General features: G+C 54.3%; 55 protein-coding genes, 4 tRNA genes and 2 rRNA genes. 59 read left to right on the plus strand and 2 right to left on the minus strand.

Annotated elements, in window-relative coordinates:
* The 51 genes from HBN79_RS22900 to bfr all read left to right on the plus strand — a co-directional run.
* Positions 1–85 (plus strand): 23S ribosomal RNA (locus HBN79_RS22900); the annotation flags it as partial.
* A gap of 162 nt (positions 86–247) precedes the next feature.
* Positions 248–363: ribosomal RNA gene (gene rrf, locus HBN79_RS22905) — 5S ribosomal RNA — on the plus strand.
* A gap of 190 nt (positions 364–553) precedes the next feature.
* Positions 554–1,501 (plus strand): bifunctional biotin--[acetyl-CoA-carboxylase] ligase/biotin operon repressor BirA, encoded by a 948-nt coding sequence (gene birA, locus HBN79_RS22910; RefSeq protein ID WP_095019088.1) that lies wholly within the window; start codon positions 554–556, stop codon positions 1,499–1,501.
* Positions 1,491–2,234 (plus strand): pantothenate kinase, encoded by a 744-nt coding sequence (locus HBN79_RS22915; RefSeq protein WP_095019087.1) that lies wholly within the window; start codon positions 1,491–1,493, stop codon positions 2,232–2,234. Before birA ends, HBN79_RS22915 begins: the two co-directional genes overlap by 11 nt.
* A 7-nt stretch (positions 2,235–2,241) precedes the next feature.
* Entirely contained in the window at positions 2,242–2,718 is a 477-nt protein-coding gene (locus tag HBN79_RS22920) for a hypothetical protein (RefSeq protein WP_138738717.1), read from the plus strand.
* Between the two features lie 110 nt (positions 2,719–2,828).
* Positions 2,829–2,913 (plus strand) — tRNA-Tyr (locus HBN79_RS22925).
* 25 nt (positions 2,914–2,938) lie between these two features.
* Positions 2,939–3,012: transfer RNA gene (locus HBN79_RS22930), tRNA-Gly, on the plus strand.
* A 26-nt stretch (positions 3,013–3,038) separates the two neighbouring features.
* Positions 3,039–3,114 (plus strand) — tRNA-Thr (locus tag HBN79_RS22935).
* A gap of 245 nt (positions 3,115–3,359) precedes the next feature.
* Positions 3,360–3,435, plus strand: a tRNA-Trp gene (locus HBN79_RS22940).
* A 45-nt stretch (positions 3,436–3,480) separates the two neighbouring features.
* Positions 3,481–3,849 (plus strand): preprotein translocase subunit SecE, encoded by a 369-nt coding sequence (gene secE / locus HBN79_RS22945; RefSeq protein WP_016779165.1) that lies wholly within the window; start codon positions 3,481–3,483, stop codon positions 3,847–3,849.
* Positions 3,850–3,858: 9 nt separating this feature from the next.
* A complete protein-coding gene (nusG, locus tag HBN79_RS22950; protein WP_026014126.1) occupies positions 3,859–4,392 on the plus strand; it encodes a transcription termination/antitermination protein NusG in 534 nt (177 codons plus the stop codon).
* 116 nt (positions 4,393–4,508) lie between these two features.
* On the plus strand, positions 4,509–4,940 hold the full coding sequence (rplK, locus tag HBN79_RS22955; RefSeq protein WP_008008888.1) for a 50S ribosomal protein L11: 432 nt from the start codon (positions 4,509–4,511) through the stop codon (positions 4,938–4,940).
* Positions 4,940–5,635: a 50S ribosomal protein L1 gene (rplA, locus tag HBN79_RS22960; protein WP_016779167.1), complete on the plus strand. Its 696-nt coding sequence runs from the start codon at positions 4,940–4,942 to the stop codon at positions 5,633–5,635. Before rplK ends, rplA begins: the two co-directional genes overlap by 1 nt.
* A gap of 197 nt (positions 5,636–5,832) precedes the next feature.
* Positions 5,833–6,333, plus strand: a complete 501-nt coding sequence (gene rplJ / locus HBN79_RS22965; protein WP_016779168.1) for a 50S ribosomal protein L10 — start codon at positions 5,833–5,835, stop codon at positions 6,331–6,333.
* A gap of 80 nt (positions 6,334–6,413) precedes the next feature.
* A complete protein-coding gene (gene rplL / locus HBN79_RS22970; protein ID WP_016779169.1) occupies positions 6,414–6,779 on the plus strand; it encodes a 50S ribosomal protein L7/L12 in 366 nt (121 codons plus the stop codon).
* Between the two features lie 219 nt (positions 6,780–6,998).
* Positions 6,999–11,072 (plus strand): DNA-directed RNA polymerase subunit beta, encoded by a 4,074-nt coding sequence (rpoB, locus tag HBN79_RS22975; RefSeq protein WP_016779170.1) that lies wholly within the window; start codon positions 6,999–7,001, stop codon positions 11,070–11,072.
* 64 nt (positions 11,073–11,136) lie between these two features.
* On the plus strand, positions 11,137–15,336 hold the full coding sequence (gene rpoC / locus HBN79_RS22980) for a DNA-directed RNA polymerase subunit beta' (RefSeq protein WP_094999501.1): 4,200 nt from the start codon (positions 11,137–11,139) through the stop codon (positions 15,334–15,336).
* Positions 15,337–15,552: 216 nt separating this feature from the next.
* The gene (gene rpsL / locus HBN79_RS22985) at positions 15,553–15,924 is read left to right on the plus strand and encodes a 30S ribosomal protein S12 (protein WP_002555494.1); all 372 of its coding nucleotides are present in this window, start codon (positions 15,553–15,555) and stop codon (positions 15,922–15,924) included.
* A 123-nt stretch (positions 15,925–16,047) separates the two neighbouring features.
* On the plus strand, positions 16,048–16,518 hold the full coding sequence (gene rpsG / locus HBN79_RS22990) for a 30S ribosomal protein S7 (protein ID WP_016779172.1): 471 nt from the start codon (positions 16,048–16,050) through the stop codon (positions 16,516–16,518).
* 30 nt (positions 16,519–16,548) lie between these two features.
* On the plus strand, positions 16,549–18,654 hold the full coding sequence (fusA, locus tag HBN79_RS22995; RefSeq protein ID WP_094999500.1) for an elongation factor G: 2,106 nt from the start codon (positions 16,549–16,551) through the stop codon (positions 18,652–18,654).
* Positions 18,655–18,689: 35 nt separating this feature from the next.
* On the plus strand, positions 18,690–19,883 hold the full coding sequence (tuf, locus tag HBN79_RS23000) for an elongation factor Tu (RefSeq protein ID WP_016779174.1): 1,194 nt from the start codon (positions 18,690–18,692) through the stop codon (positions 19,881–19,883).
* Positions 19,884–20,027: 144 nt separating this feature from the next.
* Positions 20,028–20,339 carry a 30S ribosomal protein S10 gene (gene rpsJ, locus HBN79_RS23005; protein WP_003186070.1) on the plus strand — a complete coding sequence of 104 codons (312 nt, stop codon included), beginning with the start codon at positions 20,028–20,030 and terminating at the stop codon, positions 20,337–20,339.
* Positions 20,340–20,420: 81 nt separating this feature from the next.
* On the plus strand, positions 20,421–21,056 hold the full coding sequence (gene rplC / locus HBN79_RS23010; protein ID WP_016779175.1) for a 50S ribosomal protein L3: 636 nt from the start codon (positions 20,421–20,423) through the stop codon (positions 21,054–21,056).
* A 12-nt stretch (positions 21,057–21,068) separates the two neighbouring features.
* Entirely contained in the window at positions 21,069–21,671 is a 603-nt protein-coding gene (rplD, locus tag HBN79_RS23015) for a 50S ribosomal protein L4 (RefSeq protein ID WP_016779176.1), read from the plus strand.
* The gene (gene rplW / locus HBN79_RS23020; protein WP_003444375.1) at positions 21,668–21,967 is read left to right on the plus strand and encodes a 50S ribosomal protein L23; all 300 of its coding nucleotides are present in this window, start codon (positions 21,668–21,670) and stop codon (positions 21,965–21,967) included. Before rplD ends, rplW begins: the two co-directional genes overlap by 4 nt.
* A gap of 14 nt (positions 21,968–21,981) precedes the next feature.
* Positions 21,982–22,806 (plus strand): 50S ribosomal protein L2, encoded by an 825-nt coding sequence (gene rplB / locus HBN79_RS23025; protein ID WP_016779177.1) that lies wholly within the window; start codon positions 21,982–21,984, stop codon positions 22,804–22,806.
* A gap of 16 nt (positions 22,807–22,822) precedes the next feature.
* The gene (gene rpsS / locus HBN79_RS23030; RefSeq protein WP_003232420.1) at positions 22,823–23,098 is read left to right on the plus strand and encodes a 30S ribosomal protein S19; all 276 of its coding nucleotides are present in this window, start codon (positions 22,823–22,825) and stop codon (positions 23,096–23,098) included.
* A gap of 13 nt (positions 23,099–23,111) precedes the next feature.
* Complete coding sequence (gene rplV / locus HBN79_RS23035; RefSeq protein ID WP_003444373.1) at positions 23,112–23,444, plus strand: 50S ribosomal protein L22; 333 nt, start codon at positions 23,112–23,114, stop codon at positions 23,442–23,444.
* Between the two features lie 13 nt (positions 23,445–23,457).
* Positions 23,458–24,144: a 30S ribosomal protein S3 gene (rpsC, locus tag HBN79_RS23040; protein ID WP_003176422.1), complete on the plus strand. Its 687-nt coding sequence runs from the start codon at positions 23,458–23,460 to the stop codon at positions 24,142–24,144.
* Between the two features lie 12 nt (positions 24,145–24,156).
* The gene (rplP, locus tag HBN79_RS23045; protein ID WP_016779178.1) at positions 24,157–24,570 is read left to right on the plus strand and encodes a 50S ribosomal protein L16; all 414 of its coding nucleotides are present in this window, start codon (positions 24,157–24,159) and stop codon (positions 24,568–24,570) included.
* Positions 24,570–24,761, plus strand: a complete 192-nt coding sequence (gene rpmC, locus HBN79_RS23050; RefSeq protein ID WP_003444371.1) for a 50S ribosomal protein L29 — start codon at positions 24,570–24,572, stop codon at positions 24,759–24,761. Before rplP ends, rpmC begins: the two co-directional genes overlap by 1 nt.
* Positions 24,762–24,763: 2 nt before the next feature.
* On the plus strand, positions 24,764–25,030 hold the full coding sequence (gene rpsQ / locus HBN79_RS23055; RefSeq protein ID WP_003194644.1) for a 30S ribosomal protein S17: 267 nt from the start codon (positions 24,764–24,766) through the stop codon (positions 25,028–25,030).
* Positions 25,031–25,053: 23 nt separating this feature from the next.
* Positions 25,054–25,422, plus strand: coding sequence for a 50S ribosomal protein L14 (rplN, locus tag HBN79_RS23060; RefSeq protein WP_002555479.1), 369 nt, complete (start codon positions 25,054–25,056; stop codon positions 25,420–25,422).
* 11 nt (positions 25,423–25,433) lie between these two features.
* Positions 25,434–25,748: a 50S ribosomal protein L24 gene (rplX, locus tag HBN79_RS23065; RefSeq protein WP_016779179.1), complete on the plus strand. Its 315-nt coding sequence runs from the start codon at positions 25,434–25,436 to the stop codon at positions 25,746–25,748.
* Positions 25,749–25,770: 22 nt separating this feature from the next.
* Positions 25,771–26,310, plus strand: coding sequence for a 50S ribosomal protein L5 (rplE, locus tag HBN79_RS23070; protein WP_003444368.1), 540 nt, complete (start codon positions 25,771–25,773; stop codon positions 26,308–26,310).
* A 13-nt stretch (positions 26,311–26,323) separates the two neighbouring features.
* On the plus strand, positions 26,324–26,629 hold the full coding sequence (gene rpsN / locus HBN79_RS23075; RefSeq protein WP_003444367.1) for a 30S ribosomal protein S14: 306 nt from the start codon (positions 26,324–26,326) through the stop codon (positions 26,627–26,629).
* 211 nt (positions 26,630–26,840) lie between these two features.
* Positions 26,841–27,233 carry a 30S ribosomal protein S8 gene (gene rpsH, locus HBN79_RS23080; RefSeq protein WP_003444366.1) on the plus strand — a complete coding sequence of 131 codons (393 nt, stop codon included), beginning with the start codon at positions 26,841–26,843 and terminating at the stop codon, positions 27,231–27,233.
* Positions 27,234–27,245: 12 nt separating this feature from the next.
* Complete coding sequence (gene rplF / locus HBN79_RS23085; protein WP_016779180.1) at positions 27,246–27,779, plus strand: 50S ribosomal protein L6; 534 nt, start codon at positions 27,246–27,248, stop codon at positions 27,777–27,779.
* 10 nt (positions 27,780–27,789) lie between these two features.
* On the plus strand, positions 27,790–28,140 hold the full coding sequence (gene rplR, locus HBN79_RS23090; RefSeq protein ID WP_016779181.1) for a 50S ribosomal protein L18: 351 nt from the start codon (positions 27,790–27,792) through the stop codon (positions 28,138–28,140).
* Between the two features lie 3 nt (positions 28,141–28,143).
* Complete coding sequence (gene rpsE / locus HBN79_RS23095) at positions 28,144–28,644, plus strand: 30S ribosomal protein S5 (protein WP_003186035.1); 501 nt, start codon at positions 28,144–28,146, stop codon at positions 28,642–28,644.
* Between the two features lie 2 nt (positions 28,645–28,646).
* Positions 28,647–28,823: a 50S ribosomal protein L30 gene (gene rpmD, locus HBN79_RS23100; RefSeq protein ID WP_003186033.1), complete on the plus strand. Its 177-nt coding sequence runs from the start codon at positions 28,647–28,649 to the stop codon at positions 28,821–28,823.
* Between the two features lie 3 nt (positions 28,824–28,826).
* Positions 28,827–29,264 (plus strand): 50S ribosomal protein L15, encoded by a 438-nt coding sequence (gene rplO, locus HBN79_RS23105; protein ID WP_016779182.1) that lies wholly within the window; start codon positions 28,827–28,829, stop codon positions 29,262–29,264.
* Positions 29,265–30,593, plus strand: a complete 1,329-nt coding sequence (secY, locus tag HBN79_RS23110) for a preprotein translocase subunit SecY (RefSeq protein WP_003444361.1) — start codon at positions 29,265–29,267, stop codon at positions 30,591–30,593. It abuts the gene before it with no gap.
* Positions 30,594–30,625: 32 nt separating this feature from the next.
* Entirely contained in the window at positions 30,626–30,742 is a 117-nt protein-coding gene (gene rpmJ / locus HBN79_RS23115) for a 50S ribosomal protein L36 (RefSeq protein WP_002555468.1), read from the plus strand.
* A 129-nt stretch (positions 30,743–30,871) separates the two neighbouring features.
* Positions 30,872–31,228 carry a 30S ribosomal protein S13 gene (rpsM, locus tag HBN79_RS23120; protein ID WP_016779184.1) on the plus strand — a complete coding sequence of 119 codons (357 nt, stop codon included), beginning with the start codon at positions 30,872–30,874 and terminating at the stop codon, positions 31,226–31,228.
* 30 nt (positions 31,229–31,258) lie between these two features.
* Complete coding sequence (rpsK, locus tag HBN79_RS23125) at positions 31,259–31,648, plus strand: 30S ribosomal protein S11 (protein WP_007924177.1); 390 nt, start codon at positions 31,259–31,261, stop codon at positions 31,646–31,648.
* A 17-nt stretch (positions 31,649–31,665) separates the two neighbouring features.
* Complete coding sequence (rpsD, locus tag HBN79_RS23130; RefSeq protein WP_003444359.1) at positions 31,666–32,286, plus strand: 30S ribosomal protein S4; 621 nt, start codon at positions 31,666–31,668, stop codon at positions 32,284–32,286.
* A 22-nt stretch (positions 32,287–32,308) separates the two neighbouring features.
* Complete coding sequence (gene rpoA, locus HBN79_RS23135; protein ID WP_003176403.1) at positions 32,309–33,310, plus strand: DNA-directed RNA polymerase subunit alpha; 1,002 nt, start codon at positions 32,309–32,311, stop codon at positions 33,308–33,310.
* Between the two features lie 42 nt (positions 33,311–33,352).
* Positions 33,353–33,739, plus strand: a complete 387-nt coding sequence (gene rplQ, locus HBN79_RS23140; protein ID WP_016779185.1) for a 50S ribosomal protein L17 — start codon at positions 33,353–33,355, stop codon at positions 33,737–33,739.
* A 173-nt stretch (positions 33,740–33,912) separates the two neighbouring features.
* Positions 33,913–35,361 (plus strand): catalase, encoded by a 1,449-nt coding sequence (locus tag HBN79_RS23145; protein WP_094999499.1) that lies wholly within the window; start codon positions 33,913–33,915, stop codon positions 35,359–35,361.
* A gap of 155 nt (positions 35,362–35,516) precedes the next feature.
* Positions 35,517–35,981 carry a bacterioferritin gene (bfr, locus tag HBN79_RS23150; protein WP_016779187.1) on the plus strand — a complete coding sequence of 155 codons (465 nt, stop codon included), beginning with the start codon at positions 35,517–35,519 and terminating at the stop codon, positions 35,979–35,981.
* A 181-nt stretch (positions 35,982–36,162) separates the two neighbouring features.
* Here the strand turns inward: bfr and uvrA are convergent, their stop codons facing one another.
* Positions 36,163–38,997: an excinuclease ABC subunit UvrA gene (uvrA, locus tag HBN79_RS23155; RefSeq protein WP_094999498.1), complete on the minus strand. Its 2,835-nt coding sequence runs from the start codon at positions 38,995–38,997 to the stop codon at positions 36,163–36,165.
* Positions 38,998–39,195: 198 nt separating this feature from the next.
* Between uvrA and HBN79_RS23160 the strand changes: the two genes are divergently transcribed.
* The 8 genes from HBN79_RS23160 (at position 39,196) to HBN79_RS23195 (ending at position 49,034) form a co-directional block, all read left to right on the plus strand.
* The gene (locus HBN79_RS23160; protein ID WP_095019084.1) at positions 39,196–40,587 is read left to right on the plus strand and encodes an MFS transporter; all 1,392 of its coding nucleotides are present in this window, start codon (positions 39,196–39,198) and stop codon (positions 40,585–40,587) included.
* Positions 40,588–40,596: 9 nt separating this feature from the next.
* Positions 40,597–41,121, plus strand: coding sequence for a single-stranded DNA-binding protein (locus HBN79_RS23165; protein ID WP_016779190.1), 525 nt, complete (start codon positions 40,597–40,599; stop codon positions 41,119–41,121).
* A 142-nt stretch (positions 41,122–41,263) separates the two neighbouring features.
* Entirely contained in the window at positions 41,264–42,475 is a 1,212-nt protein-coding gene (locus tag HBN79_RS23170; protein WP_169917274.1) for a site-specific integrase, read from the plus strand.
* Positions 42,468–44,009 carry a site-specific integrase gene (locus HBN79_RS23175; protein WP_060766332.1) on the plus strand — a complete coding sequence of 514 codons (1,542 nt, stop codon included), beginning with the start codon at positions 42,468–42,470 and terminating at the stop codon, positions 44,007–44,009. Before HBN79_RS23170 ends, HBN79_RS23175 begins: the two co-directional genes overlap by 8 nt.
* A complete protein-coding gene (locus tag HBN79_RS23180) occupies positions 44,002–45,999 on the plus strand; it encodes a hypothetical protein (protein WP_060766333.1) in 1,998 nt (665 codons plus the stop codon). Before HBN79_RS23175 ends, HBN79_RS23180 begins: the two co-directional genes overlap by 8 nt.
* A 7-nt stretch (positions 46,000–46,006) precedes the next feature.
* A complete protein-coding gene (locus HBN79_RS23185) occupies positions 46,007–46,414 on the plus strand; it encodes a hypothetical protein (protein WP_186348377.1) in 408 nt (135 codons plus the stop codon).
* A complete protein-coding gene (locus HBN79_RS23190; RefSeq protein WP_070414648.1) occupies positions 46,414–46,848 on the plus strand; it encodes a VPA1267 family protein in 435 nt (144 codons plus the stop codon). Before HBN79_RS23185 ends, HBN79_RS23190 begins: the two co-directional genes overlap by 1 nt.
* Positions 46,845–49,034, plus strand: coding sequence for an AAA family ATPase (locus tag HBN79_RS23195; protein ID WP_169917276.1), 2,190 nt, complete (start codon positions 46,845–46,847; stop codon positions 49,032–49,034). Before HBN79_RS23190 ends, HBN79_RS23195 begins: the two co-directional genes overlap by 4 nt.
* Here the strand turns inward: HBN79_RS23195 and HBN79_RS23200 are convergent.
* Positions 49,031–49,139: IS3 family transposase (locus HBN79_RS23200; protein WP_138762977.1), on the minus strand; the 109-nt coding region annotated here is incomplete at its 5' end. The two genes, HBN79_RS23195 and HBN79_RS23200, sit on opposite strands and share 4 nt — an antisense overlap.

A 49,139-nucleotide genomic window follows, 5' to 3' on the forward strand; every position in this document is an offset into this window, starting at 1 on the left:
AAGACTACGACGTTGATAGGTTGGGTGTGTAAGCGCTGTGAGGCGTTGAGCTAACCAATACTAATTGCCCGTGAGGCTTGACCATATAACACCCAAGCAATTTGCGCCCTTGAACACAAGAGCATGCAAGTTGCGGTGTGTGAAGACGATACAAACCGAAAGTTTGCGGTTCACAAAACACCACATCTATTACATACCCATTCGCTGGAGCGTAAACCGAAAGGTAAACGACCTGGCTATCGAATTTCTTGACGACCATAGAGCATTGGAACCACCTGATCCCATCCCGAACTCAGTAGTGAAACGATGCATCGCCGATGGTAGTGTGGGGTTTCCCCATGTGAGAGTAGGTCATCGTCAAGATTAAATTCCAAACCCCCTGTCTGCTCACGCAGACAGGGGGTTTGTTTTTGTGCGCGAAAAAGCGGTCGCAAGCTTCAAGCCGTGTGCTCTCGGCTTGCCCCAAGCAGTTAGCTTGCTGTGTGCGCGGGGTTTCTATGCAATGGCGCCGCTCATGGCTATCATGCGTGCCTCATTGTGAGGCGATACATGCATGCTGACGTTGTTGAAACTCCTCAAAGATGGTCGATTCCACTCAGGGCAAGCGCTTGGTGCTGCACTTGGCGTTAGCCGCAGTGCAGTCTGGAAGCAGCTCCAGCTTTTGGAATCCAACCTGAACCTGTCGATTCATAAAGTTCGTGGCCGTGGCTATCAGTTAGCTGCACCGCTTGAACTCCTTGAACAGGACCAGTTGACTGCCAGCCCATGGCCTGTCTCGATTCATGATTCATTAGACTCCACCAATGCCGAGGCCTTGCGCGCGATCGACAGTGGCACTGCGGCGCCGTTTGTTGTTACGGCTGAGCGGCAAACTGCTGGTCGTGGACGAAGAGGCCGAAAATGGGTCAGCCCTTTCGCGGAAAATATCTACTACAGCCTTGTTCTTCGCATGGATGGCGGGATGCGCCAGCTTGAAGGGCTTAGCCTTGTGGTTGGTCTGGCAGTACTGAGTGCGCTTCGCGGGGTGGGGATATCTGACGCCGGCCTCAAATGGCCAAATGATGTGCTCGTAGGCAACAAGAAAATTGCCGGCATTTTGCTTGAGTTGGTCGGCGATCCGGCTGATGTGTGTCATGTGGTTCTGGGGATCGGCATTAACGTCAATATGCGGGTGGCCAGCGAGGTAGATCAGGCCTGGACCTCGGTATTTCTCGAGTCAGGTCATTCGGTAAACCGCAATGCGCTGATTTCGAAACTCAACGATAGCCTGCTTGTGTATCTGAATCGCCATGCTACCGAGGGCTTTTCGGCATTGCAGGCGCAGTGGGAGCAAAACCACTTGTGGCAGGGTCGTGAAGTCTCTCTGATAGCTGGAGTGCATCAGGTGGATGGCACTGTCATGGGTATTGATCAGCAGGGCGCGCTGCGCATGAGTGTCAATGGCGAAGAGAAAGTGTACAGCGGCGGTGAGCTTAGCTTGAGGTTGCGCCATGATTCTTGAGATGGACTGTGGCAACAGTTTTATAAAGTGGCGTGCCCTTGACGCCGGGGTGGCGGTGGGTGGGGGCGTAGTTGACTCTGATGCTGCGCTGCTGGCCGCGGTGTTGGCCGTTCCGGGGTTGAACATCACCCACTGCCGGTTGGTCAGTGTGCGCAGTGATGATGAGACGTCGAGCCTGGTGGCCTCCATCGTGACGACCTTTGGTGTGGCTGCACAGTGCGCGCAGCCTGCAAGGAGTGCCGCAGGTGTCAGTAACGGTTATGAGGAATTTGCCCGTTTGGGGCTCGATCGCTGGCTTGCCGTGGTTGGTGCTTTTGAGTTGGCGAAGAGCGCGTGCCTGGTACTGGATTTCGGTACGGCGGTAACGGCGGACTTCGTGGCTGCTGACGGTCAGCACCTGGGCGGGTTTATTTGTCCCGGGATGCCTTTGATGCGCGATCAGTTGCGCACTCATACACGCCGTATCAGGTATGACGACCTCTCTGCGGAGCAGGCCTTGCTCCAGCGTACGCCCGGGCGTACGACGGTTGAGGCTGTTGAACGTGGGTGTTTGTTGATGCTGCGGGGCTTTGTGATGACCCAGCTGGAATTGGCGCGCGAGTACTGGGGAGAAGACTTTGAAGTTTTTCTTACCGGCGGTGACGCAAGCCTGGTGAAGGATATGGTTCCAGAAGCGCGCTTGGTGCAAGACCTGGTATTTGTCGGTTTGGCGGTGGTTTGTCCCCTTCCTTGAGGTTTCTATGCGTTGGCTGTTTCTGCTGCTGGTTGTACTGAATGTCTTTTATTACATATGGCACCAGCAAGAGGCTCCGTTGAGGGCCAAAGAAGTTGTTTCCTTGTCTTTGTACAAGGGCAGTCATCAGGGCATACGTCTGCTTGGCGAGGTGCCGCCGGCAGGAGGGGGAGGTGCAGTCGCCATTGACCAGGCGCTGAGTGCGCAATGCATGTTTTTAGGCAATTTACCTGCGCAAGAACAGCTGCACGGCCTGCAGCGCAGGTTGTCTGAGATGGGGATAGCATCTACGCAAGTCGAAGGTGAGCAGGCTGAAATGCCTGGCTATGCCCTCAAGATCAGCCCGCAAGGCACTGCTGCGGCCAGTGAAATGGTTTTGCAGAACCTTGTTAATGAATTCAATGGGTTAAAATACAAAAAAATGCGCTGTGAGGGCTTGCAGCTACCCGATAGTTTGCATAGAATGGCGCCCGCTCCACAGTGAACGCCAAACAGGCTACTAGGTGTGAAGCGAGTCAAGTTGCTAACTTCCTGATTTAATTGAAGAAAGTGGTTGACATAAGGTTGGAATGATGTAGAATTCTAACCAGCTCAGGAGGGGTTCCCGAGCGGCCAAAGGGATCAGACTGTAAATCTGACGTCTACGACTTCGAAGGTTCGAATCCTTCCCCCTCCACCATATTTAAGCTAGAGCAGCAAGATTTGCGGGTGTAGTTTAGTGGTAGAACCTTAGCCTTCCAAGCTAATGATGCGGGTTCGATTCCCGCCACCCGCTCCAGTCTAGCTGTTTTCGCGACATGTTTTGCTCTTGTAGCTCAGTTGGTAGAGCACACCCTTGGTAAGGGTGAGGTCAGCGGTTCAAATCCGCTCAAGAGCTCCATATAACAAGGCAGATATGAAAATATCTGCCTTTGTTTTAACAGGTGCATAGCCTGTCTGGGGTGTTTGCTGGTGGCGCTGTTTTTAGGTGTCACTGCCCTGGTTGGTTGTTACGGTTGTGAGTAGCTCGCATTCTGCTATTCGCTGGCAATTCTCTGCTTGGATAGGGTTGATTGCAAAAGTAATTGCGCTTGTTGTTGAAAAGTCTCTCTCGTGTCGGCATAATCCGCGGCTCGATAATGTTTTAGGTCAGTAGCTCAATTGGCAGAGCGACGGTCTCCAAAACCGTAGGTTGGGGGTTCGATTCCCTCCTGACCTGCCAGATTCGCTCATTGCGTCTGGCTTTCTTTTCACAGGATCCTCTTTGATGACTCCCAAGGCTGAAGTTCAAGGCTCTCGCTTCGATCTCCTCAAGTGGCTTGTAGTGGTAGCTCTTGTGGTGGTTGGCGTTGTTGGGAATCAGTATTATTCTGGTTCGCCGATCCTGTATCGCGTCATTGCACTTCTTGTGATTGCTGCTGTTGCTGCCTATGTGGGCTTGCAGACGGCAAAAGGCAAGTCGTTCGCTGTCCTGGTAAAGGAAGCTCGTACTGAGATTCGTAAAGTCGTATGGCCAACTCGCCAAGAAACTACGCAGACCACGTTGATCGTGGTGGCTGTTGTTCTTGTTATGGCGTTGCTGTTGTGGGGTTTGGATTCCCTGCTCGGCTGGCTCGTTTCCTTGATTGTTGGCTAAGGGTGTCCCGTGGCTAAGCGTTGGTACGTAGTGCATGCTTATTCGGGTTACGAAAAGCATGTTATGCGCTCTCTGATAGAGCGTATTAAGCTGGCAGGCATGGAAGATGGCTTCGGCGAAATTCTGGTTCCCACTGAAGAAGTGGTTGAAATGCGTAATGGCCAGAAGCGCAAAAGCGAACGCAAGTTCTTCCCTGGTTATGTGCTGGTTCAGATGGACATGAGCGAAGGGACTTGGCACTTGGTCAAGGACACTCCGCGTGTCATGGGCTTCATTGGTGGTACTGCTGATAAACCGGCACCTATCACTGATAAAGAAGCAGAAGCAATTCTGCGTCGCGTAGCTGATGGCAGCGACAAGCCCAAGCCGAAAACACTGTTCGAGCCGGGCGAAGTTGTCCGTGTTACCGACGGTCCGTTTGCCGATTTCAATGGCACGGTCGAAGAAGTTAACTACGAAAAGAGCCGCATTCAAGTGGCGGTGCTCATTTTCGGTCGCTCTACTCCGGTAGAGCTAGAGTTTAGCCAGGTCGAAAAGGTCTAGTTAAACACGAATCCCAACCCCATGGCCTAGGCTGTGGGGTTTTGTCGTCACTGGGATAAACGCGCAAGTAACCGGGGAGCCTCTTTAGGCGATTGAACCCGTAATTGGAGTGCCTCATGGCTAAGAAGATTACCGCTTACATCAAGCTGCAAGTGAAGGCCGCTCAGGCTAACCCAAGCCCACCTGTTGGCCCGGCTCTGGGTCAGCACGGCGTGAACATCATGGAATTCTGCAAGGCTTTCAACGCCCGTACTCAGGGTATTGAGCCAGGCCTGCCGACTCCAGTGATCATCACTGTATACAGCGACCGTAGCTTCACGTTCGAAACCAAGTCGACCCCTGCTTCGGTTCTGCTGAAGAAGGCTGCCGGTCTGACTAGCGGTTCCGCTCGTCCAAACACCGTTAAGGTTGGCACTGTAACTCGTGCTCAGCTGGAAGAAATCGCGAAAACCAAAAACGCGGATCTGACTGCAGCTGATATGGAAGCAGCCGTGCGTACTATCGCCGGTTCTGCTCGTAGCATGGGCCTTAACGTGGAGGGTGTGTAATGGCTAAGCTGACCAAGCGTCAAAAGGCAATCGCCGGTAAAATCGAAGCTGGCAAGTCTTACAATTTTGTAGACGCTGCTGCTTTGCTGGCTGAGCTGTCGACTGTAAAATTCAGCGAGTCTTTCGACATCGCCGTTAACCTGGGCGTAGACCCACGTAAATCTGACCAGGTTGTTCGTAGCGCTACTGTGCTGCCACACGGCACTGGCAAGACTGTACGTGTTGCTGTGTTCACTCAGGGTCCAGCTGCTGAAGCTGCTCTGGCTGCCGGCGCTGATCGCGTTGGTATGGACGACCTGGCTGCCGAAATGAAAGGCGGCGACCTGAACTACGACGTAGTTATTGCATCCCCGGACGCAATGCGTGTTGTTGGTCAGTTGGGTCAGATCCTGGGCCCACGTGGTCTGATGCCTAACCCTAAGGTTGGTACTGTAACTCCAGACGTAGCCACCGCTGTTAAGAACGCGAAGGCTGGTCAGGTTCGTTATCGCACCGACAAAAACGGTATCATTCACACTTCCGTTGGCAAGATCGGCTTCGACGCCGTTCAGCTGAAGGAAAACGTTGAAGCCCTGATCGCTGATCTGAAGCGTATCAAACCAGCTTCCTCGAAAGGTATTTATGTTAAGCGCGTAACCCTGAGCACCACTATGGGCCCGGGCCTGGTCATCGACCAGGGTTCCCTGGACGCGTAAGACAAAATTGGCGCAGTCAAATGCGCCAATTGAAAGATTGGGGTCCCTGCCTGGCGGGGGCTATCCAAGACCGTAGGCGGCGAAAGCCTTAAACCTCAAGCCTACGCAGATGGTGCTCCCGGTTCCTTACCGAATCAGACACCAAAACGACATCAGGCCTCGGCCAGATGAAACGGTAACAAGCAGGAGTTAAACCCGTGGCAATTAAACTCGAAGACAAGAAGGCCATCGTCGCTGAAGTCAACGAGGCTGCCAAAGTTGCCCTGTCCGCTGTTGTGGCTGATGCCCGCGGTGTGACAGTAGGCGCTATGACCGGACTCCGTAAAGAGGCTCGTGAAGCTGGCGTTTACGTACGTGTTGTACGTAACACCCTGCTCAAGCGCGCTGTTGCTGACACTGAATACAGTGTTCTCAACGACGTGTTCACTGGCCCGACCTTGATTGCATTCTCGCAAGAACATCCGGGCGCTGCTGCTCGTATCTTCAAAGAGTTCGCAAAAGGTCAGGATAAGTTCGAGATCAAGGCAGCTGCGTTCGAGGGCAAGTTCCTCGCAGCTAATCAGATCGACGTACTGGCAAGTCTGCCGACCCGTGACGAAGCAATTTCTCAGCTGATGAGCGTGATTCAAGGCGCTACCAGCAAATTGGCTCGTACTCTGGCGGCCCTTCGCGACCAGAAAGAAGCTGCTGCAGCCTAAGGCTGAGCGACTCCTTTCAGCGTTTATTGTTTATTTCGATGGCCGCGTAGGCTGTCACCCCAATACAGGAATTTATAGTCATGTCTCTGACTAACGACCAAATCATCGAAGCAATCGGCGAAAAATCCGTTCTGGAAATCGTTGAACTGATCAAAGCAATGGAAGAGAAGTTCGGCGTTTCCGCTGCTGCTGCTTCTGCTGGTCCTGCTGCTGCCGCTGCTGTTGTTGAAGAGCAAACTGAATTCAACGTTATGCTGCTGGAAGCTGGCGAGAAGAAAGTTAACGTGATCAAGGCTGTTCGTGAGCTGACTGGTCTGGGCTTGAAAGAAGCCAAGGCAGTAGTTGACGGCGCTCCAGCTATGGTACTGGAAGCTGTTGCTAAAGAAGCAGCTGACAAAGCCAAGGCTACCTTGGAAGAAGCAGGCGCTAAAGTCGAGCTGAAGTAAGCATCGACCTTGCGTTTCCAGCCCAGGCGTTAAGCTGAGGCTGATGGCTGGTGGCTCTTGCCACCGGCCTTTTTCCGTTATTGGCAGCCGACTAGGTTGGTGCCTTTAACGTGCTGTAACCACCCTGTGCGGTGGAGCAAACCAAGGGGTTTGCACGATTTTCTGGCTGCTCCCGTCGGGAGAGGCCAAACAAGCAGGTGACCAAGCTGGGGAACGCTGATGGCTTACTCATATACTGAGAAAAAACGTATCCGCAAGGACTTTAGCAAGTTGCCGGACGTCATGGATGTGCCGTATCTCTTGGCAATCCAGCTGGATTCGTATCGTGAATTCTTGCAGGCGGGAGCGACTAAAGATCAGTTCCGCGACGTGGGCCTGCATGCGGCCTTCAAATCCGTTTTCCCGATCATCAGCTACTCCGGCAATGCTGCGCTGGAGTACGTCGGTTATCGCTTGGGCGAACCGGCATTTGATGTCAAAGAATGCGTGTTGCGTGGCGTAACGTACGCCGTACCTTTGCGGGTAAAAGTTCGTTTGATCATTTTCGACAAAGAATCGTCGAACAAAGCGATCAAGGACATCAAAGAGCAAGAAGTCTACATGGGTGAAATCCCCCTGATGACTGAAAACGGTACCTTCGTAATCAACGGTACCGAGCGTGTAATTGTTTCCCAGCTGCACCGTTCCCCGGGCGTGTTCTTTGACCACGACCGCGGCAAGACGCACAGCTCCGGTAAGCTGCTTTATTCCGCGCGTATCATTCCTTACCGTGGTTCGTGGCTCGATTTCGAGTTCGACCCGAAAGACTGCGTGTTCGTGCGTATTGACCGTCGTCGCAAGCTGCCTGCATCGGTATTGCTGCGCGCGCTGGGTTATACCACTGAGCAAGTGCTGGACGCGTTCTACACCACCAACGTGTTCCACGTTCAGGGTGAGAGCATCAGCCTGGAGCTGGTTCCACAGCGTCTGCGCGGTGAAATCGCGGCCATCGACATTACCGATGACAAAGGCAAGGTGATTGTTGAGCAGGGTCGTCGTATCACTGCTCGTCATATCAACCAGCTGGAAAAAGCCGGTGTCAAAGAGCTCGTTATGCCTCTGGACTATGTCCTGGGTCGCACAACGGCCAAGGCTATCGTGCATCCGGCTACTGGCGAAATCATTGCTGAGTGCAACACCGAGCTGACCACTGAAATCCTGGCAAAAGTTGCCAAGGGCCAGGTTGTTCGCATCGAAACGTTGTACACCAACGATATCGACTGCGGTCCGTTCGTCTCCGACACGCTGAAGATCGACTCCACCAGCAACCAACTGGAAGCGCTGGTCGAAATCTATCGCATGATGCGTCCAGGCGAGCCGCCAACCAAAGACGCTGCCGAGACTCTGTTCAACAACCTGTTCTTCAGCCCTGAGCGCTATGACCTGTCTGCGGTCGGCCGGATGAAGTTCAACCGTCGTATCGGTCGTACCGAGATCGAAGGTTCGGGCGTGTTGTGCAAAGAAGACATCGTTGCCGTGCTGAAGACCCTGGTCGACATCCGTAACGGTAAAGGCATCGTCGATGACATCGACCACCTGGGTAACCGTCGTGTTCGCTGTGTAGGCGAAATGGCCGAGAACCAGTTCCGCGTTGGCCTGGTACGTGTTGAGCGTGCGGTCAAAGAGCGTCTGTCGATGGCTGAAAGCGAAGGCCTGATGCCGCAAGACCTGATCAACGCCAAGCCTGTGGCTGCGGCGGTGAAAGAGTTCTTCGGTTCCAGCCAGCTGTCCCAGTTCATGGACCAGAACAACCCTCTGTCCGAGATCACCCACAAGCGCCGTGTTTCTGCACTGGGCCCGGGCGGTCTGACGCGTGAGCGTGCGGGCTTTGAAGTTCGTGACGTACACCCGACTCACTACGGCCGTGTTTGCCCTATTGAGACGCCGGAAGGTCCGAACATCGGTCTGATCAACTCCCTGGCTGCCTATGCGCGCACCAACCAGTACGGCTTCCTCGAGAGCCCGTACCGTGTAGTGAAAGACGCACTGGTAACTGACGAGATCGTTTTCCTGTCCGCCATCGAAGAAGCTGATCACGTGATCGCTCAGGCCTCGGCCACGATGAACGACAAGAAAGTGCTGATCGACGAGCTGGTTGCTGTTCGTCACTTGAACGAATTCACCGTCAAGGCGCCGGAAGACGTCACCTTGATGGACGTTTCGCCGAAGCAGGTTGTTTCGGTTGCAGCGTCGCTGATCCCGTTCCTGGAACACGATGACGCCAACCGTGCGTTGATGGGTTCCAACATGCAGCGTCAAGCTGTACCAACCCTGCGCGCTGACAAGCCGCTGGTAGGTACCGGCATGGAGCGTAACGTAGCTCGTGACTCCGGCGTTTGCGTCGTGGCTCGTCGTGGCGGCGTGATCGACTCTGTTGATGCCAGCCGTATCGTGGTTCGTGTTGCTGATGACGAAGTTGAAACTGGCGAAGCCGGTGTCGACATCTACAACCTGACCAAATACACCCGTTCCAACCAGAACACTTGCATCAACCAGCGTCCGCTGGTGCGCAAGGGTGACCGTGTACAGCGTAGCGACATCATGGCTGACGGCCCGTCCACCGATATGGGTGAACTGGCGCTGGGTCAAAACATGCGCATCGCGTTCATGGCCTGGAACGGTTACAACTTCGAAGACTCCATCTGCTTGTCGGAACGAGTTGTTCAAGAAGACCGCTTTACCACGATCCACATTCAGGAACTGACCTGTGTGGCACGTGACACCAAGCTTGGGCCTGAAGAGATCACTGCAGACATCCCTAACGTGGGTGAAGCTGCACTGAACAAACTGGACGAAGCCGGTATCGTTTACGTAGGTGCTGAAGTTGGCGCCGGCGACATTCTGGTAGGTAAGGTCACTCCGAAAGGCGAGACCCAGCTGACTCCGGAAGAGAAGCTGTTGCGTGCCATCTTCGGTGAAAAAGCCAGCGACGTTAAAGACACCTCCCTGCGCGTACCTACCGGTACCAAAGGTACTGTTATCGACGTACAGGTCTTCACCCGTGACGGCGTTGAGCGTGATGCTCGTGCACTGTCGATCGAGAAGACCCAGCTGGACGAGATCCGCAAGGATCTGAACGAAGAGTTCCGTATCGTTGAAGGCGCTACCTTCGAACGTCTGCGCTCTGCTCTGGTTGGCCGCATTGCCGAAGGTGGTGCCGGTCTGAAGAAAGGTCAGGAAATCACCAATGAAATCCTGGACGGTCTTGAGCATGGTCAGTGGTTCAAACTGCGCATGGCTGAAGATGCTCTGAACGAGCAGCTTGAAAAGGCTCAGGCTTACATCATCGATCGCCGTCGTCTGCTGGACGACAAGTTCGAAGACAAGAAGCGCAAACTGCAGCAGGGCGATGACCTGGCTCCAGGCGTGCTGAAAATCGTCAAGGTTTACCTGGCAATCCGCCGTCGCATCCAGCCGGGTGACAAGATGGCCGGTCGTCACGGTAACAAGGGTGTGGTCTCCGTGATCATGCCGGTTGAAGACATGCCGTACGATGCCAATGGCACCCCGGTTGATGTGGTCCTCAACCCGTTGGGCGTACCTTCGCGTATGAACGTTGGTCAGATTCTCGAAACTCACCTGGGCCTCGCGGCCAAAGGTCTGGGCGAGAAGATCAACCTCATGATTGAAGAACAACGCAAGGTCGCTGACCTGCGTAAGTTCCTGCATGAGATCTACAACGAAATTGGCGGTCGTCAAGAAAGCCTGGATGACTTCTCCGATCAGGAAATCCTGGATCTGGCGAAGAACCTTCGCGGCGGTGTGCCAATGGCTACCCCGGTGTTCGACGGTGCCAAGGAAAGCGAAATCAAGGCAATGCTTCGTTTGGCAGACCTGCCAGACAGCGGCCAGATGGTGCTGACTGATGGTCGTACCGGCAACAAGTTCGAGCGTCCGGTTACCGTTGGCTACATGTACATGCTGAAGCTGAACCACTTGGTAGACGACAAGATGCACGCTCGTTCTACCGGTTCTTACAGCCTGGTTACCCAGCAGCCGCTGGGTGGTAAGGCACAGTTCGGTGGTCAGCGTTTCGGGGAGATGGAGGTCTGGGCGCTGGAAGCCTACGGCGCGGCATACACTCTGCAAGAAATGCTCACAGTGAAGTCGGACGATGTGAACGGCCGTACCAAGATGTACAAAAACATCGTGGACGGCGATCACCGTATGGAGCCGGGCATGCCCGAGTCCTTCAACGTGTTGATCAAAGAAATTCGTTCCCTCGGCATCGATATCGATCTGGAAACCGAATAACACGTGACGCGAATCGAGAGCGGGGCTGTATGGCCCGCTCTCTGCTCCGCCAGGAGGAAAGGCCTTGAAAGACCTACTGAATTTGCTGAAAAACCAGGGTCAAGTCGAAGAGTTCGACGCCATCCGTATTGGATTGGCATCGCCTGAGATGATCCGTTCGTGGTCGTTCGGTGAAGTTAAAAAGCCGGAAACCATAAACTACCGTACGTTCAAGCCTGAGCGTGACGGCCTGTTCTGCGCCAAGATCTTTGGCCCGGTAAAGGATTACGAGTGCCTGTGCGGTAAGTACAAGCGCTTGAAGCACCGCGGTGTGATCTGTGAGAAGTGTGGCGTTGAAGTCGCACTGGCCAAGGTCCGTCGCGAGCGCATGGCTCACATCGAACTGGCTTCGCCAGTGGCTCACATCTGGTTCCTGAAATCGCTGCCGTCCCGTATCGGCTTGCTGATGGACATGACCCTGCGTGATATCGAACGCGTTCTCTACTTCGAGAGCTATGTCGTTATCGATCCGGGCATGACCACTCTGGAAAAAGGTCAGCTGCTGAACGATGAGCAGTACTTCGAAGCGCTGGAAGAGTTCGGCGACGACTTTGATGCCCGCATGGGTGCTGAAGCTGTCCGTGAACTGCTGCACGCTATCGACCTGGAGCACGAGATTGGCCGTCTGCGTGAAGAAATTCCGCAAACCAACTCTGAAACCAAAATCAAGAAGCTGTCCAAGCGCCTGAAGTTGATGGAAGCCTTCCTGGGCTCCGGCAACCTTCCGGAGTGGATGGTTCTGACCGTTCTGCCGGTTCTGCCGCCAGATCTGCGTCCTCTGGTACCGTTGGATGGCGGTCGTTTCGCGACTTCCGACCTCAACGACCTGTACCGTCGAGTGATCAACCGTAACAACCGCTTGAAGCGCCTGCTTGATCTGTCCGCTCCGGACATCATCGTGCGCAACGAAAAGCGTATGTTGCAAGAAGCGGTCGACGCACTGCTCGACAACGGCCGTCGTGGTCGCGCTATCACCGGTTCGAACAAGCGTCCTCTGAAATCCCTGGCTGACATGATCAAGGGTAAGCAAGGTCGTTTCCGTCAGAACTTGCTCGGTAAGCGTGTTGACTACTCGGGTCGTTCGGTAATTACCGTAGGTCCGACCCTGCGTCTGCACCAGTGCGGTCTGCCGAAGAAAATGGCTCTCGAGCTGTTCAAGCCGTTCATTTTCGGCAAGCTGGAAATGCGTGGTCTTGCTACCACCATCAAAGCCGCCAAGAAGATGGTTGAGCGCGAGTTGCCGGAAGTGTGGGACGTTCTCGCTGAAGTTATCCGCGAACACCCGGTTCTTCTCAACCGTGCACCGACCCTTCACCGTCTGGGTATCCAGGCGTTTGAACCGGTACTGATCGAAGGTAAAGCTATCCAGCTGCACCCTCTGGTCTGTGCTGCGTACAACGCCGACTTCGACGGCGACCAAATGGCCGTGCACGTACCGCTGACACTGGAAGCCCAGTTGGAAGCGCGCGCGTTGATGATGTCGACCAACAACATTCTGTCGCCAGCCAACGGTGAGCCAATCATCGTTCCGTCGCAGGACGTTGTATTGGGTCTGTACTACATGACGCGTGAAGCGATCAACGCCAAAGGCGAAGGTCGTGTATTCGCTGACTTGCAGGAAGTTGACCGTGTATTCCGTGCCGGCGAAGCCGCACTGCACGCCAAGGTCAAGGTTCGTATCAACGAAACCGTCAACGACCGTGATGGCGGCAGCGTGACCAACACCCGTATCGTCGACACCACTGTCGGCCGTGCGCTGTTGTTCCAGGTTGTGCCAAAAGGTCTGTCGTACGACGTCGTCAACCTGCCGATGAAGAAAAAAGCGATCTCCAAGCTGATCAACCAGTGCTACCGCGTGGTTGGTTTGAAAGAGACCGTGATCTTCGCTGACCAGTTGATGTACACCGGTTTTGCTTACTCGACCATCTCCGGCGTTTCCATCGGTGTTAACGACTTCGTTATCCCGGATGAAAAAGCTCGCATCATCGCGGCTGCAACCGATGAAGTGAAAGAGATCGAAAGTCAGTACGCCTCCGGCCTGGTAACCCAGGGCGAGAAGTACAACAAGGTAATCGACCTTTGGTCGAAAGCTAACGATGAAGTTTCCAAGGCGATGATGTCCAACCTCTCGAAAGAGAAGGTAATCGACCGCCACGGCAACGAAGTCGAGCAAGAATCGTTCAACTCGATGTACATGATGGCCGACTCCGGCGCACGGGGTTCTGCTGCGCAGATCCGTCAGCTGGCCGGTATGCGTGGTCTGATGGCCAAGCCGGACGGTTCCATCATCGAAACGCCGATTACTGCGAACTTCCGTGAAGGTTTGAGCGTACTTCAGTACTTCATCTCGACTCACGGTGCTCGTAAGGGTCTGGCGGATACCGCCTTGAAAACAGCTAACTCCGGTTACCTGACACGTCGTCTGGTAGACGTTGCACAAGATCTGGTTGTGACTGAAGTTGACTGCGGTACCGAACACGGTCTGCTGATGACTCCGCACATCGAAGGCGGCGACGTTGTTGAGCCATTGGGTGAGCGCGTACTGGGTCGAGTAATCGCCCGTGACGTATTCAAGCCGGGCACCGAGGAAGTTATCGTTCCTGCAGGCACCCTGGTTGACGAGAAGTGGGTTGAATTCATCGAGCTGAACAGCATCGACGAAGTGATCGTGCGCTCGCCAATCAGCTGCGAAACCCGTTTCGGTATCTGCGCCAAGTGCTACGGCCGTGATCTGGCTCGTGGTCACCAGGTGAACATCGGTGAAGCTGTCGGCGTTATCGCTGCCCAGTCGATCGGTGAGCCGGGTACACAGCTGACCATGCGTACGTTCCACATCGGTGGTGCGGCAAGCCGGACCTCCGCTGCTGACAGCGTTCAGGTGAAGAATGGCGGTACTGTCCGTCTGCACAACCTGAAGCACGTTGAGCGTGTAGATGGCTGCCTGGTTGCAGTATCCCGTTCCGGTGAGCTGGCCATTGCTGATGACTTCGGTCGTGAGCGTGAGCGTTACAAGCTGCCGTACGGCGCCGTGATTTCGGTTAAAGAAGGTGACAAGGTTGACGCTGGCTCTATCGTAGCCAAGTGGGATCCTCACACTCACCCAATCGTTACCGAAATGAAAGGTACCGTGACCTACGTGGGCATGGAAGAAGGCATCACGATCAAGCGTCAGACTGACGAATTGACCGGTATGACCAACATTGAAGTACTTGATGCCAAAGACCGTCCAGCTGCCGGCAAGGACATTCGTCCAGCCGTCAAGATGGTGGGTGTTGATGGCAAGGATCTGCTGTTGCCAGGTACCGACGTACCGGCTCAGTACTTCCTGCCAGCGAACGCCTTGGTCGGTGTAGCGGATGGTGCGGAAATCGCGATCGGTGACGTTATCGCTCGTATTCCGCAAGAAACTTCGAAAACTCGAGACATCACCGGTGGTCTGCCACGGGTTGCTGACTTGTTCGAAGCCCGTCGTCCGAAAGAAGCCTCGATTCTGGCTGAAGTCAGCGGCACCATCGCGTTCGGTAAAGAAACCAAAGGCAAGCGCCGTCTGGTTATTACCCCGAACGACGGTACTGATCCGTACGAAGAGCTGATTCCAAAGTGGCGCCACCTGAACGTCTTCGAAGGCGAACAAGTGAACCGCGGCGAAGTTATCTCCGACGGTCCAAGCGATCCACACGACATCCTGCGTCTGCTGGGTGTGAGTGCGCTGGCCAAGTACATCGTTAACGAGATCCAGGACGTTTACCGTCTGCAAGGCGTAAAAATCAACGATAAGCACATCGAGACCATTCTGCGTCAGATGCTGCGTAAAGTTGAGATTGCCGAGTCTGGCGATTCCACCTTCATCAAGGGCGACCAGATGGAGTTGACGCAGGTATTGACCGAGAACGAGCGTCTGGGCAACGAAGACAAGTTCGTGTCCAAGTTCACTCGCGTCCTGCTGGGTATCACCAAGGCGTCGTTGTCGACTGAATCGTTCATCTCGGCGGCCTCTTTCCAGGAGACCACTCGAGTACTGACCGAAGCGGCGGTAACCGGCAAGCGCGATTACCTGCGCGGCCTGAAAGAAAACGTTGTCGTGGGTCGTCTGATCCCGGCAGGTACCGGTTTGGCATACCACAGCGAGCGTAAGCGCCGCCGTGAGGCTGACAAGCCGTTGCGCGTAAGCGCCAGTGAAGTGGAAGCTGCACTGACCGAAGCGCTGAACTCGAGCGGTAACTGAGTTCTGCGGTAAATGATGGGCGGGCCCCGGCAGTTCCGTTCATCGAATCGAGACAATTTGTCTGGGTTTGATGAGTGGAAGTGTCGGGGCCTTGCCTTGACTGGGGGCAAGATCCTCTTTAGACTCTTGTACCCCTAAATTTGGCGGGAATTCGTTCCTGCCATTTTGCTTTTCTTGCAAGACAATAGCGTCGCAAGACAACAGTGGAGCTAGTAGATGGCAACTATCAACCAGCTGGTACGTCAGCCGCGTAAGCGTATCGTCGAGAAATCCGACGTACCTGCGCTGCAAAACTGCCCGCAACGTCGTGGCGTATGCACCCGTGTGTATACAACTACGCCGAAAAAACCTAACTCGGCACTGCGTAAAGTATGCCGTGTGCGCCTGACCAACGGTTTCGAGGTTTCCTCGTACATCGGTGGTGAAGGTCACAACCTGCAAGAACACAGCGTGGTACTGATTCGTGGCGGTCGTGTAAAAGACTTGCCAGGTGTTCGTTACCACACCGTTCGCGGCTCTTTGGATACTTCCGGCGTTAAAGGTCGTAACCAAGGTCGTTCGAAGTACGGTACCAAGAAGCCGAAGTAGTCTTCGGTTTCCGGTAAATAATGCAGATTTCTTTTTTTCTGAGTCGATAAGAGTAAGGTCGGACCTGCATCCCTGGGGTGTAATGGTTCCGAGCTAACCTGAAGACCGTTTGAGGGCTTATCCATGCCAAGAAGACGCGTAGCAGCCAAGCGCGAAGTGCTTGACGATCCAAAATACGGAAGCCAAATTCTGGCCAAGTTCATGAACCACGTGATGGAAAGCGGCAAAAAAGCCGTTGCCGAGCGTATCGTTTATGGCGCGCTGGAAAAGGTTAAAGAACGCAAGAACAGCGATCCCCTGGAACTCTTCGAGAAAGCTCTCGACGCCATCGCTCCGCTGGTCGAAGTGAAGTCGCGCCGTGTAGGCGGTGCTACTTACCAGGTTCCGGTCGAAGTTCGCCCGTCCCGTCGTAACGCCCTGGCAATGCGCTGGTTGGTAGACTTCGCCCGCAAGCGCGGCGAGAAGTCTATGGCTCTGCGTTTGGCTGGCGAACTGTTGGACGCTGCCGAAGGTAAAGGTGCTGCTGTTAAGAAGCGTGAAGACGTGCACCGTATGGCCGAAGCTAACAAAGCTTTCTCGCACTACCGCTTCTAATTTCAGCTTCACTAATTTTGCGAGGGCTTTATGGCTCGTACTACTCCGATTAGTCGCTACCGTAACATCGGTATCGTCGCTCACGTGGATGCTGGTAAAACCACCACCACCGAGCGCGTACTGTTTTACACTGGCAAAAGTCACAAAATGGGCGAGGTGCATGATGGCGCCGCGACCACAGACTGGATGGTTCAGGAGCAGGAGCGTGGTATTACCATTACTTCTGCTGCCATTACCGCCTTCTGGAAAGGTTCTGCCAAGCAGTACAAGGACGAACACCGCTTCAACGTAATCGATACCCCGGGCCACGTTGACTTCACTATTGAAGTTGAGCGTTCCCTGCGTGTACTCGACGGCGCTGTCGTTGTGTTCTGTGGTACCTCGGGCGTTGAGCCTCAGTCGGAAACCGTATGGCGTCAAGCCAACAAATACGGCGTTCCACGTCTTGTTTACGTAAACAAGATGGACCGTGCTGGTGCCAACTTCCTGCGCGTTATCGAGCAGATCAAGAAGCGTCTGGGCCACACTCCAGTTCCAATCCAGTTGGCTATCGGTTCCGAAGACAACTTCCAGGGTCAGATCGATCTGATCAACATGGAAGCTGTGTACTGGAACGATGCTGACAAAGGTATGGTTCCTGTTCGCAAAGAAATTCCAGCTGAGCTGAAAGATCTTGCTGACGAGTGGCGCGACAACATGGTTCAGGCTGCGGCCGAAGCCAATGAAGAGCTGATGAACAAGTACCTCGAAGGTGAAGAATTCACCATCGCGGAAATCAAGGCGGCTCTGCGTCAGCGTACTATCGCTGGTGAGATCGTCCTGGCTGTTTGCGGTTCTTCCTTCAAGAACAAGGGTGTTCCCCTGGTTCTCGACGCCGTTATCGACTTCCTGCCTGCTCCGACTGATATTCCTGCCATCAAGGGTACTGACCCGGATGACGAGACTATCGAACTGGAGCGTCATGCAGACGACAACGAGCCGTTCTCGGCTCTGGCGTTCAAGATCGCTACCGACCCATTCGTGGGTACCTTGACCTTCGTCCGTGTTTACTCGGGCGTGTTGAACTCCGGCGACGGCGTAATCAACTCGGTTAAGGGCAAGAAAGAGCGCGTGGGTCGTATGGTGCAAATGCACGCAAACGCCCGTGAAGAAATCAAGGAAGTACGCGCTGGTGACATCGCGGCCTTGATCGGCATGAAGGACGTCACCACTGGTGAGACTTTGTGCAACGCTGACAAGCCAATCATTCTGGTTCGTATGGACTTCCCGGAGCCGGTTATTTCGGTTGCCGTAGAGCCTAAGACCAAGGATGACCAGGAAAAAATGGGTGTTGCACTGGGCAAGCTTGCTCAGGAAGATCCATCTTTCCGCGTTAAAACTGATGAAGAGACTGGTCAAACGATCATCTCTGGCATGGGCGAGCTGCACCTGGACATCCTGGTTGACCGGATGCGCCGTGAGTTCAACGTCGAAGCCAACATCGGTAAGCCTCAGGTTTCCTATCGTGAGCGCATCACGAAGAACTGTGAGATCGAAGGCAAGTTCGTTCGTCAGTCCGGCGGTCGTGGCCAGTTTGGTCACTGCTGGATTCGTTTTGCACCTGCTGACGAAGGTCAGGAAGGTCTGCAGTTCGTGAACGAAGTGGTAGGTGGTGTGGTTCCTAAGGAATACATCCCGGCTATCCAGAAGGGTATCGAAGAGCAGATGAAGAACGGTGTTGTTGCCGGCTATCCGCTGATCGGCCTGAAGGCTACCGTGTTTGATGGTTCTTACCACGACGTCGACTCCAACGAGATGGCGTTTAAGGTGGCTGCTTCCATGGCGACCAAGCAACTGGCTACCAAAGGTGGCGGTGAGCTGCTTGAGCCGATCATGGCGGTAGAGGTTGTTACACCTGAAGACTATATGGGTGACGTGATGGGCGACTTGAACCGTCGTCGCGGCATGATCCAGGGTATGGAAGATACGGTCTCCGGCAAAGTAATTCGTGCTGAAGTACCGTTGGGTGAAATGTTCGGTTATGCGACCGACGTTCGTTCCATGTCCCAGGGTCGCGCAAGCTACTCTATGGAATTCAAAAAATACGATACAGCTCCGGCGCACATCGTCGAAACTGTTACTAAAAAACAAGGCTGATTTAGTTCAGTCCTTTAGGCAAGGAGTTAATTGTCGTGGCTAAAGAAAAATTTGATCGTTCCCTACCGCACGTCAACGTTGGCACTATCGGTCACGTTGACCATGGTAAAACCACGCTGACTGCAGCTCTGACCCGTGTTTGCTCCGAAGTTTTCGGTTCGGCAATCGTTGACTTCGATAAAATCGACAGCGCGCCAGAAGAAAAAGCTCGTGGTATCACGATCAACACTGCGCACGTTGAATACAACTCGCACATTCGTCACTACGCTCACGTTGACTGCCCAGGTCACGCTGACTATGTGAAGAACATGATCACCGGTGCTGCTCAGATGGACGGCGCTATCCTGGTTTGTTCGGCCGCTGATGGTCCGATGCCACAAACCCGTGAGCACATCCTGCTGTCCCGTCAGGTTGGCGTTCCGTACATCGTGGTTTTCCTGAACAAGGCTGACCTGGTAGACGACGCTGAGCTGCTGGAACTGGTTGAGATGGAAGTTCGTGACCTGCTGTCGACTTACGACTTCCCAGGCGACGACACTCCGATCATCATCGGTTCGGCTCGTATGGCGCTGGAAGGCAAAGACGACAACGAAATGGGCACCACTGCCGTTCGTAAACTGGTTGAAACTCTGGATACCTACATTCCAGATCCAGTACGTGTTATCGACAAGCCGTTCCTGATGCCAATCGAAGACGTATTCTCGATCTCCGGTCGCGGTACTGTTGTAACTGGTCGTATCGAGCGCGGTATCGTTCGCGTTCAAGATCCGCTGGAAATCGTTGGTCTGCGTGACACTACTGTTACCACCTGCACCGGCGTTGAAATGTTCCGTAAGCTGCTCGACGAAGGTCGTGCGGGCGAGAACTGCGGCGTGCTGCTGCGCGGCACCAAGCGTGACGACGTTGAGCGTGGCCAGGTTCTGGTTAAGCCAGGCTCGGTTAAGCCACACACTACCTTCGAAGCTGAAGTGTACGTGTTGAGCAAAGAAGAAGGCGGCCGTCACACTCCGTTCTTCAAAGGCTACCGTCCTCAGTTCTACTTCCGTACAACTGACGTAACTGGTAACTGCGAACTGCCGGAAGGCGTTGAGATGGTAATGCCGGGCGACAACATCAAAATGGTTGTTACCCTGATCAAAACCATCGCAATGGAAGACGGTCTGCGTTTCGCAATCCGTGAAGGCGGTCGTACCGTTGGCGCTGGCGTTGTAGCCAAAATCATCGCGTAAGTGATGATTGCCTGAAAAAAGCCCCCGCTCAGCGGGGGCTTTTTTTATTGAGTTGACACCTACTGGGGTCGTCTATAGAATTGCGCCTCCTTTTAACGGGCGTATTGCGCTCGGTGGGAACAGCAATCTGGAGTCTGAAATCCAATGCAAAATCAGCAAATCCGTATCAGGTTGAAGGCTTTTGACCATCGCCTGATCGACCAATCAACCCAGGAAATCGTGGAAACCGCGAAACGTACTGGTGCTCAAGTGCGTGGTCCAATTCCACTGCCTACCCGTAAAGAGCGGTTCACCGTTCTGGTCTCCCCGCACGTCAACAAAGACGCGCGTGACCAGTACGAGATCCGTACTCATAAGCGCGTACTGGACATCGTCCAGCCAACGGATAAAACCGTTGATGCACTTATGAAGCTTGATCTTGCGGCCGGTGTGGAAGTGCAGATCAGCCTCGGCTAAGACTTGGGTCTTAGTCGTGTAACGCTCTGAAATGGGCGGCCATAGCGGGTGAAAGCCCCGTACACTCATGAGGTTTACAACATGACTATTGGTGTAGTCGGTCGTAAATGCGGTATGACCCGTATTTTCACCGAAGAAGGTGTCTCCATTCCGGTCACGGTCATTGAGATCGAGCCGAATCGCGTCACCCAGTTCAAAACTGAAGAAACCGATGGCTATCGTGCAGTGCAAGTCACTGTCGGCGAGCGTCGCGCTTCGCGTGTAACAGCTGCTCAAGCGGGTCACTTCGCTAAAGCAAACGTTGCCGCCGGTCGTACCGTAATGGAATTCCGTCTTGAAGAAGGCGAGTACCAGGCTGGCGATCTGATCAACACTGAAATCTTCACCGCTGGCCAACTGGTTGATGTAACCGGTCAGTCCAAGGGTAAAGGCTTCCAGGGTACGATCAAGCGTTGGAATTTCCGTGGCCAAGACAACACTCACGGTAACTCCGTTTCCCACCGCGTCCCGGGCTCTATTGGCCAGTGCCAGACTCCTGGTCGTGTATTCAAGGGCAAAAAAATGTCCGGTCATATGGGCGCTGAGCGCGTGACCGTGCAGTCCCTGGAAGTAGTGCGCGTCGACGCTGAACGCAATCTGTTGTTGGTCAAGGGTGCTGTTCCTGGCGCTACTGGCGGCAACCTGGTTGTACGTCCAGCGGCCAAGGCTCGCGGTTAAGGGGAAGCTGACATGCAATTAAATGTAAATGACGCTCAAGCGATCGAAGTTTCCGAACTGACTTTCGGCGGCGAATTCAACGAGACGCTGGTTCACCAAGCAGTCGTGGCCTACATGGCCGGCGGCCGTCAAGGTAGCAAGCAGCAAAAGACCCGTTCCGACGTTCGTGGTGGCGGTAAGCGCCCTTGGCGTCAGAAAGGTACTGGCCGTGCTCGTGCCGGTACTATCCGTAGCCCAATCTGGCGTGGCGGCGGTACCACTTTCGCAGCTCGTCCACAGGATCACTCCCAGAAGCTGAACAAGAAGATGTATCGCGCAGCAATGCGTTCCATCCTTGCTGAGCTGGTGCGTACTGATCGTCTGGTCGTGGTTCAGGACTTCGCTGTTGAAGCGCCGAAAACCAAAGATCTGCTCAACAAGCTGAATGGCATGGGTCTGACTGATGTCCTGATCGTGTCTGAAGGTGTTGATCAGAACCTGTACCTGGCTGCTCGTAACCTGCCACACGTTGATGTACGTGACGTGCAAGGTTCCGATCCAGTTAGTCTGATCGCATACGACAAGGTGTTGATCACCGTGTCGGCCGTGAAGAAATTCGAGGAGCTGCTGGGATGAACCAGGAACGCGTATTTAAAGTTCTGCTTGGCCCGCACGTTTCCGAGAAGGCTACGGTTCTGGCAGACAAGAAAGGCCAGTTCGTTTTCAAGGTTGCTACCGATGCAACCAAGCTGGAAATCAAGAAGGCCGTCGAAAGCCTGTTCAGCGTGAAAGTTGAGCGTGTTACTACCCTGAACGTTCTGGGTAAGAGCAAGCGCACCGCTCGCGGCGTGGGCAAGCGTAATGACTGGAAGAAGGCAGTAATCTCCCTTCAGCCAGGCCAAGATCTCGATTTCAGCAGCAGTGCTGAGTAAGGAAGGGGTGCATCATGGCAATCGTTAAATGCAAACCGACTTCCCCTGGCCGCCGTCATGTGGTCAAGGTGGTCAACCAGGAGCTGCATAAAGGCGCTCCTCACGCACCGCTGCTCGAGAAGAAATCGAAGTCTGGTGGTCGTAACAACAATGGCCGTATTACCACTCGTCACATCGGTGGTGGTCATAAGCAGCATTACCGTATGGTCGACTTCCGTCGCAACGACAAAGATGGCATTCCAGCCACTGTTGAGCGTATCGAATACGATCCAAACCGTACTGCTCACATCGCTCTGATGCTGTACGCAGACGGCGAGCGCCGCTACATCATTGCCCCTAAAGGCGTGAGTGCTGGCGACCAGCTGATTTCGGGTGCTTTGGCCCCAATCAAGCCGGGTAACTCGTTGCAACTGCGCAGCATTCCAGTTGGTAGCACCGTACACGGCATCGAATTGAAGCCGGGTAAAGGCGCGCAAATCGCACGTTCCGCTGGTGCTTCGGCTCAGCTGGTCGCTCGTGATGGTGTCTATGTGACCCTGCGTCTGCGCTCTGGTGAAATGCGTAAAGTACTGGCTGAATGCCGTGCGACCCTGGGTGAAGTCTCGAACTCCGAGCACAGCCTGCGTTCGCTGGGTAAAGCTGGTGCCAAACGCTGGCGTGGCGTTCGCCCAACCGTTCGTGGTGTTGCCATGAACCCGGTTGACCACCCACATGGTGGTGGTGAAGGTCGTACCTCTGGTGGTCGTCATCCGGTATCGCCATGGGGCTTCCCGACTAAGGGCGCGAAGACTCGTGGTAATAAGCGTACCGACAAAATGATCGTCCGTCGTCGCAAGTAAATAGAGGGATACGACAGTGCCACGTTCTCTGAAAAAAGGTCCTTTTATTGATCTTCACCTACTGAAGAAGATCGAAGTGGCGGCGGAAAAGAACGATCGCAAACCGGTGAAAACCTGGTCGCGTCGTTCGATGATCCTGCCACAAATGGTCGGTCTGACCATCGCTGTGCATAACGGTCGTCTTCATGTCCCAGTTCTCGTGAACGAAGACATGGTTGGCCATAAACTAGGCGAGTTTGCCGGTACCCGCACTTATCGTGGGCACGTGGCAGACAAGAAAGCCAAGCGTTAAGGGGTAAGGAACGATGGAAGTAGCCGCTAAGTTGTCGGGCGCTCGAATCTCCGCCCAGAAAGCCCGCTTGGTCGCCGACCAGATCCGCGGGAAGAAGGTGGGCGAAGCGCTCAACCTGTTGGCTTTCAGCAACAAGAAAGCCGCCGAGATCATCAAGAAAGTGCTGGAGTCGGCCGTAGCCAACGCCGAGCATAACGAAGGCGCAGACGTTGACGACTTGAAAGTCGCCACCGTTTTCGTCAACGAAGGGCGTTCGCTGAAGCGCATCATGCCGCGTGCCAAAGGCCGCGCTGATCGCATCGTCAAGCGGTCTTGCCATATCACTGTCAAGGTTGCTGACAAGTAACGGAGTCGAAGAGATGGGTCAGAAAGTACATCCCATTGGCATTCGCCTGGGAATCGTCAAGGAGCACACCTCCGTCTGGTACGCAGACGGCCGGACTTATGCGGACTACTTGTTCGCTGATCTGAAGGTGCGTGAATACCTCCAAGACAAACTAAAAAGCGCGTCCGTAAGCCGTATCGATATCCATCGTCCGGCCCAAACTGCACGTATCACCATCCACACCGCTCGTCCAGGTATCGTTATCGGGAAGAAAGGTGAAGATGTTGAGAAACTGCGTCAGGACCTGACCAAGCAAATGGGTGTGCCTGTGCACATCAATATCGAAGAGATCCGCAAGCCGGAACTCGACGGTATGCTGGTTGCGCAGAGCGTAGCTCAGCAGCTGGAGCGTCGTGTAATGTTCCGTCGCGCGATGAAACGCGCTGTACAGAACGCTATGCGCATTGGTGCCAAAGGCATCAAAATCCAAGTGAGCGGTCGTCTCGGCGGTGCTGAAATCGCACGTACTGAATGGTATCGCGAAGGTCGTGTGCCATTGCACACCCTGCGTGCCGACATCGACTATGCCAACTACGAAGCTCACACCACTTACGGTGTGATCGGTGTAAAGGTTTGGATCTTCAAAGGCGAAGTAATTGGTGGTCGCCAAGAAGAACTGAAGCCACAAGCACCAGCGCCTCGTAAAAAAGCTGCTAAGTAAGGGGTACGCCAAATGTTACAACCTAAGCGTACGAAGTTCCGCAAGCAAATGACTGGCCACAACCGTGGCTTGGCATTGCGCGGTAGCAAAGTCAGCTTCGGCGAATACGCGCTGAAGTCTGTTGCTCGTGGTCGTCTCACCGCTCGTCAGATCGAATCAGCGCGTCGTGCACTGACCCGTCACGTTAAGCGTGGCGGCAAGATCTGGATCCGTGTATTCCCGGACAAGCCTATTTCCAAAAAGCCCCTAGAAGTTCGTATGGGTAAAGGTAAGGGTAACGTGGAATATTGGGTTGCCCAGATTCAGCCAGGCAAAGTCCTGTATGAAATCGAGGGTGTTACTGAAGAGCTGGCGCGTGAGGCTTTCGCCCTGGCTGCTGCAAAGCTGCCGCTCGCCACCTCCTTTGTTAAACGGACGGTGATGTGATGAAAGCGAATGAACTTCGTGAAAAATCCGCACAGCAGCTGAACGAGCAACTGCTCGGCTTGCTGCGCGACCAGTTCAATCTGCGTATGCAGAAAGCAACTGGCCAGTTGGGGCAGTCGCATCTGCTCTCGCAAGTTAAGCGTGACATCGCTCGCGTGAAGACTGTGCTCAAACAGCAGGCAGGTAAGTAATCATGGCTGAAGCCGAAAAGACTGTCCGTACGCTGACTGGCCGTGTTGTCAGCGACAAGATGGACAAAACCATCACCGTTCTGATCGAGCGTCGCGTTAAGCACCCGATCTACGGTAAATACGTTAAGCGTTCGACTAAGCTGCACGCGCACGACGAAACCAATCAGTGCCACATCGGCGACAAAGTCACTATTCGTGAAACTCGTCCGATGGCCAAGACCAAGTCTTGGGCGCTGGTTGATGTTCTCGAACGCGCTGTGGAAGTCTAAGGACTAGGGGTCGGAGAAATTATATGATTCAGACTCAATCCATGCTCGATGTGGCCGATAACAGCGGCGCACGCCGCGTTATGTGCATCAAGGTGCTGGGTGGCTCCCATCGTCGTTACGCTGGTATCGGTGACATCATCAAAGTTACCGTGAAGGAAGCAATTCCTCGCGGTAAAGTGAAAAAAGGCCAAGTGATGACTGCTGTTGTAGTCCGCACTCGTCACGGCGTACGTCGTGCTGATGGCTCCATTATCCGCTTTGATGGCAACGCTGCTGTTCTTCTGAACAACAAGCAAGAGCCGATCGGCACCCGTATCTTTGGGCCAGTGACCCGTGAACTTCGTACTGAGAAGTTCATGAAGATCGTCTCGCTCGCCCCAGAAGTGCTGTAAGGAGATCCGACATGCAAAAGATTCGTCGTGACGACGAGATCATCGTGATCGCCGGCAAAGACAAAGGTAAGCGCGGTAAGGTGCTTAAGGTTCTCGCTAACAACCGTTTGGTTATTGGCGGTCTGAACCTGGTTAAGCGTCATACCAAGCCTAACCCGATGTCGGGCGTACAAGGCGGTATCGTCGAGAAAGAAGCTCCACTGGACGCTTCTAACGTGGCCATCTTCAACAGCGAAACCAGCAAAGCAGATCGCGTTGGTTTCAAAGTAGAAGAAGGCAAAAAAATTCGTGTCTTCAAGTCGACCCAAAAAGCGGTTGATGCTTGAACACTGCTAGGTAGATGAGACCATGGCACGACTAAAAGAGATTTACCGGAAGGAAATCGCTCCGAAACTTAAGGAAGAACTTAAGCTTTCGAACGTGATGGAAGTTCCGCGCGTTACCAAAATCACCCTGAACATGGGTTTGGGCGAAGCGATCGGTGATAAGAAAATCATCGAGCACGCTGTAGCTGATTTGGAAAAAATCACGGGTCAAAAATGTGTAGTGACCTACGCTCGCAAGTCCATCGCAGGCTTCAAAGTTCGCGAAGGCTGGCCGATCGGCGTTAAGGTTACTCTGCGCCGTGAGCGTATGTACGAATTCCTGGATCGTCTGCTGTCGATCTCCCTGCCTCGGGTACGCGACTTCCGCGGCCTGAATGCCAAGTCCTTCGATGGTCGTGGTAACTACAGCATGGGCGTAAAAGAGCAGATCATCTTCCCGGAAATCGACTACGACAAAATCGATGCTCTCCGCGGTCTGGACATTACCCTGACCACCACTGCTCGGACAGATGATGAAGGTCGCGCCTTGCTGCGTGCTTTCAAATTCCCGTTCCGCAACTGATTGGAGTAGGACCATGGCTAAGATGAGCATGAAAAACCGCGAGCTGAAACGTCAGCTCACGGTTGCCAAGTTCGCCAAGAAGCGTGCAGCACTGAAAGCTATCATCGTGGATCTGAACGCAAGTCCAGAAGCACGTTGGGAAGCTCAAGTTGCTCTGCAGAAGCAGCCACGTGACGCAAGCGCTGCGCGCATGCGTAACCGCTGCCGCCTGACTGGCCGTCCGCATGGTGTTTACCGCAAGTTCGGCCTTGGCCGTAACAAATTGCGTGAAGCAGCAATGCGTGGCGACGTACCAGGTCTGGTTAAAGCCAGCTGGTAAGGCGCACAGGCAAAGTTACCCCTGTCAGGGTTGCAAGATCCTGACAGCCGGTGACCTTGAATATGAATCAAGCCCCTATTGGGGCTTGATTCATTTCTGGCGTGTGTCTAGAATGACCGGCTCGCCTGAGCCCGTGCTTTTTAAGCATTGAGTACTCGGCGACAGTTGTAGCCGCAAGGCTAATTCTTTTTGTATCAGGAGCGTCTAGCCCATGAGTATGCAGGACCCGTTAGCGGACATGCTAACTCGAATCCGTAATGCCCAGATGGCTGAAAAGTCCGTCGTAAGCATGCCATCTTCCACGTTGAAGGTAGCTGTAGCCAAAGTTCTCAAAGACGAAGGTTACATCGCGGATTATCAGATCAGCAGCGAAATCAAGCCACTGCTGTCTATCGAGCTGAAGTACTTCGAAGGCCGTTCGGTTATCGAAGAAGTTAAGCGCGTTAGCCGTCCAGGCCTGCGTCAGTACAAGTCCTCCGAAGATCTGCCGAAAGTTCGTGGCGGTCTGGGTGTGTCTATCGTCTCCACCAGCAAAGGTGTGATGACGGATCGTGCTGCGCGCGCTGCCGGTGTCGGCGGCGAAGTTCTTTGCACTGTGTTCTAAGGGGGGATAAGCATGTCACGCGTCGCTAAGAACCCCGTTAAGCTGCCAGCTGGTGTCGAAGTAAAATTCGCCGGCCAACAGCTTTCGGTGAAGGGTGCCAAGGGTACTCTAGAACTGAACATCCATTCGTCCGTTGAGATTGTTGAAGAAGCTGGTGAGCTGCGTTTCGCTGCTCGCAATGGCGATCAACAAACTCGCGCAATGGCTGGTACCACTCGTGCGTTGGTAAACAACATGGTCCAAGGCGTAAGCCAAGGCTTCGAGCGCAAGCTCCAGCTGGTCGGTGTTGGTTACAAAGCGCAAGCAAAAGGCACAGTGCTGAACCTGGCTCTTGGCTTCTCGCACCCAGTGGATTACGAGTTGCCGGAAGGCATCACCGCTGAGACTCCTAGCCAAACCGATATCCTGATCAAGGGTATTGATAAGCAGCTGGTAGGTCAGGTGGCCGCTGAGATCCGCGGTTTCCGTCCGCCAGAGCCTTATAAAGGCAAGGGTGTACGTTACGCGGACGAAGTCGTCCGTCGTAAAGAAGCCAAGAAGAAGTAGGGCATAGCAAATGACCGACAAAAAAGTTACTCGCCTGCGCCGCGCTCGCAAAGCACGTCTGAAAATGCACGAACTCGAAGTCGTGCGTCTCTGCGTGTTCCGCTCGGCACAGCACATATACGCCCAGGTCATCTCGGCCGACGGCAGCAAAGTCCTGGCAAGCGCCTCGACTTTGGACAAAGAACTGCGTGATGGTGCCACTGGCAACATCGACGCGGCCACAAAGGTTGGCCAGCTGGTCGCTACGCGTGCAAAAGCCGCTGGCGTCTCGCAGGTGGCTTTCGACCGCTCTGGCTTCAAGTACCACGGCCGCGTGAAAGCGCTGGCTGAGGCTGCTCGTGAAGCTGGGCTGGAGTTCTAAGTTATGTCAAATAACGACCAAAAGCGCGACGAAGGCTACATTGAGAAGCTGGTTCAAGTTAACCGCGTAGCCAAAACCGTTAAAGGCGGCCGTATCTTCACTTTCACCGCGTTGACCGTGGTTGGTGATGGTAAAGGGCGCGTTGGCTTCGGCCGTGGCAAGTCACGTGAAGTGCCTGCTGCGATCCAGAAGGCAATGGAAGCTGCTCGCCGCAACATGATTCAAGTGGACCTTAACGGCACCACTCTGCAGTACGCCATGAAATCCGCCCACGGCGCTTCCAAGGTTTACATGCAGCCTGCTTCTGAAGGTACCGGTATCATCGCTGGCGGCGCTATGCGTGCTGTCCTCGAAGTTGCTGGCGTTCAGAACGTACTGGCCAAGTGCTACGGCTCGACTAACCCGGTAAACGTGGTTCACGCCACTTTCAAAGGTTTGAAAGCTATGCAATCTCCTGAATCTATTGCCGCCAAGCGTGGCAAAAGCGTCAAGGAGATCTTCTGATCATGGCTACCGTTAAAGTAACGCTGATCAAAAGCATGACCGGCCGTATCCCTAACCACAAACTGTGCGTTAAGGGTCTGGGTCTGCGTCGCATCGGTCACACTGTAGAAGTACTTGATACTCCCGAGAATCGCGGGATGATCAACAAGGCTTACTACATGCTGCGTGTAGAGGGTTAATCGATGAAACTCAATGATCTGAGTCCAGCGCCGGGTTCCCGTCGCGAAAAGCATCGTCCGGGCCGTGGTATCGGTAGTGGTTTGGGTAAGACTGGTGGCCGTGGTCACAAAGGTCAGACCTCCCGCTCCGGTGGCACCATTGCTCCAGGCTTTGAAGGCGGTCAACAGCCGCTGCATCGCCGTCTGCCTAAGTTCGGTTTCGTATCCCTGAAAGCCATGGATCGCGCAGAAGTGCGTTTGTCCGAGCTGGCTAAAGTGGAAGGCGACATCGTAACTGTGCAGACCCTGAAAGATGCCAACGTGATCAACGTCAACGTACTGCGTGTGAAAATCATGCTGTCCGGTGAAGTGACTCGCGCTGTCACAATCGGCAAGGGAATCGGCGCCACCAAAGGTGCGCGTTCGGCTATCGAAGCAGCTGGCGGCAAGTTCGAGGAATAAATGGCTAAGCAAGGTGCTCTCTCAGCGCTCAGCAAAGGCGGGTTATCCGAGCTCTGGGCTCGACTGCGTTTTCTATTCCTGGCGATTATCGTCTACCGGATAGGCGCACACATCCCAGTTCCAGGTATCAACCCGGACCGGCTGGCGGACCTGTTTCGACAGAATGAGGGGACCATACTTAGCTTGTTCAACATGTTTTCCGGCGGCGCGCTGGAGCGGATGAGTATTTTTGCGCTGGGGATCATGCCGTACATTTCGGCATCGATCATCATGCAGCTTATGTCCGCTGTCAGCCCGCAACTGGAGCAGTTGAAGAAGGAAGGTGAAGCTGGCCGTCGCAAGATTAGCCAGTACACCCGCTACCTCACTGTCGCTCTTGCTCTTGTCCAGGCTATTGGCATGTCCATTGGTCTGGCAGGGCAAGGCGTAGCGTTCACTGGTGACCTGGGCTTCCATTTCGTTGCAGTAACCACGTTTGTGGCGGGTGCAATGTTCATGATGTGGCTGGGTGAGCAGATTACTGAGCGTGGTGTTGGCAACGGTATCTCGATGTTGATTTTTTCGGGTATCGTCGCCGGTCTTCCGAGAGCAATCGGGCAGTCTTTCGAGTCTGCACGTCAGGGCGATATCAATATCTTCGCTCTGGTTGCTATCGGTTTGCTGGCAGTAGCGATTATCGGTTTTGTGGTGTTCATTGAGCGTGGCCAGCGTCGTATTGCTGTTCACTACGCCAAGCGTCAGCAGGGCCGCAAGGTGTTTGCTGCGCAGACTAGCCACCTACCGCTGAAAGTGAATATGGCCGGTGTTATCCCGGCTATTTTTGCGAGCAGCATTTTGCTGTTCCCGGCTTCGCTGGGTGCCTGGTTCGGTCAGTCTGAAGGTATGGGCTGGTTGCAGGACATCTCGCAGTCGATCGCTCCTGGTCAGCCGTTGAATATTCTGCTGTTTAGTGCAGGGATTATTTTCTTCTGCTTCTTCTATACGGCGTTGATGTTCAATCCGAAAGACGTAGCGGAAAACCTGAAGAAGTCCGGTGCCTTTATTCCGGGTATCCGTCCAGGTGAGCAGTCGGCACGCTATATTGATGGCGTTTTGACTCGTTTGACTCTGTTCGGTGCTCTTTATATGACGGCCGTGTGCCTGTTGCCCCAGTTCCTGGTGGTTGCGGCAAACGTTCCGTTCTACCTTGGCGGGACCTCGTTGCTGATCGTTGTTGTGGTTGTTATGGACTTCATGTCCCAAGTACAATCGCACCTCGTTTCGCACCAGTACGAATCCCTGATGAAGAAAGCCAACCTGAAGGGCTACGGCAGCGGCATGCTCCGCTGAAGTACTACCCCGTAAGGTGAGAGGAGTTGGTGATGAAAGTTCGTGCATCGGTGAAAAAGCTGTGCCGTAACTGCAAGATTATTCGCCGCGAAGGTGTTGTTCGGGTAATTTGCAGCGCGGAACCACGTCACAAACAGCGCCAAGGCTGAGTGTGATCTGTTTGAAGCCCAGCAGCTAGTGCGCTGCTGGGTTGATTATTTGTTATTACAGCGATATTATCTCGCGCCCTATTTCTTGGCTTCCGGGGCGTAGGTAGCTGTCAATTGGAGTCCCACTGAATGGCCCGTATTGCAGGCGTTAACATTCCAGATAACAAGCACACTGTTATCTCGCTGACCTACATCTATGGTGTTGGTCGCACTACCTCACAGAAAATCTGTGCGGATGCTGGTGTAAACCCAGCCGCTAAGATCAAGGATCTGAGCGACGAGCAGATTGAGTTGCTGCGTGGCGAAGTGGCGAAGTTCACCACTGAAGGTGACCTGCGTCGTGAAGTCAACATGAAAATCAAACGCTTGATGGACCTGGGCTGCTACCGCGGTCTGCGCCATCGTCGTGGTCTTCCAGTGCGCGGTCAGCGTACCAAGACCAACGCGCGTACTCGCAAAGGTCCGCGTAAGCCGATCCGCAAGTAATCGCACCAGCGAATCGACAGGAATTTAGTCATGGCAAAACCTGCTGCTCGTCCTCGTAAAAAAATTAAAAAGACAGTGGTTGATGGCATCGCCCACATCCACGCGTCTTTCAACAACACCATCGTGACCATCACGGATCGTCAGGGTAACGCGCTTTCTTGGGCTACCTCTGGTGGTTCGGGTTTCCGCGGTTCACGCAAGTCCACCCCGTTCGCTGCTCAAGTAGCTGCTGAACGTGCTGGTCAAGCTGCGCTGGAATATGGCCTGAAAAACCTTGACGTTAACGTCAAGGGCCCAGGTCCAGGTCGTGAGTCCGCTGTCCGTGCTTTGAACGGCTGTGGCTATAAGATCGCCAGCATCACCGACGTGACGCCAATCCCGCACAACGGGTGCCGTCCGCCGAAGAAGCGCCGCGTGTAATCAGGAGACTGTAAAGAATGGCTCGTTACATTGGTCCAAAATGCAAACTGGCACGTCGTGAAGGCACTGATCTCTTCCTGAAGAGTGGTGTGCGCGCTATCGAATCGAAGTGCAATATTGAAGCTGCTCCAGGCATCCACGGCCAACGCCGCGGTCGCCAATCCGACTACGGTACCCAACTGCGTGAAAAGCAGAAGGTCCGTCGTATCTACGGCGTTCTCGAGCGTCAGTTCAGCGGCTACTACAAACAAGCTGCTGGCAAAAAAGGTGCAACCGGTGAAAACCTGCTGCAACTGCTCGAATGCCGCCTGGATAACGTCGTATACCGTATGGGTTTCGGTTCTACTCGTGCCGAATCTCGTCAGTTGGTATCGCACAAGTCGATCAGCGTTAACGGTCAGACCGTAAACGTTCCGTCCTACCAGGTTCGTGCTGGTGACGTGGTCGCTATCCGCGAGAAAGCAAAGAACCAGCTTCGCATTGTCCAAGCTCTCGATCTGTGTGCCCAACGTGGCCGCGTAGAATGGGTAGAAGTAGACACTGAGAAGAAGTCGGGCGTTTTCAAGAACGTTCCTGCTCGCAGTGATCTGTCCGCCGACATCAACGAAAGCCTGATTGTCGAGCTCTACTCCAAGTAAGGGCTAGAAAATAGGTGCATCCATGCAGATTTCGGTAAATGAGTTCCTGACACCTCGCCATATTGATGTGCAAGTTGTCAGTCCAACCCGCGCTAAAATCACTCTCGAGCCTCTCGAGCGTGGTTTTGGCCACACCCTGGGCAACGCGCTGCGCCGCATCCTGTTGTCCTCAATGCCAGGCTGTGCAGTAGTCGAGGCCGAGATTGACGGTGTGCTCCACGAGTACAGCGCCATCGAAGGTGTACAGGAAGACGTAATTGAAATCCTGTTGAACCTTAAAGGTCTGGCTATCAAGCTGCACGGCCGTGACGAAGTTACGCTGACCTTGTCGAAGAAGGGTTCGGGGGTGGTTACCGCTGCCGATATTCAGCTGGATCATGATGTCGAGATCGTTAATCCCGATCACGTAATCGCCAACCTGGCGTCTAACGGCGCCTTGAACATGAAGCTCACCGTAGCTCGTGGTCGTGGTTATGAACCAGCAGACTCGCGTCAGAGCGATGAAGACGAAAGCCGCAGCATTGGTCGCTTGCAGCTGGATTCTTCGTTCAGCCCGGTTCGCCGTATCGCATACGTGGTGGAAAACGCCCGTGTCGAGCAGCGCACCAACCTGGACAAGCTGGTTATTGATCTGGAAACCAACGGTACACTGGATCCTGAAGAGGCCATTCGTCGTGCTGCAACCATCCTGCAACAGCAGTTGGCTGCATTCGTCGACCTCAAAGGTGACAGCGAGCCAGTGGTAATCGAGCAGGAAGACGAGATCGATCCGATCCTGCTTCGTCCTGTTGACGATCTGGAACTGACCGTGCGTTCGGCCAACTGCCTTAAGGCGGAGAACATTTACTACATCGGTGACCTGATTCAGCGCACCGAAGTAGAACTGTTGAAGACTCCGAACCTGGGCAAGAAATCCTTGACTGAAATCAAGGACGTTCTGGCCTCCCGTGGTCTGTCCCTCGGCATGCGCCTCGACAACTGGCCGCCTGCAAGTCTTAAGAAGGACGACAAGGCGACTGCCTGATCGTCGTAATCACCGAACGTTGTGTTTGGTAAGGAATGAACCATGCGTCATCGTAAAAGTGGTCGTCACCTGAGCCGCACTAGCTCGCACCGCAAGGCTATGTTTCAAAACATGGCAGTGTCGTTGTTCGAGCACGAGCTGATCAAAACGACTCTGCCGAAAGCCAAAGAATTGCGTCGCGTTGCTGAGCCGCTGATTACTCTGGCCAAGATTGATTCTGTTGCTAACCGCCGTCTGGCCTTCGACCGTACTCGTTCGAAAGCCATGGTTGGTAAGCTGTTCAACGATCTGGGCAAGCGTTATGCAACTCGTGAGGGTGGCTACCTGCGCATCCTCAAGTGCGGTTTCCGCGCTGGCGACAACGCGCCTATGGCGTACGTCGAGTTGGTTGATCGTCCAGTTGGCGGTGAAGCTGTATCCGCTGAGTAAGACGTCAGTCTCTACAAAGAACCGGGCCTAGTGCCCGGTTTTTTGTGCGCGTTCGATTATGATTATCTATTGATTCTGATCATTTAATGCATTTGCCCATGTGTAATTCATGGTCAATACTCCTCGTCAGCCGATTAGCCGGCAGTACAAAGACTGACTGAGGAAGCAAACATATGAGCCAGACCAAAACGCTTACAACCGCCAGCGGCGCTCCAGTTGCGGATAACCAGAATTCTCGTTCTGCCGGTCCTCGTGGCCCATTGCTGCTTGACGATTTTCATCTGATCGAAAAGCTCGCGCACTTCAACCGTGAAAACATTCCTGAACGTCGCGTGCACGCCAAGGGTTCAGGCGCCCATGGCACTTTCACCCTGACCCGTGACATGGCTCAGTACAGCAGTGCCAAGCTGTTTGACACCATCGGCAAGCAAACCCCCACTTTTCTGCGCTTCTCAACGGTAGGTGGCGAGCGCGGCTCGGCAGATACCGAGCGTGATCCACGTGGCTTTGCCCTCAAGTTCTACACCGAGGAAGGTAACTGGGACATCGTCGGTAATAACACCCCTGTATTCTTCATTCGCGACCCGTTGAAGTTTCCCGACTTTATCCACACCCAAAAACGCCTCCCGCAAAGCAATCTGAAAAGCGCACAGATGATGTGGGACTTCTGGTCGCACTCCCCTGAGTCGCTGCACCAGGTCACCATCCTGTTTTCCGATCGCGGCATTCCAGATGGTTACCGCCATATGCATGGCTTTGGCAGCCACACGTACAGCCTGATCAATGCTGCGGGTGAGCGTCACTGGGTCAAATGGCATTACAAAACCAAGCAGGGCATCAAGAACCTGCCGCCTGCAGAGGCTGCGCGCCTTGCCGGTACCGACCCGGATTACGCACAGCGTGACTTGTTTGGCGCCATCGAACGCGGTGACTTTCCGAAATGGCGCGTATGCATGCAGGTCATGACTGAAGCTCAGGCTGCAGCCCACTATGAGAACCCGTTTGACGTGACCAAGACCTGGTCGCAGAAAGAGTTCCCGCTGATTGAAATCGGTGAGCTGGAGCTGAACCGCAACCCGCTGAACTACTTTGCCGAAGTGGAGCAGGCTGCGTTCGGGCCAAGCAATATGATCCCGGGTGTGGGCCTGTCGCCTGACCGCATGCTGCAAGGCCGTGTGTTCGCGTATGCCGATGCCCATCGCTACCGTGTAGGCACCAACCATCAGCACCTGCCGATCAACTCACCACGGGTACCTGTGCATAACTATCAGCGTGATGGCTCTATGGCCTTCGGCAACAATGGTGGTGCTGCACCGAACTATGAGCCGAACAGCTATGGCGACGCGCCAAAACAAGCACCGCAATATGCTGAGCCGCCATTGGCCCTCAGTGGTGCAGCTGATCGTTACGATCATCGTGTAGACAGCGATTACTACAGCCACGCCGGTGCCCTGTTCCGACTGATGAACGACGAGCAGAAAGCCCTGCTGATCAACAATATTGCAGGGGCTATGGAAGGTGTGACGGGGGATGTCGTCGAGCGCCAGCTGCAGCATTTCTACAATGCTGATCAGGCTTATGGTGATGGTGTTGCCAAGGCGTTGGGTGTACAGCGTAACTAACTCTAAGTGAGAAGCAGAACCGCCCTCAATTGGGCGGTTTTTGCGTTATTTAACCCTGTTTTCTCTGAAAAACAGGGTTTTTATTGCGATTTAGCCGTGACCTCTCAGTCGGCTTGGTTCAAACTACAGCCTTTCAAGCAGGGAGATGTAAGGCAATGCAAGGCCACCCGGATGTAATCGATTATCTCAATACGTTGCTGACCGGCGAGTTGGCTGCGCGTGACCAATATTTCGTCCATTCCCGTATGTACGAGGATTGGGGTTTCACCAAGCTTTACGAGCGTATCAACCACGAGATGGAGGAAGAGGCACAACACGCTGATGCGTTGATGCGCCGGATTCTGATGCTCGAGGGTACGCCGCGCATGCGCCCTGACGACCTGGATGTGGGCACTACGGTGCCTGAGATGTTCGCTGCCGACCTGCGCCTGGAATATAAAGTCCGTGCCGCGCTGTGCAAAGGCATCGCCCTGTGCGAACTGCACAAGGACTACGTGAGCCGTGACATGTTGCGTGTTCAGCTGGCAGACACCGAAGAAGACCACACCTACTGGCTGGAAAAACAGCTGGGCCTTATCAAGTCGATCGGCTTGCAGAACTACCTGCAATCGCAGTTCTGATCCAGGGAAGCTGAGATGCTTTTGGTGGGAGCGTGGCTTGCCCGCGATGCAGGCAACACGGCCTGGCTTGTGTGTCGCGGCGTTACCATCGCGAGCAAGCCCGCTCCCACAAGAGCTTGATTTGCGCTCAGTAAAAAGCCCCTGCCATCTCACGATGGCAGGGGCTTTTTCGTACCGAGCTTTAAGCCTTGTCGCGAATCAACAGTGGCTTCAGGTAGAAGCCCGTGTGTGATTGCTTCATCTCGGCTACTTCTTCCGGTGTACCGGTAGCAATGATCTGCCCGCCCTTGGAACCCCCCTCAGGGCCGAGATCCACCAGCCAGTCAGCGGTCTTGATCACGTCCAGGTTGTGTTCGATCACTACCACGGTGTTGCCATGGTCGCGAAGACGATGCAGCACATCCAGCAACTGCTGGATGTCAGCAAAGTGCAAACCGGTAGTAGGCTCATCGAGGATATACAAGGTCTTGCCTGTGTCGCGCTTGGACAGCTCGCGGGACAACTTGACCCGTTGCGCCTCACCGCCTGACAGCGTGGTGGCGGATTGTCCTAGCTTGATATAGGACAAGCCTACATCCATCAGCGTTTGCAGCTTACGCGCCAGTGCAGGCACAGCATCGAAGAACACGCGCGCTTCTTCGATGGTCATTTCCAGCACTTCGTGGATGCTCTTGCCCTTGTATTTGATCTCAAGGGTTTCACGGTTGTAACGCTTGCTTTTGCACACATCGCAAGGCACATAGATGTCCGGCAGAAAGTGCATTTCTACCTTGATCAGGCCATCACCCTGACAGGCCTCGCAGCGTCCGCCCTTTACGTTGAAAGAGAAACGCCCCGGGCCGTAACCGCGCGAGCGCGACTCGGGCACACCCGAGAACAACTCGCGGATTGGCGTAAACAACCCGGTGTAGGTCGCAGGGTTGGAGCGCGGCGTACGGCCAATCGGGCTTTGGTCGATATCGACGACCTTGTCCAGATGCTCAAGCCCCTTGATGCTGTCGTGCGCCGCCGCTTCCAGCGTGGTCGCGCCATTCAGTGCCGTGGCGCTGAGCGGGTAAAGTGTGTTGTTGATCAGGGTGGATTTGCCTGACCCCGAGACCCCAGTGACACAGGTCAGCAGGCCAATCGGAATTTCCAGATCAACATTGCGCAAGTTATTGCCGCGAGCACCCTTGAGCGACAGTGTCAGCTTCTTGTTGCGCGGTGTGCGCTTGGCGGGTACGGCAATCTTCACACGCCCCGACAGGTATTTGCCTGTCAGTGAGTCAGGGTGAGCCATCACCTCGGCCGGTGTACCTTCAGCAACAATATGACCGCCATGCACGCCAGCACCAGGGCCGATATCCACCACATAGTCCGCCAGGCGGATGGCGTCTTCGTCGTGCTCCACCACAATCACGGTGTTACCGATATCACGCAGATGCTTGAGGGTGCCCAGCAGGCGATCGTTATCGCGCTGATGCAGGCCGATGGAGGGCTCGTCGAGGATATACAGCACGCCAACCAGGCCTGCACCAATCTGACTGGCCAGACGAATACGCTGGGCTTCACCGCCTGACAGGGTATCGGCACTACGGTCCAGCGACAGATAGTCCAGCCCCACATTCACCAGGAACTGCAGGCGCTCGCGAATTTCCTTAAGGATTTTGTCAGCGATTTCGCCACGGCGTCCGCTCAGGCTCAGCGTGCTGAAGTATTCGGTCGCATCACCGATAGGCATGCTGGTGACCGCGGGCAGGGTTTTTTCGCCGACCCATACATGACGGGCTTCGCGACGCAGTCGGGTACCCCGGCAATCCGGGCAGGACTGGGTGCTGAGGAATTTGGCCAGTTCTTCGCGCACGGTGGCCGACTCGGTTTCGCGATAACGGCGTTCCAGGTTTGGCACGATGCCTTCGAACGGGTGAGCACGCTTGACGATATCGCCACGATCATTCAGATAGCGGAAATCCACGTTTTGCGTGCCGCTGCCATACAGGATCACCTTTTGCTTGTCGGCCGGCAGCTCGCTGAACGGCACTTCAAGGCTGAAGTCGTAATGCTTGGCCAACGCCCCGAGCATCTGGAAATAATAAACGTTGCGCCTGTCCCAACCGCGGATCGCGCCTTCGGCCAGCGTCAGCTCGCCATTGACCAGGCGCTTGATATCGAAGAACTGCTTGACCCCCAGACCATCGCAGGTCGGGCATGCACCTGCCGGGTTGTTGAAGGAAAACAGCTTGGGTTCCAGCTCGCTGATCGCATGGCCGCAAATCGGGCAGGCGAAGCGCGCGGAAAAGATTATTTCTTCGCCCGGCTCATCGTCCATCGGCGCAACCAGGGCAATGCCATCAGCCAGTTTCAGCGCTGTCTCGAAAGACTCGGCCAGGCGCTGCTGCAGATCGGCACGCACTTTAAAGCGGTCAACCACCACATCAATGCTGTGCTTTTTCTGTTTGTCGAGCTTGGGCAGTTCGTCCAGCTCGCAAAGCTTGCCGTTGACCCGGGCGCGAACAAAACCCTGGGCGCGCAGTTCTTCAAATACTGAAAGGTGTTCGCCCTTACGCTCGCGGATCACCGGCGCCAGCAGCATCAGCTTGCTGCCTTCGGGCTGGGCCAGTACCAGGTCGACCATTTGGCTGACGGTCTGGGCTTCCAGAGGAATGTCGTGATCCGGGCAGCGCGGGATACCTACGCGGGCATACAGCAGGCGCAGGTAGTCGTAGATTTCGGTGATGGTGCCGACCGTGGAGCGCGGGTTGTGCGAGGTCGATTTTTGCTCGATGGAAATCGCCGGCGACAGACCCTCGATGGTATCGACGTCAGGCTTTTCCATCATCGACAGGAACTGCCGCGCATAGGCTGACAACGACTCGACATAACGGCGCTGGCCTTCGGCATACAGCGTGTCAAACGCGAGGGATGATTTGCCGGAGCCAGACAGTCCGGTGATAACGATCAGTTTGTCCCTTGGCAGGGTCAGGTCGATGTTCTTCAGGTTGTGGGTTCGTGCCCCACGTATCAGGATCTTGTCCACTGCGGCCTCGCTTGGCGGGCATAACGTAAACGAATGAGTATACGGATCTGTGCGAAAGCTGTGCAGGCCCTTGATGGCACACTGTCATTCAAGCAGCCTTTATAACTTTTGCGTGACAAAGCGTCGCGTCTCTCTCGTGTATGTGCTGTTAGACGATGGGACTGATAGAATCGCCGCCGGTTCACATGAGGTTTTTCCATGCACGATCCCCACAGCGAACGCATGAGTAGCGGCGAGACCCGGGCAGCAAGCGGTCTGGCCCTTGTGTTCGCCTTCCGTATGCTGGGCATGTTTATGGTGTTGCCGGTTCTGGCAACCTATGGAATGGACCTTGCCGGTGCAACGCCCGCCCTGATTGGTCTGGCGATTGGCGCTTATGGCCTGACCCAGGCCATTTTCCAGATCCCCTTTGGTGTTATTTCCGATCGTATTGGACGGCGCCCGGTCATTTACCTGGGCTTGATTGTCTTCGCGCTGGGCAGTGTGCTGGCGGCCAATTCCGATTCGATCTGGGGCGTCATTGCGGGACGCATCCTGCAAGGTGCGGGGGCGATTTCTGCAGCGGTCATGGCGCTGTTGTCAGACCTTACCCGTGAACAGCATCGCACCAAGGCCATGGCCATGATCGGCATGACCATCGGCTTGTCATTTGCCGTGGCCATGGTGGTGGGCCCGCTCCTGACTCGCGCTTTCGGGTTGTCCGGGCTGTTTCTGGCGACGGGGGCAATGGCGCTGTGCGGGATCGTGATTGTGATGTTTATGGTGCCGCGTTCCACCGGTACCTTGCAGCATCGTGAGTCCGGAGTGGCGAAGCAGGCCTTGCTGCCGACCTTGCGCCATCCCGACCTGTTGCGCCTGGACCTTGGCATTTTTGTGCTGCACGCCATGTTGATGTCGAGCTTTATCGCACTGCCGCTGGCGCTGGTCGAGAAGGCCGGCCTGCCCAAGGAACAACATTGGTGGGTGTATCTGACGGCCTTGCTGATTTCATTCTTCGCCATGATCCCGTTCATCATCTACGGCGAAAAGAAACGCAAAATGAAACGAGTTTTGCTCGGCGCCGTCGTGACGTTGATGCTCACTGAGCTATTCTTCTGGAAGTTCGGCGACAGTTTACGAACGCTGGTGATTGGCACTGTGGTGTTTTTCACTGCGTTTAACCTGTTGGAGGCTTCATTGCCTTCGCTGATCAGCAAAGTTTCACCCGCAGGCGGCAAGGGCACGGCGATGGGGGTTTACTCCACCAGCCAGTTCCTCGGATCGGCACTGGGCGGCATACTCGGCGGCTGGCTGTTTCAGCATGGCGGTCTGTCGGTTGTGTTCCTGGGAGGCGCAGGTCTGGCTGCACTCTGGTTGGCCTTTGCTGTTACCATGCGTGAACCACCGTATGTAACAAGCCTGCGCCTGCCGTTATCGCCCGAGGCGTTGCGCGAAGCAGGTCTGGCTGAGCGTCTAAAGGCAGTCAATGGCGTTACAGATGCAGTGATCGTGGCTGAAGAGGCTGCGATTTATATCAAATTGGACACCGAACTATTGGATCGCGCGACACTCGAGCAGTTGGTTAACCCAGCGCCGACGTGCGAAGCCTAGGAGAACGTTATGGCCCGTGGGGTTAACAAAGTTATATTGGTCGGCACATGCGGCCAGGATCCCGAAGTTCGCTACTTGCCTAACGGTAATGCCGTGACCAACCTGAGTCTGGCAACCAGCGAACAATGGACTGACAAGCAAACCGGTCAGAAAGTCGAGAAGACTGAATGGCACCGTGTATCGATGTTCGGCAAAGTGGCCGAAATCGCCGGCGAATACCTGCGCAAGGGTTCGCAGGTGTACATCGAAGGCAAGCTGCAAACCCGTGAGTGGGAAAAAGACGGTATCAAGCGTTACACCACCGAAATCGTGGTCGACATGCAAGGCACCATGCAACTGCTGGGTGGCCGTCCACAGGGCGACCAGCAAAACCAGGGTGGTGGCAACAACTACCAGCAACAACAGTCGGCTCCGCGTCAGCAGGCTCAACGCCCTGCACCGCAGCAACAGCAGCAGTCGCGCCCTGCGCCGCAACAGCAGGCCCCGCAGCCAGCTCCGGATTTCGACAGCTTTGATGACGATATTCCGTTCTAGAGTCTACCTCGGACTTTTTTGTAAAGTCTAACGCCAGAACCCCCGCCCTGCGGGGGTTTTTCGTTTTTACAGCTGTAAAGTTTTTCTTGATGTTTTTTGTCTGTTCTGCAACCATGCATAAACGTAAAGTATTGGTGTGAGCATGGATATTTCACTGCGCAGATTTAGAGGGTCTGATGGCGAGCGATTCTCGGTCTTGGTTGATAGCCAGGGGATGCCACTCTTCTACCCAACTTTGTTCTCGACTTGGGTTCTTCGTGCTCGCTCTCTTGCGGCTAACACCATTACGAATGCACTTAACGCACTCAAGGCCTTCTGCGCCTGGGAGGCCCATACCGGCCTAAGTGTGGAGTCGATCTTTTCGCGTAGCGAGCTGCTTGATCAGAACCAGATCAGAGACCTGTGCGATTTCCTCCAGCGCTCATTGCTCTCCGACAAAGAGAAGAAGATCACCCGAATCAAGCGGCAGCCGAAGGTAGTTGGGACGAGCATTCACTATTTTCGTCTGTCTATTGTTGCCAGTTATCTCGATTTTCTGGCGCATAGGCTGGCTCCGAGCCTTGATGACTCTAGGATCGAGAAGATGGTTGAGGCAATTAAGGCCCACCGTCCTAGTAAACCTTACAGATCGGCTGCAGACCGAGACGATGTCCACCTGACTGACGAAGTGATTCAGGTTATCGAGGACGCTCTCAAGCTAGATTCCCCAAACAATCCAGCCAAGGAATATGGCATCCAGCTGCGAAACGCACTGATGTTCTTCATCCTCAAGCTGATCGGGCTTAGGCGAGGGGAGCTGCTCAATTTGAGGGTTTCAGACTTCGACTTTGGTGCAAACACGATGGCCGTGGTTCGGCGCCCAGATTCGAACCTCGATGTCAGGAAGCATCAGCCTACAGCTAAGACGTTACCTCGGCGCTTGCGTATCCATCCGGAGCTCGTCAAGAAAGTCTACGAGTACGTTTCAAAGTGTCGGGGCAAAGTGCCTGGAGCTCGGAGGCATGATTTTCTGTTCGTCACACATAAAGCGGGCCCTACACAAGGTGCCCCGCTATCAATAGGCGCGTTCAGTAAGTGGATGGGCCACATCGGAGACCTTGTTGAAGGTGCCGGCTTTCACGCCCATGCACTGCGGCACAATTGGAACTACGAGTTTTCCCGAGTGGCTGATGCGAAGGGCATGAGCCCTGCGGAAGAGGAAAAAACTCGCTCGTACTGGATGGGGTGGAGTGAGACGTCAGGAACTGCGGTTTTGTACAACGCGCGACACACGAAAGAAAAAGCGCAAACAGCAGGTCTTGAGCTTCAAGAGCGTTATATAAACCGCCAAAATGAGGTGAGTAGTGATGAATAATGTCCTTGCCTCAGTGGCGGATTCGCTGGCGGCTGCCCTTCGTCATCAGGGCGAGGTATTTCTCTCGCGTGAAAGCTACACCGTGGAGCTCAGTAGTGACCGTTGGCGCCTGAGCAAGGACGTCGACCTACCTCTGGGAAGCTTCTGTAACGAATTTCCAGGTGACTCCAGTGTTTTCCGGCATGTGTTGGCGTTCTATGCAAAACATAGCTCGCCATCACATGTGAAAAATCTTATGGAGCGTGTTGCTCACTACGTAAGAGGGCTCAATGGGGCTCAGGTATTCTCGGTAGAGTCGATTATTTCCTACAGAGCGAGCCTGGATAAAACACGTGAGTGGTATCTCTCCACCACTCGTGTATTTATCAAGCAATGGGCACGGTTAGGCTATCCAGGCATTCCGGAAGAGACCCTGGCTTTACTTGATAATCTCGTTATCAAAGGGAACGAAAAAGGCCGGGCAGTGCAGTCGATGTGCCCAGATGAGGGGCCGCTCACAGACATTGAAATGCAAGGGATTGCTGAGGCTACCATCCATGCCTTCGCCCAGAGGGAGTTGAGCCTTTCGCACACCTGCTTAGTGATGGCGCTGGCCATGACCGGAAGACGGCCAGGGCAGATCTCAGCCCTGAAAATCAAAGATTTGATTCAGCGAGACAATAAATACTGGATTAATTTTCCGCGTGCCAAGCAGCGTGGCATGAAATGGCGCTCGACCTTTAAGCGGTTTGCAATCGTTGAAGATCTCTGGCTGTTGCTAAATCAGCAAGCTAATGACGTGGAGAAGTTATTCTGCAAAATGCTGGAGCTCCAATCCCTGTCACCGGAAATCAGGGCGGAGCTCCCGCTGTTCCCAAATATCAGAGGTCGCATTTCTCTCTCTGATATCCAGACTTTGCTGAACTCAGACCAGTTGCACATCCCATCTTATGAGGTCTACACCAGCGTCAAGGATGCCGGAGTAAAAATCCGCGTGGTGAGCGAGCGTACGGGAGCTCCGGTACACCTGAACCCCAACCGTTTCCGTTACACCTTGGGAACAAACTTGGCTCGTGAGGGGCAGGGCGAGTATGTGATTGCCGAGGCGCTTGATCACTCTGACACCCAAAACGCTGGGGTGTACGTACGAAACATTCCTGAAATTGCTGAGCGAATCAACAAAGCCCTCGCGGCGCAGATGGCACCCATCGCTCAAGCGTTCAGAGGTGTCTTGGTTACTTCTGAGATTGACGCACGCCGAGGGGGAGATCCGTCTAGCCGGATTTCTAACGGAGGGGCCAACGTTGGTAGCTGTGGCAGCTATGGATTCTGCGGTGCTCTGGCACCCATTGCCTGCTACACCTGTGCCTACTTTCAACCATGGCTTGATGGGCCGCATGAGGAGGTCTTGGAGGGCTTGATTGGGCAGCGCGACCGGGTGGCAGAGCTGACAGGCGACCTAAAAGTCGCTTCGACGAATGACCGGTTGATTCTTGCGGTGAGTGACGTGATCCGTCGTTGCCAAGTCGCGAAAGGAGAGGTGGTACGTGGCTGAAATTGTATTCTTCGTCCCTAAGGCTGAGAAAGAAGCAAAGCAGAATCTTGCGGACTTCATCGAGTTATGTCGTGACCGGCTGACAGTATTTGGAGAGGACTTGGACTGGAACTCCAATGCTTGGCCAAAGGTTGTCAATTTCACCGTCAAGGGTGCACCTTCTCGGGGATATCGTCCGGATCAAATTCTCAACGCTGAGATTCTGCCATTTGCTAAGGCGTATGTTCGCTACCAGCAAGGTATCAAACCGTCTCAGTTGTTCAATGAGATGAAAGCCTTGCGCTGCATTGAGCCGGCCCTGCTATCCGTAAAAGGGGTTGCCGACATCACGTTGGTAGACAGTACCGTGATGGATATTGCCGGTGGTTTCGCGAGGCAATACAACGCCACCGGCTACCAAGCTGGTAAGGCGCTGGAGAAACTGGTGAAGTTTCTTAACGAAAGTAAGATTATCCCTCGCCGGGTGGAATGGAGAAATTCAATCTCCAAGCCGAGCGAAATCGACCGTACCGATCCAGAAACTAAGGAAAAACGGGCGAAGAAGCTTCCCACCGATTTTCAGCTTGAGTCCATGGCCGAGATGTTCGCCAATAACCCGCAGCACCCACGTGATCGTTTCACTACCTCCATTTTTGCTCTGCTGATGTCTGCCCCATCAAGGATAACTGAGGTTCAGAAGCTTCCGTTGAATGTTTTTCATCGGGAGAGGGACAAAGAAGGTGTTGAGCATCTTGGGCTGCGTTTCTTCGCCGGTAAAGGATATGCCTGGGATATCAAATTTGTACCCGAGTACATTGAAGATATTACTGAAGAGGCCGTACGGCGATTGACAGATTTGTCTGCAGAAGGGCGAGCGCTGGCGCGGTGGTATGAGACCAACCCTTCAAAGTTTTATCGACACGACGAGTGCCCGAACGTCCCTGAAGATGCACCATTGACTGATAGCCAGGTCTGCCTAGCGCTTGGGCTGAGTGCCGACGGTGGCAAAGCAAACATTGATCCTTATTTCGTGAAATATAAGCCGTATCAGCAGTACAGGAAGACTCGCGAGCCACTGACGCTCGCTTTCCTTAATGAGTATTGCCATTCGGTCTTGCCGAAGGGCTTCCCTTGGCTGGATGTCGAGCGAAAGCTCAAGTATTCAGAGGCACTATGTTGCTATCGGGCTCACGAATTCAGGCTAGATTTGACAACCAGTCGGGTCAAACTTTGGGCACCCGGAAAAAGCCTATTTTCAACCGATTTGAATTTTATCCCAGGGCAAGAGCGAAGTATCTGGACTCGTAATGGGTATAAAAATCCAGATGGCTCTGAGATGACGATGACTTCTCACGCGTTGCGGCACCTGCTGAACACTGCTGCTCAGCGTGGCAAGTTAGGACAGTTGGACATCTCAAGGTGGTCTGGTCGAGCCAACCTGCACCAGAATGCCGTCTACAACCATATGACGGAAGACGAGTACGTCAAGATCAGCGAGAACGCTCTACCTGAGGGCGTGCTGGAAAAAGTCCATGCCAACGTCCCGGTTACCCTTGCAGATCTAGACGCCGTAGGTGACGCCATTGCCCACGTTACGATTTACGGGTTCTGTGTCCACGATCACTCGATGACGCCATGCCAAAAACACATGGACTGCCTGAATTGCACCGAGCATGCGTGCGTTAAAGGTGATGCTGAAAAACTTGAGCGTCTTAAGCTGCAGCGCCGCCTTACTCAAGTCCAACTGGATAAAGCCAAAGCGGCGGATGCATCTGGCTACTTTGGTGCTGACCGGTGGAGCCAGCATCAACTCAAAACTCTCGAGCGTCTTGATCAACTCATCAAGATTATGGAGAACCCGGACATCCGGGATGGAAGCGTCATCATGCTCAACAACGATCAGGAATACAGTCCGCTGAAACGGGAGATTGCTGCTCGCCAAGGCATCAAGCGGTTGGCTGAACCAGTTGCTGAATTGCCTCTGCTGGATTTCGCGATGGATATGTTCTGACGTGGCCATGCATTTGACAGATCGGCACATAAGGATACTGATCGACCTGATCGACGCCTGGTCAGGAAAGCTCACATGGGACGCCCTTTGTGACAAGGGGGCTGAGGTGCTTGGCTTTCGTCCAACCCGTCAAACGCTCAATAGCCACAATGCAGTCAAGGCAGCCTTTGACGCAAAGAAAACACATCAGAAAACAGGCCGAATGCCCAGCAAGCGCCCAGAGAGCCTTGCTATTGCCGAACAACGAATTCGAAAGCTTGAGAGCGAGGTAGCCCGGCTGACCTATGAAAATGAGCGGTTTATCGAACAGTTCATTCGGTGGCAGTACAACGCTCAAAAGCGTGGCATATCCAAGGCATTGCTGGACGATCACCTCCCTGTTATTGATCGAGACTCGGCGGAGAAGAAAACCTGATGGCCAATGGTCAACAACTGGCAGGAACGAACCTCGCTGCGTTTCGCGCTTGGGCTAAGTCGAAGTCGGATGAAGATTTCAAAGAGTACGTGCATAGGGGCGTATTGAAACGGTCTGAAATCGCCTCGGAATGCGGGTTCGGCAAAAGCGCTCTTGTTCAAAACCCTGCTATCAAAGCTGAGCTGGAGGAACTTGAGGACTCTCTACGTCGACGCGGAGTTCTGCCGGCACATAAAGAGCGTGATGCCATCTCCGATAAACCGGTTGTCAGGGATGCCCAGGCAAAGCAGAAGAGGCAGGATGGGCAACGCCTCAATAGCCTTGAGCAGGAAAATGCTTCGCTTCGAGCAGAGCTGGGCCAAGCCAAGTCGATGCTTGAGCGCTTTAAGCTGATGTCAGAATTTCTGGATGAGACGGGACGGATGCCTAGATGAATGCTCAAACCCCTGCGCTGCTGAGTGTGACCGTGCGGGTGACCAGGATTCGATCCAGGAATAGCAAGGGCTGCATTGCATTCGGGCATCGTGTTGATCTTGATGCCGGTTTGAATGATCGGTCGACTGCCATCGTCATTGCGGTGCCGACAAGCGTTGCCACGCGCTCCATGGTTGAGGTTGGTGGCATCTATGAGGTGTACGGCGAGAGCAGCGTGGTGCATCGAGAGCACGGAAGCTACAGGGTTTCCGAGATTCAAGTGGATGCGCAGGATATCCGTCTCGTACGCCCAAGCGGAAGCCAGCTCATTCAGTGGCTGGCCGCCAACGCACCTCGCGTTGGCGAAGTGAAGGCTACCAAGCTCTGGGATACCTTCCAGGGTTCACTCTACGACATCCTGGATAGTTCTGATCATGCTTCGCTCAGCAAGATTGTTCCTTCTGAGAGCGTCCGAGCGGACATGTTTACCGCTTGGCTGGAACATGGTGATGCGAAGACACTCCGGTTTGTCCAGGATAAAGGGATACCGCTGGATCTTGCCCGTAAGGCTATCAAGTTCCATAAGGGAAAGACCATCGCGGCCCTCCTGGAAGACCCCTATCGCATGCTGAGCTTCTGTGGGTCATGGGTCGAAGTTGATGAGATCGCTCAAGAACGATTCTCTGTTCGGCTTGGGGACTCAAGACGACTTAGGGCTGCCTTGGAGGAGGCTCTGTATGGGGCAGCAGAGAAGGGGCATACCTGCGCTACGATTACAGATCTTCATCGGACGGTCACGCGGTTGCTTGCCCCTCATCCCGCACCTGCGTCTGCATTGGCGGAGGCGCTCCTACAGGGCAAAACGGCTGGTCAGTTCATCGTTCGAGACACGTCCAGTGGCGATGTTATGCTCCATGCGCCTGGCACCTACATCATGGAGCGGAGCTGTGCTGAATTTATAATTGCGCTCCTTCGCGCGCCTGAGGGACAGCAATCACTTTTTGCTACAGATGTAGACCGCGTGATAGCTGACTTTGAACAGTCAGAGCATGAGCACTTGAAGTTGAACGCTTTTGTGCTGAACGACGCACAGCGCGCCGCCGTGAAGACGTCCTTGAAAAGTCGGTTCAGTATTATTACGGGTGGTGCCGGTGTTGGGAAAACCACTGTCCTAAAGGCTCTATATAAGGCGTTAGATACAACGGGCCGACCTCGGTTTCAAATGGCGCTCTCAGGCCGGGCAACAGCTCGAATGATCGAGGCGACGGGCGAAGAAGCGCGAACTATCGCAAGCTTTCTGCGCAGAATAGGTGCCAACGAAATGGGCCCCGCCCCGATCATTGTCATCGACGAAGCTTCGATGCTTGACTTGGTGACGTTCTACCGGCTGGTTCAAAAGTTGCCATCTGAGTCTCAGGTAATCTTGGTGGGTGATCCGTATCAACTGCCTCCAATTGGCGCCGGTCTGATCTTGCATGTGCTGTGTGGCATGGAGAGTGTGCCGACTACTGAGCTAGTCGAAGTTAAACGCCAAGCCAGGGATTCAGCAATTCCATTGGCATCCCGTCAGATTCGAGACGGTCAGTGTCCACGCTTCAGCTCGGATGAACGCGATGAGGTTGTTTTCTTGCCATGCTCTGATGATCAGATCATTCCAACTGTCCTCAGACTGTATGAGCAAGACTCGGAAAACACCCAGATCTTGTCAGCAACGAGATCGTGCCGATTTACCGGTGTAGATGCGTTAAACCGAATCTGTCACGTCGAGTACGGGGATCACACCAGGCAGTTGTTGGCCGAGAACAAAGAGACAGGTGAGATTGAAGCGACCGGGCTGTCCGTAGGAGATCCCGTGATGTACACCGCAAACGACTGGGTGCGCAATTTGCAGAACGGCTCACTGGGTCAGCTCAATGAGATATTCGATGCGCCAAGATCCGTAGATCTAGGAGATGAAGAAAAGCCCCTCATCTGTAAAGCTTTAGGGATGGCGTCGTTTGATGGAGTGCGGCACTACATCTTGGATACCGACATAGACTCGCTGGAGCTTGCATACTCAATCACCGTCCATAAAGCACAGGGCTCGCAGTTTAGAAGGGTGATCATCCCGGTTCGCAAGTCTCGCATTCTTGACCGAACCTTTGTGTACACCGCTGCGACCCGAGCCCAGTTGCAGGTGGTCTTTGAATCGCCCCGGGTTTCCTAGACACTCTCCAGGCTCGCTGCGTAACGCTTTTCAAACTCTACCGGTGACAGCTGATTGTTGAAACTGTGGCGTCGTTTTGGGTTGTAAAACATCTCGATGTAATCG

Source organism: Pseudomonas sp. WS 5051, assembly GCF_012985715.1.
In the GTDB taxonomy this organism is placed as follows: domain Bacteria; phylum Pseudomonadota; class Gammaproteobacteria; order Pseudomonadales; family Pseudomonadaceae; genus Aquipseudomonas; species Aquipseudomonas bubulae.

Coding starts and splice junctions, on each gene's coding strand:
- birA (WP_095019088.1), top strand. CDS start 554: ATGCTGACGTTGTTGAAACTCCTCAAAGATGGTCGATTCCACTCAGGG.
- HBN79_RS22915 (WP_095019087.1), top strand. CDS start 1,491: ATGATTCTTGAGATGGACTGTGGCAACAGTTTTATAAAGTGGCGTGCC.
- HBN79_RS22920 (WP_138738717.1), top strand. CDS start 2,242: ATGCGTTGGCTGTTTCTGCTGCTGGTTGTACTGAATGTCTTTTATTAC.
- secE (WP_016779165.1), top strand. CDS start 3,481: ATGACTCCCAAGGCTGAAGTTCAAGGCTCTCGCTTCGATCTCCTCAAG.
- rplK (WP_008008888.1), top strand. CDS start 4,509: ATGGCTAAGAAGATTACCGCTTACATCAAGCTGCAAGTGAAGGCCGCT.
- rplA (WP_016779167.1), top strand. CDS start 4,940: ATGGCTAAGCTGACCAAGCGTCAAAAGGCAATCGCCGGTAAAATCGAA.
- rplL (WP_016779169.1), top strand. CDS start 6,414: ATGTCTCTGACTAACGACCAAATCATCGAAGCAATCGGCGAAAAATCC.
- rpoB (WP_016779170.1), top strand. CDS start 6,999: ATGGCTTACTCATATACTGAGAAAAAACGTATCCGCAAGGACTTTAGC.
- rpsL (WP_002555494.1), top strand. CDS start 15,553: ATGGCAACTATCAACCAGCTGGTACGTCAGCCGCGTAAGCGTATCGTC.
- rpsG (WP_016779172.1), top strand. CDS start 16,048: ATGCCAAGAAGACGCGTAGCAGCCAAGCGCGAAGTGCTTGACGATCCA.
- fusA (WP_094999500.1), top strand. CDS start 16,549: ATGGCTCGTACTACTCCGATTAGTCGCTACCGTAACATCGGTATCGTC.
- rpsJ (WP_003186070.1), top strand. CDS start 20,028: ATGCAAAATCAGCAAATCCGTATCAGGTTGAAGGCTTTTGACCATCGC.
- rplC (WP_016779175.1), top strand. CDS start 20,421: ATGACTATTGGTGTAGTCGGTCGTAAATGCGGTATGACCCGTATTTTC.
- rplD (WP_016779176.1), top strand. CDS start 21,069: ATGCAATTAAATGTAAATGACGCTCAAGCGATCGAAGTTTCCGAACTG.
- rplW (WP_003444375.1), top strand. CDS start 21,668: ATGAACCAGGAACGCGTATTTAAAGTTCTGCTTGGCCCGCACGTTTCC.
- rplB (WP_016779177.1), top strand. CDS start 21,982: ATGGCAATCGTTAAATGCAAACCGACTTCCCCTGGCCGCCGTCATGTG.
- rplV (WP_003444373.1), top strand. CDS start 23,112: ATGGAAGTAGCCGCTAAGTTGTCGGGCGCTCGAATCTCCGCCCAGAAA.
- rpsC (WP_003176422.1), top strand. CDS start 23,458: ATGGGTCAGAAAGTACATCCCATTGGCATTCGCCTGGGAATCGTCAAG.
- rplP (WP_016779178.1), top strand. CDS start 24,157: ATGTTACAACCTAAGCGTACGAAGTTCCGCAAGCAAATGACTGGCCAC.
- rpmC (WP_003444371.1), top strand. CDS start 24,570: ATGAAAGCGAATGAACTTCGTGAAAAATCCGCACAGCAGCTGAACGAG.
- rpsQ (WP_003194644.1), top strand. CDS start 24,764: ATGGCTGAAGCCGAAAAGACTGTCCGTACGCTGACTGGCCGTGTTGTC.
- rplN (WP_002555479.1), top strand. CDS start 25,054: ATGATTCAGACTCAATCCATGCTCGATGTGGCCGATAACAGCGGCGCA.
- rplX (WP_016779179.1), top strand. CDS start 25,434: ATGCAAAAGATTCGTCGTGACGACGAGATCATCGTGATCGCCGGCAAA.
- rplE (WP_003444368.1), top strand. CDS start 25,771: ATGGCACGACTAAAAGAGATTTACCGGAAGGAAATCGCTCCGAAACTT.
- rpsN (WP_003444367.1), top strand. CDS start 26,324: ATGGCTAAGATGAGCATGAAAAACCGCGAGCTGAAACGTCAGCTCACG.
- rpsH (WP_003444366.1), top strand. CDS start 26,841: ATGAGTATGCAGGACCCGTTAGCGGACATGCTAACTCGAATCCGTAAT.
- rplF (WP_016779180.1), top strand. CDS start 27,246: ATGTCACGCGTCGCTAAGAACCCCGTTAAGCTGCCAGCTGGTGTCGAA.
- rplR (WP_016779181.1), top strand. CDS start 27,790: ATGACCGACAAAAAAGTTACTCGCCTGCGCCGCGCTCGCAAAGCACGT.
- rpsE (WP_003186035.1), top strand. CDS start 28,144: ATGTCAAATAACGACCAAAAGCGCGACGAAGGCTACATTGAGAAGCTG.
- rpmD (WP_003186033.1), top strand. CDS start 28,647: ATGGCTACCGTTAAAGTAACGCTGATCAAAAGCATGACCGGCCGTATC.
- rplO (WP_016779182.1), top strand. CDS start 28,827: ATGAAACTCAATGATCTGAGTCCAGCGCCGGGTTCCCGTCGCGAAAAG.
- secY (WP_003444361.1), top strand. CDS start 29,265: ATGGCTAAGCAAGGTGCTCTCTCAGCGCTCAGCAAAGGCGGGTTATCC.
- rpmJ (WP_002555468.1), top strand. CDS start 30,626: ATGAAAGTTCGTGCATCGGTGAAAAAGCTGTGCCGTAACTGCAAGATT.
- rpsM (WP_016779184.1), top strand. CDS start 30,872: ATGGCCCGTATTGCAGGCGTTAACATTCCAGATAACAAGCACACTGTT.
- rpsK (WP_007924177.1), top strand. CDS start 31,259: ATGGCAAAACCTGCTGCTCGTCCTCGTAAAAAAATTAAAAAGACAGTG.
- rpsD (WP_003444359.1), top strand. CDS start 31,666: ATGGCTCGTTACATTGGTCCAAAATGCAAACTGGCACGTCGTGAAGGC.
- rpoA (WP_003176403.1), top strand. CDS start 32,309: ATGCAGATTTCGGTAAATGAGTTCCTGACACCTCGCCATATTGATGTG.
- rplQ (WP_016779185.1), top strand. CDS start 33,353: ATGCGTCATCGTAAAAGTGGTCGTCACCTGAGCCGCACTAGCTCGCAC.
- HBN79_RS23145 (WP_094999499.1), top strand. CDS start 33,913: ATGAGCCAGACCAAAACGCTTACAACCGCCAGCGGCGCTCCAGTTGCG.
- bfr (WP_016779187.1), top strand. CDS start 35,517: ATGCAAGGCCACCCGGATGTAATCGATTATCTCAATACGTTGCTGACC.
- HBN79_RS23160 (WP_095019084.1), top strand. CDS start 39,196: ATGCACGATCCCCACAGCGAACGCATGAGTAGCGGCGAGACCCGGGCA.
- HBN79_RS23165 (WP_016779190.1), top strand. CDS start 40,597: ATGGCCCGTGGGGTTAACAAAGTTATATTGGTCGGCACATGCGGCCAG.
- HBN79_RS23170 (WP_169917274.1), top strand. CDS start 41,264: ATGGATATTTCACTGCGCAGATTTAGAGGGTCTGATGGCGAGCGATTC.
- HBN79_RS23175 (WP_060766332.1), top strand. CDS start 42,468: ATGAATAATGTCCTTGCCTCAGTGGCGGATTCGCTGGCGGCTGCCCTT.
- HBN79_RS23185 (WP_186348377.1), top strand. CDS start 46,007: ATGCATTTGACAGATCGGCACATAAGGATACTGATCGACCTGATCGAC.
- HBN79_RS23190 (WP_070414648.1), top strand. CDS start 46,414: ATGGCCAATGGTCAACAACTGGCAGGAACGAACCTCGCTGCGTTTCGC.
- HBN79_RS23195 (WP_169917276.1), top strand. CDS start 46,845: ATGAATGCTCAAACCCCTGCGCTGCTGAGTGTGACCGTGCGGGTGACC.